The organism is Nocardia albiluteola (genome assembly GCF_018860155.1).
GTDB lineage: Bacteria > Actinomycetota > Actinomycetes > Mycobacteriales > Mycobacteriaceae > Nocardia > Nocardia albiluteola.
The window spans coordinates 56,117-112,234 of the sequence record NZ_JAHKNI010000014.1 but is presented as its reverse complement, the minus strand read 5'-3'; the positions used below and the strand labels follow the sequence as shown (position 1 = coordinate 112,234).

General features: G+C 68.8%; 56 protein-coding genes (2 of these 56 only partly in view). 30 read left to right on the top strand and 26 right to left on the bottom strand.

From position 1 onward, the window contains the following. A protein-coding gene (locus KO481_RS33250; RefSeq protein WP_215922454.1) for an alpha/beta hydrolase crosses the window boundary here: on the bottom strand, positions 1-87 show its 5' portion. 792 nt of this gene lie to the left of the window's left edge; the window shows 87 of its 879 coding nt (coding positions 1-87); the start codon lies at positions 85-87; the stop codon falls past the left edge of the window. 107 nt (positions 88-194) lie between these two features. On the opposite strand from KO481_RS33250, the gene KO481_RS33245 reads away from it, so the two are divergent. Next, positions 195-2,144, top strand: coding sequence for an AfsR/SARP family transcriptional regulator (locus KO481_RS33245; protein ID WP_215922453.1), 1,950 nt, complete (start codon positions 195-197; stop codon positions 2,142-2,144). 222 nt (positions 2,145-2,366) lie between these two features. On the opposite strand, the gene KO481_RS33240 is transcribed toward KO481_RS33245, so the two are convergent. Together KO481_RS33240 and KO481_RS33235 are read right to left on the bottom strand one after the other, a co-directional pair. Beyond that, positions 2,367-3,827 carry an ATP-binding protein gene (locus tag KO481_RS33240; RefSeq protein ID WP_215922452.1) on the bottom strand — a complete coding sequence of 487 codons (1,461 nt, stop codon included), beginning with the start codon at positions 3,825-3,827 and terminating at the stop codon, positions 2,367-2,369. 115 nt (positions 3,828-3,942) lie between these two features. Next, positions 3,943-4,671, bottom strand: coding sequence for a TetR/AcrR family transcriptional regulator (locus tag KO481_RS33235; protein ID WP_215922451.1), 729 nt, complete (start codon positions 4,669-4,671; stop codon positions 3,943-3,945). Positions 4,672-4,826: 155 nt separating this feature from the next. Between KO481_RS33235 and KO481_RS33230 the strand changes: the two genes are divergently transcribed. The 3 genes from KO481_RS33230 (at position 4,827) to mctP (ending at position 8,589) form a co-directional block, all read left to right on the top strand. Beyond that, positions 4,827-6,350, top strand: coding sequence for an MFS transporter (locus KO481_RS33230; protein WP_215922450.1), 1,524 nt, complete (start codon positions 4,827-4,829; stop codon positions 6,348-6,350). 437 nt (positions 6,351-6,787) lie between these two features. Further along, complete coding sequence (locus KO481_RS43570; protein WP_215922449.1) at positions 6,788-7,003, top strand: DUF3311 domain-containing protein; 216 nt, start codon at positions 6,788-6,790, stop codon at positions 7,001-7,003. Further along, a complete protein-coding gene (mctP, locus tag KO481_RS33220; RefSeq protein WP_215922448.1) occupies positions 7,000-8,589 on the top strand; it encodes a monocarboxylate uptake permease MctP in 1,590 nt (529 codons plus the stop codon). The genes KO481_RS43570 and mctP overlap by 4 nt, the downstream gene beginning before the upstream one ends. 61 nt (positions 8,590-8,650) lie before the next feature. Here mctP and KO481_RS33215 read toward each other — a convergent pair whose 3' ends face one another. Both KO481_RS33215 and KO481_RS33210 read right to left on the bottom strand, forming a co-directional pair. Then, positions 8,651-9,547 carry a TIGR03619 family F420-dependent LLM class oxidoreductase gene (locus tag KO481_RS33215; protein ID WP_215922447.1) on the bottom strand — a complete coding sequence of 299 codons (897 nt, stop codon included), beginning with the start codon at positions 9,545-9,547 and terminating at the stop codon, positions 8,651-8,653. 98 nt (positions 9,548-9,645) lie between these two features. Further along, positions 9,646-10,764 (bottom strand): maleylpyruvate isomerase family mycothiol-dependent enzyme, encoded by a 1,119-nt coding sequence (locus tag KO481_RS33210; RefSeq protein WP_215922446.1) that lies wholly within the window; start codon positions 10,762-10,764, stop codon positions 9,646-9,648. A gap of 139 nt (positions 10,765-10,903) precedes the next feature. On the opposite strand from KO481_RS33210, the gene KO481_RS33205 reads away from it, so the two are divergent. Next, the gene (locus tag KO481_RS33205; protein WP_215922445.1) at positions 10,904-12,082 is read left to right on the top strand and encodes an MFS transporter; all 1,179 of its coding nucleotides are present in this window, start codon (positions 10,904-10,906) and stop codon (positions 12,080-12,082) included. Positions 12,083-12,166: 84 nt separating this feature from the next. Here the strand turns inward: KO481_RS33205 and KO481_RS33200 are convergent, their stop codons facing one another. After that, the gene (locus KO481_RS33200) at positions 12,167-13,093 is read right to left on the bottom strand and encodes a serine/threonine dehydratase (protein WP_215922444.1); all 927 of its coding nucleotides are present in this window, start codon (positions 13,091-13,093) and stop codon (positions 12,167-12,169) included. Between the two features lie 80 nt (positions 13,094-13,173). Between KO481_RS33200 and KO481_RS33195 the strand changes: the two genes are divergently transcribed. Continuing rightward, positions 13,174-14,100: a LysR family transcriptional regulator gene (locus tag KO481_RS33195; RefSeq protein WP_215922443.1), complete on the top strand. Its 927-nt coding sequence runs from the start codon at positions 13,174-13,176 to the stop codon at positions 14,098-14,100. Positions 14,101-14,143: 43 nt separating this feature from the next. Here KO481_RS33195 and KO481_RS33190 read toward each other — a convergent pair whose 3' ends face one another. Next, the gene (locus KO481_RS33190; RefSeq protein WP_215922442.1) at positions 14,144-15,388 is read right to left on the bottom strand and encodes a cytochrome P450; all 1,245 of its coding nucleotides are present in this window, start codon (positions 15,386-15,388) and stop codon (positions 14,144-14,146) included. A gap of 101 nt (positions 15,389-15,489) precedes the next feature. Here KO481_RS33190 and KO481_RS33185 point away from each other — a divergent pair, with 101 nt between their 5' ends. Continuing rightward, the gene (locus tag KO481_RS33185; RefSeq protein ID WP_215922441.1) at positions 15,490-16,131 is read left to right on the top strand and encodes a TetR/AcrR family transcriptional regulator; all 642 of its coding nucleotides are present in this window, start codon (positions 15,490-15,492) and stop codon (positions 16,129-16,131) included. Positions 16,132-16,183: 52 nt separating this feature from the next. Here KO481_RS33185 and KO481_RS33180 read toward each other — a convergent pair whose 3' ends face one another. Beyond that, positions 16,184-16,972 carry an SDR family NAD(P)-dependent oxidoreductase gene (locus tag KO481_RS33180; RefSeq protein WP_215922440.1) on the bottom strand — a complete coding sequence of 263 codons (789 nt, stop codon included), beginning with the start codon at positions 16,970-16,972 and terminating at the stop codon, positions 16,184-16,186. A gap of 107 nt (positions 16,973-17,079) precedes the next feature. Between KO481_RS33180 and KO481_RS33175 the strand changes: the two genes are divergently transcribed. From KO481_RS33175 to KO481_RS33165, 3 genes are all read left to right on the top strand, one after another. Continuing rightward, complete coding sequence (locus KO481_RS33175) at positions 17,080-17,538, top strand: MarR family winged helix-turn-helix transcriptional regulator (RefSeq protein WP_215922439.1); 459 nt, start codon at positions 17,080-17,082, stop codon at positions 17,536-17,538. A gap of 120 nt (positions 17,539-17,658) precedes the next feature. After that, positions 17,659-18,426 (top strand): pirin family protein, encoded by a 768-nt coding sequence (locus KO481_RS33170; RefSeq protein WP_215922438.1) that lies wholly within the window; start codon positions 17,659-17,661, stop codon positions 18,424-18,426. A gap of 59 nt (positions 18,427-18,485) precedes the next feature. Continuing rightward, entirely contained in the window at positions 18,486-18,977 is a 492-nt protein-coding gene (locus tag KO481_RS33165) for a VOC family protein (RefSeq protein ID WP_215922585.1), read from the top strand. A gap of 46 nt (positions 18,978-19,023) precedes the next feature. On the opposite strand, the gene KO481_RS33160 is transcribed toward KO481_RS33165, so the two are convergent. Further along, the gene (locus KO481_RS33160; RefSeq protein WP_215922437.1) at positions 19,024-19,671 is read right to left on the bottom strand and encodes a TetR/AcrR family transcriptional regulator; all 648 of its coding nucleotides are present in this window, start codon (positions 19,669-19,671) and stop codon (positions 19,024-19,026) included. A 223-nt stretch (positions 19,672-19,894) separates the two neighbouring features. Here KO481_RS33160 and KO481_RS33155 point away from each other — a divergent pair, with 223 nt between their 5' ends. From KO481_RS33155 to KO481_RS33140, 4 genes are all read left to right on the top strand, one after another. Then, a complete protein-coding gene (locus KO481_RS33155; protein WP_215922436.1) occupies positions 19,895-20,698 on the top strand; it encodes an SDR family NAD(P)-dependent oxidoreductase in 804 nt (267 codons plus the stop codon). 63 nt (positions 20,699-20,761) lie between these two features. Further along, positions 20,762-21,889 (top strand): DUF5938 domain-containing protein, encoded by a 1,128-nt coding sequence (locus KO481_RS33150; RefSeq protein WP_215922435.1) that lies wholly within the window; start codon positions 20,762-20,764, stop codon positions 21,887-21,889. An 8-nt stretch (positions 21,890-21,897) separates the two neighbouring features. Next, on the top strand, positions 21,898-23,442 hold the full coding sequence (locus tag KO481_RS33145; protein WP_215922434.1) for an acyl-CoA synthetase: 1,545 nt from the start codon (positions 21,898-21,900) through the stop codon (positions 23,440-23,442). Positions 23,443-23,466: 24 nt separating this feature from the next. Beyond that, the gene (locus KO481_RS33140; RefSeq protein ID WP_215922433.1) at positions 23,467-23,697 is read left to right on the top strand and encodes a hypothetical protein; all 231 of its coding nucleotides are present in this window, start codon (positions 23,467-23,469) and stop codon (positions 23,695-23,697) included. On the opposite strand, the gene KO481_RS33135 is transcribed toward KO481_RS33140, so the two are convergent. After that, positions 23,694-24,575, bottom strand: a complete 882-nt coding sequence (locus KO481_RS33135) for a hypothetical protein (RefSeq protein ID WP_215922432.1) — start codon at positions 24,573-24,575, stop codon at positions 23,694-23,696. The genes KO481_RS33140 and KO481_RS33135 overlap by 4 nt on opposite strands. A gap of 152 nt (positions 24,576-24,727) precedes the next feature. Continuing rightward, complete coding sequence (locus tag KO481_RS33130; protein ID WP_215922431.1) at positions 24,728-25,690, bottom strand: helix-turn-helix transcriptional regulator; 963 nt, start codon at positions 25,688-25,690, stop codon at positions 24,728-24,730. A 61-nt stretch (positions 25,691-25,751) separates the two neighbouring features. Here KO481_RS33130 and KO481_RS33125 point away from each other — a divergent pair, with 61 nt between their 5' ends. Both KO481_RS33125 and KO481_RS33120 read left to right on the top strand, forming a co-directional pair. Then, on the top strand, positions 25,752-26,909 hold the full coding sequence (locus KO481_RS33125; protein ID WP_215922430.1) for an epoxide hydrolase family protein: 1,158 nt from the start codon (positions 25,752-25,754) through the stop codon (positions 26,907-26,909). A gap of 179 nt (positions 26,910-27,088) precedes the next feature. Next, positions 27,089-27,310 (top strand): hypothetical protein, encoded by a 222-nt coding sequence (locus KO481_RS33120; RefSeq protein ID WP_215922429.1) that lies wholly within the window; start codon positions 27,089-27,091, stop codon positions 27,308-27,310. Positions 27,311-27,362: 52 nt separating this feature from the next. Here the strand turns inward: KO481_RS33120 and KO481_RS33115 are convergent, their stop codons facing one another. Then, positions 27,363-28,283: an SMP-30/gluconolactonase/LRE family protein gene (locus KO481_RS33115; protein WP_215922428.1), complete on the bottom strand. Its 921-nt coding sequence runs from the start codon at positions 28,281-28,283 to the stop codon at positions 27,363-27,365. A gap of 172 nt (positions 28,284-28,455) precedes the next feature. Here KO481_RS33115 and KO481_RS33110 point away from each other — a divergent pair, with 172 nt between their 5' ends. Next, the gene (locus KO481_RS33110; protein ID WP_215922427.1) at positions 28,456-28,905 is read left to right on the top strand and encodes a nucleoside deaminase; all 450 of its coding nucleotides are present in this window, start codon (positions 28,456-28,458) and stop codon (positions 28,903-28,905) included. A 6-nt stretch (positions 28,906-28,911) separates the two neighbouring features. Here KO481_RS33110 and KO481_RS33105 read toward each other — a convergent pair whose 3' ends face one another. The 5 genes from KO481_RS33105 to yaaA all read right to left on the bottom strand — a co-directional run bounded on the left by KO481_RS33105 (position 28,912) and on the right by yaaA (position 34,998). After that, positions 28,912-29,286 carry an ankyrin repeat domain-containing protein gene (locus tag KO481_RS33105; RefSeq protein WP_215922584.1) on the bottom strand — a complete coding sequence of 125 codons (375 nt, stop codon included), beginning with the start codon at positions 29,284-29,286 and terminating at the stop codon, positions 28,912-28,914. Between the two features lie 465 nt (positions 29,287-29,751). Beyond that, positions 29,752-30,483, bottom strand: coding sequence for a DUF7873 family protein (locus tag KO481_RS33100; RefSeq protein WP_215922426.1), 732 nt, complete (start codon positions 30,481-30,483; stop codon positions 29,752-29,754). A 170-nt stretch (positions 30,484-30,653) separates the two neighbouring features. Then, the gene (locus KO481_RS33095; RefSeq protein WP_215922425.1) at positions 30,654-31,805 is read right to left on the bottom strand and encodes an aminotransferase class I/II-fold pyridoxal phosphate-dependent enzyme; all 1,152 of its coding nucleotides are present in this window, start codon (positions 31,803-31,805) and stop codon (positions 30,654-30,656) included. A gap of 257 nt (positions 31,806-32,062) precedes the next feature. Continuing rightward, the gene (locus KO481_RS33090) at positions 32,063-34,030 is read right to left on the bottom strand and encodes a three-helix bundle dimerization domain-containing protein (RefSeq protein WP_215922424.1); all 1,968 of its coding nucleotides are present in this window, start codon (positions 34,028-34,030) and stop codon (positions 32,063-32,065) included. A gap of 224 nt (positions 34,031-34,254) precedes the next feature. Beyond that, on the bottom strand, positions 34,255-34,998 hold the full coding sequence (gene yaaA, locus KO481_RS33085; protein ID WP_215922423.1) for a peroxide stress protein YaaA: 744 nt from the start codon (positions 34,996-34,998) through the stop codon (positions 34,255-34,257). Positions 34,999-35,288: 290 nt separating this feature from the next. On the opposite strand from yaaA, the gene KO481_RS33080 reads away from it, so the two are divergent. Then, positions 35,289-37,046, top strand: coding sequence for a proline--tRNA ligase (locus tag KO481_RS33080; RefSeq protein ID WP_215922422.1), 1,758 nt, complete (start codon positions 35,289-35,291; stop codon positions 37,044-37,046). Between the two features lie 290 nt (positions 37,047-37,336). Here KO481_RS33080 and KO481_RS33075 read toward each other — a convergent pair whose 3' ends face one another. After that, positions 37,337-37,771 (bottom strand): ferritin-like domain-containing protein, encoded by a 435-nt coding sequence (locus tag KO481_RS33075; protein ID WP_215922421.1) that lies wholly within the window; start codon positions 37,769-37,771, stop codon positions 37,337-37,339. After that, a complete protein-coding gene (locus KO481_RS33070) occupies positions 37,768-38,307 on the bottom strand; it encodes a hypothetical protein (protein WP_308166860.1) in 540 nt (179 codons plus the stop codon). Before KO481_RS33070 ends, KO481_RS33075 begins: the two co-directional genes overlap by 4 nt. A 222-nt stretch (positions 38,308-38,529) precedes the next feature. On the opposite strand from KO481_RS33070, the gene rimP reads away from it, so the two are divergent. The 7 genes from rimP (at position 38,530) to KO481_RS33035 (ending at position 45,552) form a co-directional block, all read left to right on the top strand. Further along, positions 38,530-39,144, top strand: coding sequence for a ribosome maturation factor RimP (rimP, locus tag KO481_RS33065; protein ID WP_215922420.1), 615 nt, complete (start codon positions 38,530-38,532; stop codon positions 39,142-39,144). Then, entirely contained in the window at positions 39,141-40,169 is a 1,029-nt protein-coding gene (gene nusA / locus KO481_RS33060; RefSeq protein ID WP_215922419.1) for a transcription termination factor NusA, read from the top strand. The genes rimP and nusA overlap by 4 nt, the downstream gene beginning before the upstream one ends. A 54-nt stretch (positions 40,170-40,223) precedes the next feature. Further along, complete coding sequence (locus tag KO481_RS33055; protein WP_215922418.1) at positions 40,224-40,553, top strand: YlxR family protein; 330 nt, start codon at positions 40,224-40,226, stop codon at positions 40,551-40,553. Positions 40,554-40,664: 111 nt separating this feature from the next. After that, on the top strand, positions 40,665-43,688 hold the full coding sequence (gene infB / locus KO481_RS33050; RefSeq protein ID WP_215922417.1) for a translation initiation factor IF-2: 3,024 nt from the start codon (positions 40,665-40,667) through the stop codon (positions 43,686-43,688). A gap of 79 nt (positions 43,689-43,767) precedes the next feature. Next, the gene (locus KO481_RS33045; protein WP_215922416.1) at positions 43,768-44,058 is read left to right on the top strand and encodes a DUF503 domain-containing protein; all 291 of its coding nucleotides are present in this window, start codon (positions 43,768-43,770) and stop codon (positions 44,056-44,058) included. Positions 44,059-44,072: 14 nt separating this feature from the next. After that, complete coding sequence (gene rbfA, locus KO481_RS33040; RefSeq protein WP_215922415.1) at positions 44,073-44,516, top strand: 30S ribosome-binding factor RbfA; 444 nt, start codon at positions 44,073-44,075, stop codon at positions 44,514-44,516. A 28-nt stretch (positions 44,517-44,544) separates the two neighbouring features. Beyond that, entirely contained in the window at positions 44,545-45,552 is a 1,008-nt protein-coding gene (locus KO481_RS33035; protein WP_215922414.1) for a DHH family phosphoesterase, read from the top strand. 75 nt (positions 45,553-45,627) lie between these two features. Here KO481_RS33035 and KO481_RS33030 read toward each other — a convergent pair whose 3' ends face one another. After that, the gene (locus tag KO481_RS33030) at positions 45,628-45,819 is read right to left on the bottom strand and encodes a prevent-host-death protein (RefSeq protein ID WP_215922413.1); all 192 of its coding nucleotides are present in this window, start codon (positions 45,817-45,819) and stop codon (positions 45,628-45,630) included. 69 nt (positions 45,820-45,888) lie between these two features. Here KO481_RS33030 and KO481_RS33025 point away from each other — a divergent pair, with 69 nt between their 5' ends. The 3 genes from KO481_RS33025 to KO481_RS33015 all read left to right on the top strand — a co-directional run bounded on the left by KO481_RS33025 (position 45,889) and on the right by KO481_RS33015 (position 47,972). After that, a complete protein-coding gene (locus KO481_RS33025) occupies positions 45,889-47,280 on the top strand; it encodes an MATE family efflux transporter (protein ID WP_372452162.1) in 1,392 nt (463 codons plus the stop codon). A 72-nt stretch (positions 47,281-47,352) separates the two neighbouring features. Beyond that, a complete protein-coding gene (locus KO481_RS33020) occupies positions 47,353-47,676 on the top strand; it encodes a WXG100 family type VII secretion target (protein WP_245401850.1) in 324 nt (107 codons plus the stop codon). After that, complete coding sequence (locus KO481_RS33015) at positions 47,673-47,972, top strand: WXG100 family type VII secretion target (protein ID WP_215922412.1); 300 nt, start codon at positions 47,673-47,675, stop codon at positions 47,970-47,972. The genes KO481_RS33020 and KO481_RS33015 overlap by 4 nt, the downstream gene beginning before the upstream one ends. Before the next feature lie 32 nt (positions 47,973-48,004). Here KO481_RS33015 and KO481_RS33010 read toward each other — a convergent pair whose 3' ends face one another. Both KO481_RS33010 and KO481_RS33005 read right to left on the bottom strand, forming a co-directional pair. Further along, complete coding sequence (locus tag KO481_RS33010; protein WP_215922411.1) at positions 48,005-48,493, bottom strand: hypothetical protein; 489 nt, start codon at positions 48,491-48,493, stop codon at positions 48,005-48,007. 35 nt (positions 48,494-48,528) lie between these two features. Further along, entirely contained in the window at positions 48,529-50,268 is a 1,740-nt protein-coding gene (locus tag KO481_RS33005; protein ID WP_215922410.1) for a hypothetical protein, read from the bottom strand. Positions 50,269-50,571: 303 nt separating this feature from the next. On the opposite strand from KO481_RS33005, the gene KO481_RS33000 reads away from it, so the two are divergent. Beyond that, positions 50,572-51,531: a metallophosphoesterase family protein gene (locus tag KO481_RS33000; protein ID WP_215922409.1), complete on the top strand. Its 960-nt coding sequence runs from the start codon at positions 50,572-50,574 to the stop codon at positions 51,529-51,531. 218 nt (positions 51,532-51,749) lie between these two features. Then, positions 51,750-52,643, top strand: a complete 894-nt coding sequence (locus KO481_RS32995; protein ID WP_308166873.1) for a UbiA family prenyltransferase — start codon at positions 51,750-51,752, stop codon at positions 52,641-52,643. 16 nt (positions 52,644-52,659) lie between these two features. On the opposite strand, the gene KO481_RS32990 is transcribed toward KO481_RS32995, so the two are convergent. The 4 genes in view from KO481_RS32990 to KO481_RS32975 are tightly spaced (at most 39 nt apart) and all read right to left on the bottom strand, a layout consistent with a single transcriptional unit that may run on beyond the window. Then, positions 52,660-53,466, bottom strand: a complete 807-nt coding sequence (locus KO481_RS32990; protein ID WP_215922407.1) for an SDR family oxidoreductase — start codon at positions 53,464-53,466, stop codon at positions 52,660-52,662. A gap of 2 nt (positions 53,467-53,468) precedes the next feature. Then, complete coding sequence (locus tag KO481_RS32985; RefSeq protein WP_215922406.1) at positions 53,469-54,437, bottom strand: DUF1702 family protein; 969 nt, start codon at positions 54,435-54,437, stop codon at positions 53,469-53,471. A 39-nt stretch (positions 54,438-54,476) separates the two neighbouring features. Beyond that, on the bottom strand, positions 54,477-55,640 hold the full coding sequence (locus KO481_RS32980) for an enediyne biosynthesis protein (protein ID WP_215922405.1): 1,164 nt from the start codon (positions 55,638-55,640) through the stop codon (positions 54,477-54,479). Further along, on the bottom strand, positions 55,637-56,118 hold the end of the coding sequence (locus KO481_RS32975; protein WP_215922404.1) for an ASPIC/UnbV domain-containing protein. 1,477 nt of this gene lie beyond the right edge of the window; 482 of the gene's 1,959 nt are visible here — the last part of the coding sequence; its start codon lies beyond the right edge, outside the window; it ends in the stop codon at positions 55,637-55,639. Before KO481_RS32975 ends, KO481_RS32980 begins: the two co-directional genes overlap by 4 nt.

Below are 56,118 nucleotides of genomic sequence, written 5' to 3'. Positions count from 1 at the left end.
TCCGTCCCCGCCGATCGCCGTGTGCAGTGCGACGCCGTCGGCCACGCCGATAGAGCTGGTTTCGAACCCCGGGATGGTGATGCTCACCGTTGTCTCCTTCTTCCGAACGCGCGGCTATCCGTCCGGAAGAGGTTCGGTGAGCCGGATCAGCAACGGATTAGCGATGGCGGCCCGCGGCCTACGACAATGCGGATATGGAGATCCTCGTCAAGGTGCTCGGGCCGATCGAGGTCACGGACGCCGAGGGTCGCCCAGTGGCGGTGGGCAGCCGGCGTCGCCGCGAGTTGCTGGGGCGGCTTGTCGCGGCGGGCGGACGGGCCGTCCCGCTGGAGGTGCTGGTCGACGACCTCTGGGGGAGTGCCCCTCCGCGTGCGGCGCCGGGCGCGGTCCGCACCTTCGTCGCCGAGTTGCGCCGCGCCCTCGAACCCGATCGGCGGCCGCGAGCGCGGTCGCAGGTCATCGAGACCGTCGGAACCGGATACGCCCTGCGGATTCCGCGGGCCGGCATCGACGTCTGCCGTTTCGAGGATACTCTTGCGGCACTGCGCAATTCGCCCAGTGGGGAGGTCGCCGAGAGGCTGGGCGATGCGCTTGCCCGGTGGCGGGGCGAGCCGTACGCGGACCTCGACGCCGCGCGCTGGGTCACGGCCGAGCGCGCCCGCCTGAGCGAACTCCACGGTCGAGCCGTCGAACTGCGCGCCCGCGCGGTGCTCGACCTCGGTGGCGGCGCGACACTCATTGCCGAGTTGGAGGCGTACGCGGCCGCGCACCCGTGGCGAGAGCACGCGTGGGTCCTGCTCTCTCATGCCCTCTACCAGGCCGGTCGTCAGGTCGACGCGGTGGACTCGCTGCGTGGTGCACGGGCCGCGCTGCGGGATCGATTCGGACTGGAGTCGGCGGAGGGGCTCGATCATCTCGAACGTGACATCCTCGGGCACGCGGCGCATCTCACGCCCGCGCCCCGAGACGAGGACCGGCTGCGCCTGCTCATGCGCACGGAGGCGACCGGGACCTACACCCGGTTGCGTTCGATGAGCACCGTCGCCGGTGCCGCCGCCCTCACCGGCGGCACCAATCTGGTGCTCGCCCAGCGGCAACGCGTCGCGGCGGTGACGGAGGCGGAGCGGGCCGGAGACCCGGAGCTCACCGCCCGAGTGATCGCGGCGTACGACGTCCCGACCATCTGGACGCGCCCCGACGACCCCGGCCGATCCGGAGCCCTGGTCTCGACCGTCCGCCGCACCCTGCAGCGACTGGGGCCCGGTGTCTCGCCGACGCTGCGCGCGCGCCTGCTGGCGACCATCGGGCTCGAGCACCGGGGCACCCGGGACCGCTGGGCCGCCGAGGCGGTGATCGAGGCCGAGCGCCTGGCCCGGGATCTGCACGATCCCGCCGTGCTGGTACTCGCGCTCAACGCCCGCTTCGTGCAATCGTTCCAACGTCCGGGCGGCACCGGCGAACGTGACGCCATCGCCCGCGAGCTCATCGATCTCGCTGTGCGGCACGATATCCCGGCGTTCGAGATCCTCGGCCACCTGATCGGCCTGCAGGTGTGCGCGACCCGGGGCGACACCGCGACGGCCGAACGGCACGCGGTGGCCGCCGAGCGGCTGGCGCTCGCCCATGAGAGCCCGGCGGTGCATGTGCTCACCGCCGCATTCCGTGTCATGTGCCTGGCGCAGCGGTCGAACGACCCCGCCGAGGAGGCTCACGCCTATTACGCCCTGGCCGCCGATCTCACCGGCGCGGGCATGCCCGGACTCGAGGCCGGCATGATCCCGCTCGCCCTGCTGTCGATCAGCATCCGTCACAAGTGTTCCGCACCAACGGATCCCGGCCTGGACTGGGGCCCCTACCGCCCTTGGGCACAACCCCTGCTGGACCTGGCCCGCGGCGACCTCCCCGCGGCCCGCCGCGCCGTGGCCGCCCTGCCCATGCCTCCCGCCGACCACCTGTACGACTCGCTCTGGGCGATCAACGCGCACACGGCGATCGCGCTGGAGGACGATTCGCTCGCCACCCACGCATACGACGCCCTCACTCCGCTACGCGGCGAAATCGCCGGCGCCACAACGGCCATCCTCACCTTCGGCCCCGTCGACGACATCCTGGTGACGCTCGACCGATGCCTCGAGCGGCGATAGCTGTGCATGGCCCCGGAGGATGCGCGCCAGTTCCTCTGTTTGCCATCCTGGTTGAACGTCCATCGGTACCCGGCTCCGGGACGGTGATTGTCCCGGCCGCACCACCGCCCCCGGATAGTCCTTGAACTGCCCCGGTCTCCTCGGCCGGGCAGGAACCGGGTTTACCTTCGATGCGCACGTCCTCGACCGTGACGGCCCGGATGGCATGCGGCGCTCGGGTGGTCAACGTCGATAGATTTGGTCGAGACCGACAAGGGCGATGTCGCGACGGTTGTCGGCGCGAAGTTCGTCGGTGAAACCTGTGCCGGAGTAGCAGGTGAGAACGGTGTCACGGACATCGAAGCCCTTGGCCGCGAGCAGGCTTCGGGCCCGCGCGAGGCGATCGATGTGGCCGTGGCCCATTCTTTCGCCCCATTTCACCTCGCCGAGTGAGAGTATCCGACGTGGCTCATTGGTGCTTTGCGGTCCGAAAACGACGACATCGATCTCGATCTGTGACTTCGATGCGGGGTCGTTGATCACGCCCGAGCGTACTTCGCCGGGCGGCTCGCCGAAGAGTTGCCTGGCGTCGAGTGACAGCGCGAACTCCCGGCAGAGCGCTTCGAAATGCGGTCCTACCACCTGCTTGTCGAACGTAGGGCGTCGCGCCGACCAGATTGCCGCAGATTCTTGGCCGGTTTCGAGCCGAGCGAAGTCGGGCCACATGATCGCTTGGTAGAAGGTGACCAGTGGCTCGATGATCCGATAGGTGCTCTTCCCGGCGCGGAATGCGTCGGGCTCTTTGGCCAGCAAGGCGCAATCTTCCAGAACATTGAGCGGATGCGCTATCTCCGATGACTTGCGGCCGACGAAACTCGCAATTCCGCCGTTGGTCGCGTTCCCTTGCGCGACTGCGGAGAGCACCGAATGGTAGAGACTCGGATCGCGGATGTCAGTCTCCTCGGAGAGTAGATAGCGAGCCTCCCTGAACAGTGGACTTTGAGGATTCAGGACTGTGCGAGTCACCCAGGAATCGAAATCGGCCAACCCGTCGGGTACGTCGTACGCGACGAACTCGCGCCGGTAGGCAGGAGTGCCGCCGACCACGGAGTGAAGCAAGACCGCAAGAGTGGGGTCATCGACCTCCCAGAAGGTTGCTGCGGCCCGATAGCCGAACGGCCTCACCAGCAACTCCATACTCGCCCGCCCGCGCAGTGGTGCTTGGCCGGAGAGCAGTCTTCCCATGACCGACATGGCGGATCCGCAGAGGATCAATCGCACTTGGCTCGTCCGGCCCGAACCTCCGGGACCCAATTCTCGCTGGATTATCGACGGCAACGACGGGGTGGAACGTACGAGGAACGGAAATTCATCGATGACGACGGTTCTCGGCTGGTCACGGATCTCGGTGAACAGGTGTGCGATGGCGTCGCCCCAATCATGGAACGGTCGTGGGACGGCTATTCCGTTCTGGAGAAGCACTGTGGCGAACTGCCGTAGCGAGATTGCTTCGGTTGCCTCGAGCGCGGGGAAGTAGATCCCGCCGCTCGCCAGCGTGAGCGCTTCGAGCAAGAAGCTCTTGCCCTGTCGTCGGCGACCACTGACCACACCCAATGCTGCGCCTGGGTACTGGCGACTCGCGAACCTGGTCAATCCGTCCCATTCAGTCGTCCGATCGAACAGGTGTTCCGGCTTCGGTGTCACGGGACCTCCTGTGTGTGCGTCAGCAACTAAAGTACGGTTTAGTTAAATATACTTTAGTGCACTCGGGTGGGTTGCCGAGTGGAAGTCTCGATGGTGCAGCCACGGGCTGCGGTGGTCAGTGGGCGCGTTGCTCCAGTCCGTCCAGGATCAGTTCCAGCTGGGTTTCGAAAGCGCTGGAGCGGGCGGTGGCGGCGTCGGCGTTGCGGAATGCGGTGTAGCGCTTGTGCATTCGGGGGTAGGGGGTCGAGGCGGATTCACCCGCGCGTATCAGCTGGTCCAGCCACTGCTGTTCGCCCATGCCCGAGCGGGCGACGGTGGTCAGCATGGCGGCCTCGGTGGTACTGGCGCCGACGACGTAGGAGACCATCGCGTTGGTGGCCAGGTCGGCGTCGGTCTCGGAGAAGCCCGCGGTCTCCAGGATGGCCAGGATCGCCTCGGACAGGCGCATCACGTTGGGGCCCAGGTAGACCAGCCCGGCGGTGGACAGCACGGTGCTGATCCACGGATGCCGCAGGATCGTCGCGCGCACGTTGCCGAGGAGTTCGGTCGCGGCCGCGCGCCACCGGACGGGATCCGGTGCGGGCAGCTCGATTTCGCCGAGCACCTGGTCCACGACAAGCTCGAGCAGCTCCTCCTTGTTGGCGACGTGGGTGTAGAGCGAGGTGGCGCCGGCGCCGAGCCGGGCGCCGAGCTTGCGCATGCTCAGCGCCTCGAATCCGTCGGCATCGAGCAGCGCGACCGCCTCGGCGACGATCTGGTCGCGACTCAGTGCGGGTAGATCGCGGCGCCCGCGTTCCGGGCGGGCCCAGACCGATGGGATCGCGCGGGGCTTCACTGCGGCCACGGTGGCCTCCTTCCCTTGTCCGGACCGAGCATACGCCCGATCCGAACACTGTGCGTAGACCCGAACGGTGTACCTCTTGCGTACAGTGTGCGGTTGGCCGTACAGTGTGCGTCATGCCGCACAGTGTGCGGAACGCTTCTCGAAGGAGTCCCCCGATGCAAACGCTCGACTCGACCGCCGCGGCGGTCACCCGCAATCCGCGCCGCTGGCTGGTCCTGGCGGTGCTGTGCCTCAGCTCCCTGGTGCTGGTGATCGACAACATGGTGCTGACCGTGGCGATCCCGCAAATCTCGACCAGCCTGCACGCCGGTGCGCAGCAGATTCAGTGGGTCATCGACGCCTACCTGCTGGTGTTCGCGGGCCTGCTGCTCACCTCGGGCAGCCTTTCCGACCGGTTCGGCCGCCGGCTGGTGATGATCATCGGCCTGGTCCTGTTCGGTGCGGCCTCACTGCTGGCCGCGTACGCGAGCAGCCCGGATCTGCTCATCGCGAGCCGGGCCGCGATGGCCGTGGGTGGGGTGCTGATCCTGCCCAGTACGTTGTCCATCCTGATCACGGTGTTCGACGAGCAGGAGCGTCCGAAGGCGATCTCCGCCTGGACCGCGGTGTCCGTGCTCGGCATGGTGGGCGGTCCCGCGCTGGGCGGCGTGCTGCTGGCGCACTTCTGGTGGGGCGCGGTCTTCGTGCTGAACGTGCCGATCGCCGTGGTCGCGATCGTGGCGGCACTGGTGTTCATGCCCGAGTCCAAGGGCCCGGCCCGGCCGCTGGACGTGCCCGGCATGGTGACCTCGATAGTGGGCGTGACCGCGCTGGTGTGGACGATTATCGGGGTGCCGCAGTACGGCTGGACCGGTGCGCAGACCCTGAGCGCGGCGGCCGTGGCCGTGATCGCGTTGGGTGCCTTCGCGGTTCGCGAGCTCACCACCGACGTGCCGATGATTCCGCTGCACCTGTTCCGCAACCGCACCTTCACCGGATCCAGCTTCTCCCTGGTGCTGGCCTCGTTCGCCAATGCCGGTCTGGCCCTGGTGCTGACGCAGTACCTGCAGTTCGTGCTCGGCTACACCCCGATGCGCACCGCCCTGGCCTTCACCCCGCTGGCGATCGCGGCGCTGGTCTGCAACGGCGCCGGCGCGGCACTGGTGAACAAGTTCGGCGCCCGGGCGATGGCGGTGATCGGGCTGGCGGTCGTCGCGGTGGGCTTCGCGGTGCTGGCCGTGCTGTCGGCGGGCTCCGGCTTCTGGCTCCCCGCACTGGCCATGGCGCTGATCGGCGCCGGTGCCGGGCTGGCCATGCCCGCCGCGGTGGGTGCGCTGATGAGCGCGGTGCCCGCTGAGCACGCCGGTGTCGGTTCCGCGCTGAACGACACCATCCAGCAGACCGGCGGCGCGCTGGGCGTGGCCGTGCTGGGCGCGGTCCTGGCCGGCGCCTACACCGGCGCGATGCCGCACTCGGCTCCCGCCGCCGCCCGCCAGTCGATCGCGGGCGCCGTGGGCAACGCCAACGTGTTCGGCCTGGCGCGGGACGCCTTCGTCACGGCCATGCACGTCACCTTCGGTGTCGGCGCGGTGTGCTCGCTGGCCGCGGCGGTCGTCGCCTTCTTCCTGATGCGCGGCACCGGCCCTGTTGCGGCGCAGGAGGACTCGGCGCAGGAGGAGGAACTGGTCCGCACCTACTGAGCGACGCGACCGGCCGGGCGGCGGGTGCATCACACGATGCGCCCGCCGCCTTCGTCGTGTGCGGACCCGGGCGGGAACCGGCTGCGGGCCGCCATCTCTCGCTCGGCTGTCACATCGCCCCGCTCCCCGGTAGTGTTCCGCCGTAGGTTGCCGGGCGCAAAGGATTACCCACGATGGACGACGAATACACCTGGCGTCGAGCGGATGCCGCCGGTATCCGCTGGGACGGCCGCGTCCGACTGCGGCACGCTCCACGCCCGCTGCGCGGCCACATCCGCTGACCGTTTCGGGCACGTCACCTGCGCCTCCGGAGCGGATCCTGCGGACACCCGGTGACGCCGGACCGCGCCCCCTATGCCCATCATGTCCGAATTCGAAACCACTCGCTGCGTGAACGCAGTAAGGTTGCCGCCGAATCTGATCGCTGAAGGAGCCCCGTGGCCACACAACCCGACCGCTCCGACCGAACACCATGGAACTGGCTGCTCCTGGTACCGGTCGTCGTGCCCCTGCTGACCTTCCTGTTCAACTTCGACAAGCCCCGGATCGCGGGCTTCCCGATGTTCTACTGGCTCCAGATGCTGTTCATCCTGCTGTCCGTGGCCAGCACGACGATCGTGTACTGGGTGGGTAAGAAGCGGAGCGGCAAGTGAACGTCACCGAACTGGTCATCTTCGTCATCCTGTTCCTCGTGGTGACCGTCGTCGGCTTCCTGGCCGCGCGCTGGCGCCGCCCCGCCACCATGGACCACCTCGACGAATGGGGTCTGGGCGGACGCAGCTTCGGCACCTGGGTCACCTGGTTCCTGGTCGGCGGCGACCTCTACACCGCCTACACCTTCGTCGCGGTGCCCGCGCTGGTATTCGGCGCGGGGGCGATCGGCTTCTATGCCCTGCCCTACACCGTGATCCTGTATCCGATGGTGTATCTGGTGGTGATCCGGCTCTGGTCGGTGTCGCACGTGAACGGCTTCGTCACCCCCGCCGACTTCGTGCGCGCCCGGTTCGGATCCCCGACCCTGGCGCTGGTGGTGGCGCTGGCCGGCATCGTCGCGACGATGCCGTATATCGCGTTGCAGCTCACCGGTATTCAGGCGGTGCTGGCCTCGATCGGCCTGCACGGCGACTGGCCGCTGATCGTGGCGTTCGCGATCCTGGCCGCGTACACGTATCAGTCCGGGCTGCGGGCGCCGGCGCTCATCGCCTTCGTCAAGGATCTGCTGATCTACGCGGTGATCATCGTCGCGGTGATCTACGTGCCCACTCGCCTCGGCGGCTGGGGGCACATCTTCGACGTCTCGCAGGCGAAGTTCACCAAGGCGCACACGGGCGGTATCACCCTGCACGGGTCGGACCAGTTGCAGTACGCCACACTGGCTCTCGGCTCGGCCCTGGCGCTGTTCCTCTACCCGCACAGCATCACCGGCGCCCTGGCCAGTAAGAACCGCGGGGTGATCAAGCGGAACATGTCCGCGCTGCCCGCCTACAGCTTCCTGCTCGCCCTGCTGGCGATGCTGGGGTACGCCGCGATCGCGGCCGGCGTCAAACCACTGGTCGAGAACGGAAAGGCCAACAGCAGCACCATCGTTCCGGAGCTGTTCCAGCATCTGTTCCCGAGCTGGTTCACCGGCATCGCATTCGCGGCGATCGGGATCGGCGCGCTGGTGCCCGCGGCGATCATGTCCATCGCGGCGGCAAACCTGTTCACCCGCAACATCTACAAGGAGTACTTCCGCCGCAACGCCACCCCGGCGGAGGAGGCCAAGGTCAGCAAGGCGGCCTCGCTGGTGGTGAAACTCGGTGCACTGGTAGCGATCCTGGCCCTGAATCCGCAGTTCTCGATCAACCTGCAACTCATCGGCGGCGCCATCGTGCTGCAGACGCTGCCGCCGGTGGCGCTGGGCCTGTTCACCCGCTGGTTCCATCGGGTCGGGCTGGTCGCCGGCGTGCTCGCGGGCCTGGTCGCGGCGCTGTGGATGCTGTGGGTGACCCCGAATCCCGCTGTGCACCAGAAGCATTTCGGCGGTTCGGCGTATGCGCTCTCGCACCTGGGCTTCGTCACCAAGGCCACGGTCTATCCGGGGCTGCTCGCGCTGGTAGTGAATCTCGTTGTGGCGGTGGTCGTCACGCTGATCGTGCGGGCCGCCAAGGTGTCCGACGGCACCGACAGCACGCAGGCCGACGATTACTTCTTCGACGTGACCGAGCCCAGTGAGCCCGAGGTCGAAGTAGCGGCCTGACGCCGCGTTCCGCAGCCCGGGACGACTGTCGATCGGCAGTCGTCCCGGGCCGGAGTCCGGTTCAGGCGAGGAGTTTCAGGAGTTGGAGCGCCAGCTCCAGTGCGTCGTCGACGGAATCGGCGAGGTACAGCGGGTCGATGAACAGGTCGTCGAACCCGGTCTCGTCGACGAGCCGCCGGACGGCGTCCGCGATCGCCTGCGGCGTGCTGTCCGCCGCCGCATTCACGCGGACGATCGTGGCGATGGCGCCGGGGTCGCGCCCGGCTCGCTCCGCGCTCTCGTCGATGGCCCGGCGCTGCCGCAGCAGTCCCGCGGGCTGCTCGGGCGGGCCCGGGACCATCAGCACGGGCAGCCAGCCGTCGGCGCGGCGCCCGATCCGGGCGATACCGGCGGCGCTGAAGGCGCCCAGGTGAATCGGCGGGTGGGGGCGCTGCACAGTCGCCAGTTCGGTGTGGTGGTCCGGCACCGTGACCCAGGCGCCCCGGTACTCGGCTCGGTCCGCGCCCCAGATCGCCTGCAGCGCATCGAGGGTCTCGTCGAACCGGGCGCCGCGGTGGCTGAACGGGATTCCGGCGGCGGCGTATTCCTCGGGGGACCAGCCGATCCCGAGCCCGGGGACGAGCCGCCCGGCGCTGACGACATCCAGGGTGGTCAGCATCCGCGCCAGGATCGCCGGGGGATACAGCGGGGCGATGAGCACGTTGGTGCCCAGCCGGACTCGTTCGGTGACCCCGGCGGCCACGGCGAGCACGGCGAAGGGGTCCAGCACCGCGTTGAACTGTGCCGGGATGGTGGGCCTGCCGCCGTAGCCGACGCTGGGATTCACCGCCGCCAGCAGCCGATCGCCGACCCAGAGGCTATCCGCGCCCGCCTGTTCCAACTCCCGGGCGAATCGGGCGATGTGGGCGCCGCCGCTGGCCTGACCTCCGTATTGCGGTAGCGAGAATCCGACCTTCATTGCGTTCCCTTCGAGTTGACGCCGAACCGATTTTCGACATTAGCGCACCGTTCCCCGCTCGCCCGCGGCGTGGCCGGTGCATGAAAGCCGGTCCCGACTCAGGACTCCGCGAATGCCGGTGCCGCCGCGATGATCTCGCGGGCGAGCGCCGAATCACCCTCGACGGCATAGGAAATGGTGCCGGGGTCGAGCCTGCCGCCGGAGAGCAGGCAGAAGTCGATCACATCCATCGTGATCCGGGTATCCGGCCGGGCGGGCGGGTGCGGGCCGAGGGCAACGGTCCACCGGTCACCGCCCGGTCCGGACAGGATCACCTCCACGGTGGCGCCGGGCCGCTGCCCGAATGCCCGCGGCAACATGCGAACGCCCAGGCCCGCCATCGCGTTCAGGTGCCGGGGCTGCGGCGTGGGGGCGGCCGCGCCGGACGTGTCCGCGACGTCGACCGCGTGCACCCAGGTTTCGAAGGCGCGGCGGGCCATTGTGTCGGGCAGTGGCAGCGGCACCGGCATGTCGATGATCGTGGCCGGCGGAATCGTAGGCAGCGTCAGGCAGATTCGCGCGGCCTGGGCGAACCAGCGCGCCCGGATGAGATCGGGGGTCGGCGAGGTGTCCGCCGCGAGTACGGATTCGGTCCTGATCAGCGGGTCCGCGGCGGATGCGGCCTCCCCGGGGAGCACCGGGTCCAGGCCTAGCCGCTGCGCGAGCAGGCTGTCCACGGCCGACAGCCGGCTGATCAGATTGCCGACGGTCCAGTCGGGGGCGTGGTTGCTCCAGCGATATCGCACCGGGCGCTGCCATTCGGACTCCGGGACCGTGTCCAGCAGTGTATTCAGGGCCAGCACCTGCGCCGCGTAGGGGCACCACGCGGAGGCGTCGCGCAACACCTGAAGCCAGTGTTCGGTGGTCGTGTCGTGATGCCAATGCCGGAATTCGCTGAGCAGCCGGTCGCGGGCCGGGGCGCCGAGCTGTGGCTGCTCCGGGGTGCCCAGGGCGCCGATCAGCCGGGTCGTCTCCCACATCCGGGCCAGGTCGGTTTCGCAGTCCGCACAGTCGGCCAGGTGCTCGACGAATCGCATCTCGGTGGCCACGTCCAGTGCGCCGTCCAGGAATTCCGAGACCAGCTCGGCGAATTCCGCGCAGTCCATGACGTGGCCCTTCCGATGACAGGCCGGGCGGTAGTGCATCGGCCCGATACATCCCACCTTATCGTCGCCCACGCCACTCCCGGCTTCACCCGGGTGGCGCCGCCGACCGTATCGGTGCTGGGTCCGGTCATCGCGCCGGTGGATATCGATACCCGAAGCCCTTGCCGGACAACGATTGCCAATTGATGGTAACGATCGTTACTATTCGAGGATGATCGAACGCTCGAAGGTTCCTCTGATCCGGCTCTGGCTGGCGGTGCTGGCCGGCTATCTGGCCCTCGGCGCCACCATTCAGGAGATGCCTGCCTTCGTGGTACACCGATTCGGCGGCGGACCCGTCCTCAGCGCCGGCGCCGTGGGCATCGCATTCCTGGCCACCGCGCTGGGGCGCCCGTTCGCCGGCGCCGCCGCGGACAACGGCCGGGCGCGGACGGTGGTGATCCTCGGGGGGATCCTGACCGCGCTCGGTGGCATCGGGCACCTGGTGGCGCCCGACCCCGCCGCGCTGCTGGCGTCCCGGCTGGTGATGGGAGCCGGAGAGGCCGCCCTGTTCTCCGGGGCGCTGCCGTGGGTGCTTTCGGGTGCGGACCCCGGGCAGCGCGGACGCGTGGCCGGATGGTTCGGGCTGTCGATGTGGGGCGGGCTGTCGGTGGGGCCGGTGCTGGCCGCGCTGGTGGACCCGGCGGCGGGCTATGGCGGCGTCTGGTGGATGGTGACGGCGCTGGCACTGTTCTCCGCCGCGCTCACGATCGCGACCCCGCGTCAGGCCGACCGCCCCGGCACCGCCGTACCGTGGCGGCTGGCGGAGGTGATGCCCGCCGGAATCGGGTTGCCCGGCATGGTTTTCGGGCTCTCGGCCTACGGGTACGGCACCGTCTCCGCGCTGGCGGTACTGTATTTGCGCAGCTTCCACGGCGGCGGCCAGGCCGCGGCCCTGCCCCTGTTCGCGGTGGCGTTCGTGACGACGCGGTTCGCGGGCAGCCCGCTGGTCGATCGGGTGGGTGGCGTGCGGGTGGCGATCTGGTCGCTGAGTGTCGAGGCCGCGGGCCTGCTGCTTGCGGGTCTGCTGCGCACCGAACCGGCGATCCTGATCGGCGCGACGCTGACCGGCGCCGGGCTGGCGCTGATGTACCCGGCGACGGTAGCGGTCACCTTGCGGCGCATCCGCACTCCGCGCCCCGGCGCCGCGGTAGGGGCGGTCACCTCCTCGTGGGATATGGGCATTCTCGCGGCCGGTCCGATAGGTGGCGTGCTGGCCGTCACCGCGGGCTACCGCGCGGCGTTCGTGCTGGCCGCCGCGCTGGGAATCGCCGCCGCGGCGATCGCGGGAACCCTGCTGCGCAGGCCCGTTCGGCGCGCGGCGAGCCCGGATCGGGTCGAGATCGGTTAGACATACCTCCGCATTCGCTCCGGCCATGCGCGGGTTTCGGACGGCTTCGCCGACGGCGTCCATCAGGGACGTGGGGGAGTGGGCTCAGGCGGCCGTCCAGTCCGCATTCGCGCCGCAGACGATCAGGCACGGCAGTTCTCCGGGCACCAGCCCGGCGAGCCATGCGGCGAACGGAATCGCGGCGGCGGGTTCGACCGCGATCCGGCATTCCTCCCACAGTCGGTCGCGGGCCCGCAGGATCTGTTCGTCGTCGACCAGCTGGGAGGACACCGCGTGGGAGGTCAGGACATCGAATGGCACCCGGCCGACCCGGCTGGCTCCCGTCGCGGACGCGGCGACGGAGCGCACCTCGGAATCCGTCGGGTGGCCCGCGGCGAGCGCGTCGTGCAGGCAGCAGCAGTGCTCGGGTTCTATCGCGACGACGCGGCGGTCCCCGGCGGCCAGGGCCGTTCCGGCGGCCAGCCCACCGCCGCCGCCGGCCACGGCGATCGTGTCGACCTCCGGTGCGTCGGTGACGATCTCGGCCGTCACCGTGCCCTGTCCGGCGACAACGGCCGGATCGTCGAAGGGGTGCACCATCCGGTGCCCCGGCCGCGCGGCGACCTCCGATGCGACCGCCGCGGCCTCGGCGAAGGTGGCGCCGTGCCGGATCAGCTTCGCGCCCGCGGCCTCGATGCGCCGCGCCTTCGCGTCCGGAACAGACTGGGGCACATAGATTGTCGCGGGCAGGTCGAGCAGCGACGCCGCGGTCGCGACCGCGAGGCCGTGGTTGCCGCCGGACGCGGCGATCACCCGATCCTCCCGCGTGCCGGACAGCAGCGCGTTGACCGCGCCGCGCAGTTTGAACGAGCCGCTGCGCTGGAGGTACTCGAGCTTCAGCAGCACCCGCCGGCCGTCGATCTCCAGCTCGAACACGGGGGTTCGGCGAATGTACGGGCGGATCCGCTCGGCGGCCGCGTGGACGTCGGTGACCGACAGTGCGGGGGTGGGACTGGTGGTGAGGCTCGGCATGACCTTCATGCTTCGCGCGCCGCCCCATTAGCACAAGCAACGATCAATAAGCTGACATTAGCAACGCTTAATATGAGTGCATGGTGCGAGAGCTCGATGTGAACCGCCTACGGGTGCTGATGGAGGTGGCCCACGCCAGGTCCATTGCCGAGGCCGCGCGCACCCTGTCCTTCACGCCCTCGGCGCTGTCGCAGCAGATCGCCAAACTCGAGGCCGAGCTGGGAACCCGTCTGCTGGAACGTCATCCGACCGGTGTCACCCCGACACCGGTCGGTGCGGTGCTGGTGGAACACGCGGAACGCGTGATCGGCGAGCTCCGCCAGGCGCGGACCGCGCTCGATGCCGCACTGGCGATACAGCCGCAGCGGCTCGCGCTCGGATCCTTCTCCACTGCCACGCAGCTGCTGGTGCCCGCGGCGCTGGCGGCGCTGCAATCCCGGCATCCGCGCGCGGAGCTGTCGCTCGTCGACATCGAACCGCCCGACGGCTACGGGCTGGTGACGTCCGGCGACCTCGACGTGTTGATCACCCATCGCTACCCGGGCGTGGCGCAGGTCCCGCATCCGGGGCTCGAGCGGCGGGTGTTGCTCGAGGACCCACTCCGGCTGGCGGTGCCCGCGGATCATCGCCTGGCGCGCAAGGCCGCTCCGCGCGGACTGGACCTCACCCGCCTCTCGGACGAGACGTGGATCTCCGGCGCGCCGGGCATCCCGAACAGGGCGTGTCTGGAAACCCTTGCGCGCCAGGCCGATATCGCACCGCGCGTCGCCTACGAGTCCGCCGATTACCACGTCATCCTGGCGCTGGTCGACGCGGGGCTGGGGATCGCGCTCGTCCCGCAGAGCATTCTCGCCGCGGCCGACGGCCGCCGCGTCGCGGTTCACGGCCTGCGGGGGTACCGGCCCGCCCGCGAGATCAGCATTGTCCACCGCCGAAGGCCGACAGCGCTTGTGCGGGAACTGGTTACGGACCTGCACACCACGGCGACGGGCGTCGGTGAGCGCTGAGGGGGCATGACGGCGCCCGGACGGACCGGGGATCGGTTGCGGCTCATAGGGTTATCTGGATGGCCTCCGGCCCGCGCAGGTTGATGTGGGGCCGGTAGGGCGGCGGATCCGAGTGCAGGCGTGGAGATTCCACGCGCTGTGCGAATCGGGTGAGCGCGACGATCGCCTCGCGGCGGGCCAGAGGCGCACCGAGGCAGAAATGCGCGCCGAGGCCGAATGCCAGATGCCGGTTCTCCCGGGTGGGGTCGAAGCGGTCGGGGTCGGAGAAGACCGCGGGGTCGCGATGCGCGGCGGCGATCAGCATGATGACGATGTCGCCTTGGTCGATGCGGGTGCCGCCGATATCCAGATCGTCGGCGGCGATGCGGGGGATCAGCTGGACCGGTGGGTCGTAGCGCAGGGTCTCCTCGACGATGCCGGACGCGGATCCGGGATCGGCGCGCAGCGCGGCGAGGTGCCGCGGGTCGCGCAGGAGTGCCAGGACCGCGTTGGCGATGAGATTGACGGTGGTCTCGTGTCCGGCGGTCAGCAGCAGGGCGCAGGTCGAGATCAACTCGCCATGGGTCAGCGTGTCGCCGGCCTCCTCGGCGGCGATCAACTCCGAGAGCAGGTCCGGGCCGGGCTGCGCACGCCGGACGTCGATGAGCTCTTCGAAGTAGGCGTACATGTCGTCGGCGGCGCGGCGTAGCTCGTCCGGATCGGCGCGGAACTGCGGCAGCGAGCGCGAGGTCGGGTCGAGGCAGCGCGAGACGATGCGCGACCAGTGCCCGAGGCGTTGTTCGTCGGCCAGCGGCACGCCGAGTAGTTCGCAGATGACCGTCACCGGCAGTGGGTAGGCGAAGTCGGCGACGGCGTCGAAGCCGCCGGCGGTGAGCGCGGAATCCAGTAGTGCGTCGACGATTTCGGTGATCCGTGGCTCGAGCCGGGCCACGACGCGGGGCGTGAACGCCTTGGACACCAGCCGGCGTAGCCGGGTGTGGTCCGGGGGATCGAGGAACAGAAACGACGGCACCGCCTCGTCCGTCCGGTCGTCGGAGCCCGCGCGATAGACGGGCATCGTCGCCAGCCGCGCCGTGGACAGCGTCCGGTCGACGCTGGCGGCCGGATGGCGCAGCATCGCGGCGCAGTCGGCATAGCCGGAGAGCACCACGATCGGCGCGCCGGCCACGCGGAACGGTCCGCCGTCGCGAATCCGCGCGTACACCGGGTACGGGTCCGCACGCACCGCGGGGTCGATGAGGCGCAGGTACGCGGCCGCGCCGGGGTGCTCGTCGGTCGGGGTTGTCACCGGGGGAACCTCCAAAAGCTACAGATAGTGAAGCTTCACTTACTGAAGCTACGGTAACTGTAGGATGGGCAAACCGCCAGAGGCTGCGAAAGGGAGATTCCGTGACCGAACCCGCGAGCAGGCGCAATCGTCCGTATGCGCCGCGGCGGTCGCCCGAGCAGCGCCGCGAGCACGTGCTCGACGCCACCCTGCGCGTCATCGTCGACCAGGGCATTCACAAGGTGTCCATCGACACGGTCGCCCGCGCGGCCGGTGTCACCCGCCCGGTCGTCTACAGCGTGTTCGCCGATTCCGACGAGCTGCTGCGCGCCTCGCTGGCCCGCGAGGAGGAGCGGGGCCTGGCCCAGGTGGCGGCGCTGTTGCCGCTGCGCCCCGGCGATCCGGCCGCCGCGATCGTCGAATTCCTCACCGGCTTCCTGGGCGCGGTCACGGCCGAACCCGACCGCTGGCGTGCCGCCTTCCTCCTGGTCGACAGCAGTAATCCGACCTTCCGTCGGCACCTGGAGCGCCTGCGTGCCGCCCTGGTCGGCGTCCTGGAGGATTTCGTCCGCGCCACCACCACCGACCGCGACGTCGAGATGACCGCCCGCGCGCTGCACGCCTTCATCTGGGATGCCGGCAGGCTCACCCTCGCCGAACCGGAAGCCTTTCCCCCCGAACGCATTTCGAGGTTCGCCGCGGACATGATCGCGGATCTTTCGCTCAGGCGGCCGGCGCGGGCGGGCGACGCCGAAGGGGCCTGAACGGGCAATCGGCGCGATTGCGTGGACCTCGCGCGAGTCGTCATGGGTTCTTTCAGCCGAGGCTGCGGCCGCCGTCGACATCGATACGGGCGCCGGTGATCTGGGCGGCGGCGTCGGATGCCAGCATCGCGACCGTCGCTGCGATGTCCTCGGGCCGCGAGATGCGGCGCAGCGGTGTGGCGGCGCCTGCCGCCTCGACCCATTGCTGTTGGTGCTCACCGGCATTGGCATCGGTGGCGACCAGACCGGGTGCGACGGTGTTGACGCGGATGCCGTCGGGACCCAGTTCCCGTGCGAGCGCCAGTCCCAGCGTGTCCTGGGCGGCCTTGGCGATGGCGATGTCCGCCAGCCCCGGTGCGCCGCCGGAGCGCGCGCCGGCCGAGCCGATGAGCACGATCGATCCGCCGCCGCGGGCGCGCATCGCCGGGACCGCGAGGTGGCAGCAGTTGAGCGTGCAGGCCAGTTGCGCGGCCACCCGGCGTTGGATCGTGGCGATGGCCTCGGGGGAATCGACGCTCGCGCGGCGGCGGACATCGGCGGTGGGCCCGATCGCGTTGCACACCAGGATGTCCGGGCCTCCGAGCTCCTCGGCGGCGCGCAGCACCCGCCGTGCGTCCGCGATGTCGGTGACATCCCCCTGTGCCGCGACCGCGGATGAGCCGGACGACCGGATCATCTCGACGACCTCTTCGGCGCGCTCGCGGTGGTGGACGTAGTTCACCACGACGGTGGCGCCCTGGATGCCGAGCGTGTGCGCGATGGCGGCCCCGATGCCGCGCGCCGCCCCGGTGACCAGGGCGATACGGCCGGTGAGCGGCCGGTGATGCGTCGCTGTGTGCACGATGTTCTCCCGATGAGTTTCGACAAGACCTTGTCGAAAATATAGGACAGCCTCAATGAAAATGACAAGACCTTGTCGAACTGGGTGGGTTCGGTTACGGTGCCCCCATGCGCGAGGATGATGTGCCCGTGCGCCGGAGCGTGCGCGGCGACCTGCTCACCGACCTGATCGACGAGATCTTTCAGGTCAACGGCAAACTCCTGCGGGCGGGCGATGCCCTCGCCGCCGATGTCGGGCTCACCAGCGCCCGGTGGCAGGTATTGGGTGCGATCGGCGCCGAGGGTACGACCATGGCCCAGATCGCCAGGCGGCGCGGCCTGCGCCGGCAAGGGGTGCGGGAGATCGTGACGCGCCTGCGCGAGGACGGGCTGGTCGAGCTCGTCCCCAATCCGGACGACCGGCGAGCCCCGCTGGTCCGCCTCACTCCGAAGGCGGGGCGCCTGCTGGCAGAGCTGCATCCCGCGCAGGTCCGCTGGGCGGACGCCCTCGGCGAGACGTTTACCGCCGAACAGCTCGCACTCACCCTTGCCGCATTGCGAACCCTTGCCGATGTCGTCGACGGTTAGCAGTGTGGCGCGGCGGTCCGGCGGTGCGTGGCGCGTGGGAATAGAATAGCCCGGCCGCCAGTTGGTGGACATGGAAACCAAATAGGTTCCCCGGAACCCTTCGAGGAGGGCACTCACACCATGAGCACCATCCAACTGACCCCCGAGATCGATGTCCGCCGCGCCGAGGACCGGATGAAGTCCCGCTTCGACTGGCTGGATTCCAAGCACTCGTTCTCCTTCGGCCAGCACTACGACCCGTCCAACACCCATCACGGGCTGCTGTTGGTCAACAATGACGACATCGTGGATCCCGGAACGGGTTTCGAGACCCATCCGCATCGCGACATGGAGATCGTCACCTGGGTGCTGCAGGGCTCGCTGGTGCACCAGGATTCGACCGGCCACAACGGGGTCATCTACCCCGGCCTGGCCCAGCGCATGAGCGCCGGAACCGGCATCCTGCACTCGGAGAAGAACGACTCCTGGCGGCTGCAGGGGGAGGAGCACCGCGATCCCGTGCACTTCGTCCAGATGTGGGTCGTGCCCGACGAGCCGGGCATCACGCCGGGCTACGAGCAGCTGGAGATCGAATCCGAGCTGCTGGCAGGCGGATTGGTGCCGGTCGCGTCCGGAATGCCCGAGCACGATGGCAACGCCGCCATCCGGATCCGGAACAAGTACGCGGCCCTGCACGCCGCGCGGCTCGCGCCGGGCCAGTCGGTGCAACTGCCGGAGGCTCCGTTCCTGCACCTGTTCGTGCCCCGCGGCACCGTGCAGCTCGAGGGTGCGGGTGAGTTGCGCGCCGGCGACGCGGTGCGGTTCACCGCGACCGGCGGCCAGCAGGTGACGGCGACGGAACCGGCCGAAATCCTGGTGTGGGAAATGCACGCCACCGTCCGGTCGTGACCTCGGCGTGTGTCGATGACCGCCACCATGGATATACCCGCAACTTCCGGGAGGCCGATATGACCTACACCTCCGATGCGCCCGCGGACCGGCAGCGCCTGCGCGAGGCCTACCTGCGCCCGCCCGCCGAGCGCGGCGGCTCGACCGCCCGTGGCCTGCACCACACGGCGCTGATCAGCAGCGACGTCGAGCGAACAATCCGGTTCTATCAGGATCTGCTCGGGTTTCCGCTCACCGAGCTGATCGAGAACCGCGACTACGCCGGGTCCTCGCACTTCTTCTTCGACATCGGCAACGGCAATCTGCTCGCGTTCTTCGATTTCCCGGGCCTGGACGTCGGGCCCTACGCCGAGGTGCTGGGCGGGCTGCACCACCTGGCGATCTCGATGGAACCCTCGCGCTGGCAAGAGGTTCTGAGTCGCCTGGACGCGGCGGGCGTGGCGTACGAGACGCACAGCGAGGTCTCCGCGTACCTCCGCGATCCCGACGGGGCCCGGATCGAATTGATCGCCGACCGGCTCGGCGAGATGTACGGCCACACGGTGCTGTAGAACCGGGATCGGCCGGATTGCGCTGGTGCGCAACGGGTTCAGCTGACTAAGCGCCGGTCGGCCCCGCGGGGGCGGTGAGCGATGCGAAGACCGCATCCAGCTGATCGTGGGCCTGGTCGATTTCCGTTGCGCGCCCGGCAAAGTGGTGCAGCAGTGCCCGCTGGAAGATGCCGTCGATGGTGACGTAGACCGTGGCGGACGTCCATGCGGGCTCGGCGCCCGAGAGTTCGCAGTAGCGCGAGACCACCCGCCAGATCATCTCCTCGCGGCGCGACTCGATGTCCAGCACGTCGTCGCGGAAGGAGTCGTCGAACAGGCTCTGGTTGCGCAGGTCGTACCAGAGCCGATGAACCGCGGCGTCGGCCTCCAGCGTGCCGAAATACATTGCGGCGAAATCGGTGTGGAGCTGCTGCGCGCTCTGCGCCGCGGCGACGACCTCGTCGTACCGGGTGACGCAGACGGCCTCGTACTGGCGCACGGCGTGGGCGATCAGGTCCAGCTTGTCGGTGAAGTAGTAGTGCAGCACCCCGTGCGAGTACTCGGAGTTCTGTGCGATCTCGCGCAGGCTCGTGCGGGCGTAACCGAGCTCGGCCAGCGTGTGCAGGGTCGCCCTGGCCAGCTCGGTTCGGCGCGCCTGGAACTTGTCGCGGGCGCGCTCTTCCACGCGGGCTTTGGGGTCGGCGACCTGAGTCACGTTCTGTCCTGTCGGCCGGGTCACGTCATAGCTGTCCTGATGAGTGTAGCGGTGTGTGTTTCACGCTCTTTTGACAAGTGTCCAGAGAAGTCTTGACGACTGTCAAGGAAAGTCTTGACGACTGTCAAGATTTCCGCCTACTGTGGCCTGGAACACACCGCATGGCGGTTGTGTCCCACATCGCACTCGCGGATTTCTCCACACTCGACGAAGAGGTATCGACATGACTAGTTGCAACCTGGCCGGACGTACCGCGCTGGTGACCGGCGGGGCCCAGGGTCTGGGAGCGGGCATGGCGCAGGCGCTGGCGGCGGCGGGCGCCTCGGTGGCGATCGGCGATGTCAACGTCGAGGGCGGCCAGATGGCCGTCGAGAATCTCCGGCAGTCCGGTGCCAAGGCCGAGTTCGTCGCCTTCGACGTCACCGACGACGCCGCCTGGGAGGCCGCGGTCGCCACGACGGTGCAGGCTCTGGGCGGGCTGGACATCGTCGTCAACAACGCGGGCATCGAGGTCACCGATCTGCTGGTCGACCTCGACCCCGTCGCGGCCACGAAGATGCTGGAGGTCAACCTCCTCGGTACGGCCCTGGGCATCAAGCACGCGTTTCGCGCCATGCGCCCGGGCGGCGCGGCCGGAAACGGCGGAGCCATTGTCAACATCGCGTCGGTCGCGGCGACCATCGCCTTCCCCGGCATCAGCATGTACTCCGCGACCAAGTCCGGCATCGACCGTCTGACCAGGGTCGCGGCGGCCGAATCCGGCAGGCTCGGGTACGGGGTGCGGGTCAATTGCATCTACCCGGCGCTGACCCCGACCGCCATGGGTAACAAGCTCGCCGTCGACTGCGCCGAGCTCGGCCTGTTCCCCTCTCCCGAGGCCGCCGCTCAGGCGGTCGCCGAGCTGACCCCACTCGGCCGCCTCGGCCAGATCGACGACATGGCCGATGCCGTTGTCTTCCTCGCCTCGGACGCGGCGAAATTCATCACCGGCGCGGGCCTGCCCGTCGACGGCGGCATGGGCATGTAGCCGGCCGGTTCCCATACATCACAACAGCTTTCACCGATACCCGACCTATCGAGGAGTTCAGTCATGCCCACCGACAAGCGCGTCGTCGTCTACGGGGCCTCCGGCTACACCGGCCGCCTCATCTGTGAGTACCTGCGCGAGTACAACATTCCGTTCCTGGCCGCCGGCCGCGACCACGGGCGCGTCAAGGCCGCGATCGATGCCGTACCGGGCATCGACACCGTCGACCACGAGATCGCCGAGGTCGAGCACACCGCCGCCGCGCTGACCGAGGCGTTCCGCGGGGCGAGTGTCGTGCTCAACACCGTCGGGCCCTTCGCCCGCTACGGTCACGAGGTGGTGCGGGCCTGCCTGGAGATCGGGGCCCACTACACCGACACCAACGGCGAGCAGAACTGGATGATCGAGGCGGAAGCCGCGTACAGCGCCGAATTCATCTCGCGCGGACTGCTTCTCACGCCCGGCCTGGCGCAGATGTACTCGATCGGCGAGATCGCCGCGAACATCTGCCTCGAGACTCCGGGGCTGGATACCCTCGACATCGAGGTGTTCTGGAAGGGGCATCCCACCGTCGCCTCGACCAACACCATCCTCACCAACGCGGCCTTCGCCAAGGCGTACTACCTCGAACAGAACGAATATGTCGAGTGGCCGCCCGAGGAGGGGCTGTACACGGTCAGCGTGCCGGGCCAGCACGAACTGGGCCTGGCGCTGCCCTGGGGCGGCACCTCGCATCCGGTGTGGTTCAAGAACGATCCGCGCGTCGCCAATGTCCGGGCGCTGGGCGGGGTGTTCAATCGTCCACTGATGCAGGGAGTTCCGGTGCTGGTGGCCGCGGCGCTGCAGCAGATGGAGGGCAAGTCCGAGCAGGAGAAGTACCGCATCATCGACGAGCAGTCGGCGGCCATCCGCAGCGAGATGCCTCCGCGGGAGAATCCCCGGGTCAATACCTCGCTGGATTCGGTTTACGCCTCCGGTCCACTTGGACGCGCGCACTGTGTGATTCACGGTAACTGCAACTACAAGCAGACCGCGCTGCTCAACGCGCACGCCGCCGCCGCACTGGTGCAGGGCCCGCCGCGGCGCACCGGATTCGCCTCCAGCTGCCAGGCTTTCGGGTATCGCGAACTGCTCGGGACGCTGCGCTCGTTCGGCCTTGTGCTGGATCCGATTGTCTCCGTTCACCGCTGAGGCCGACGATGCGTCTCGCGGATTATCTCGACAAGGGCGCCTCGCTCGGCCGCGAGGCGCCCTGCCTCACCACCGGTGGCGTGAGTGCCAGCTACGGCGAGGTTCAGGACCGATCCGTCCGCATCGCCGGTGCGCTCCAGCACACGGGCGTTGCCGCGGGGGATCGGGTGGCGGTGCTGTCGGCCAACGACCCGCTCGCACTCACCTGCGTCTTCGGCATCTCGCGGGCGGGTGCGGTGTGGTGCCCGGTCAATCCCCGCAACGAGGCCGGGGAGAACCGGGAACTGTTCGCGCTCTTCGGTTGTCGGCTGCTGTTCTTCCAGGAGAAGTTCGCCGGGCTGGTCGACCGGATCCGCGGTGAGCTTCCGCAGTTGCAGTGGCTCGTCTGCCTCGACGGTGACGTCGAGTGGGCGACCCGGTTCGACGACTGGCTTGCCGCGCACGGGGGCGAACCCGACGAGTCGCGCCGGCCCGACGGCGGCCTGTGCATGCTGGCGGGCACCGGAGGTACCACCGGGCGGCCGAAGGGCGTGCGGCTCACCGAGGACAACATGATGACCGCGACCGCCCTGGCCCTGATGAGCTATCCGTTCGGCGAGCGGCCCAGGTATCTCGCGCTCGCGCCGCTGACCCATTCGGCGGGCGTGCTGACCTTCCCGATCCTGAGCCTCGGCGGTGAGGTCGTGATCATGCCGGCGCCCGACATCGGCGAGTTCCTCGCGTTGATCGAGCGGCATCGCATCACGCACGCGTTCCTGCCGCCGACGGTCATCTACGGTGTCCTGGACCATCCGGATCTCGACCGCCGCGACCTCCGTTCGCTGCGATGCCTCTGGTACGGGGCGGCCCCGATGTCGCCGACCCGGCTCGAGGAGGCGCTGCATCGGATCGGGCCCGTGCTCGGCCAGCTGTTCGGCCAGACCGAGGCACCCAACATGATCGCCACCCTCGCACCGGCCGACCATTTCCGCCCGGACGGTTCGATCGCGACCGAGCGGCTGACCTCGGCGGGCCGGCCGACGCCACTGACCACGGTGGCCATCATGGACGGCAAGGGCGCCCTGCTGCCCCGGGGCGTGCGCGGCGAGATCGTCGTGCGCGGCCCGCTGGTGATGGACGGCTATCACGAAAACCCCGAGGCGACAGCCGAAGTCGGTGCCTTCGGGTGGCATCACACCGGTGATATCGGATATCTGGACGACGAGGGGCTGTTGTTCGTCGTCGACCGCGCGAAGGACATGATCATCACCGGCGGGTTCAACGTGTACTCGGCGGAGGTGGAGCAGGCCCTGCTCGCCCATCCCGCGGTCAAGGATTCGGCGGTCGTCGGGCTCCCCGATCCCAAGTGGGGCGAACGTGTCACGGCCGCTGTCGAACTGCGCGCCGGCCACGAGATCGCGAGCGCGGACATCATCGCCTTCGTCAAGGAGCGAATCGGAAGTGTGAAGGCGCCCAAGGACATCGAGATTTGGTCCGAACTTCCGCGCTCCAAGGTGGGCAAGATCCTGAAGAAGGAGGTTCGCGCGACGATGCTGGAGGCGCGGACGAGCTGAACCGGGTCGTCGCACCTTGTGTGTATGGCGACCGGAGCGCAGCCGGCGCCGACCGCCGTCCTCGCTGGGCAGACCCTGCCGTGGCTGCTGCTGCGAGCGTGGGCGGTCATCACGGTGCTCGCGACCTTCGCGCTGGCCATCGCGTGGTGGCGTCAACGCGATCACGTCCGCGACATGCGGCCGACGCTCGGCTTACTGCTGCTTGCGGGAATGATCTTCCTGCCGTGGGCGCTGGAGTGGGGACTGCTGCGCTAGTGAAGGTCAGCGGCGAGTCGATCCCAGGCGGGGGCACCACCCGGCATCGTCCAGGCACGGGTGCGGGTGAATCGCATCGGTTCCGTGACGCACAGGTCGGCGATCTGCCGCTGCGCACGCTCGGCGAACGTCCGGTACGCCGGGTGGTCCTCGCCCTTGGTCCGCGCGATGTCCGCGAGGACCGAGCGGTGCTCGGCCGCGATGAGGTCGAGCAGTGCCGACCGGGAGTCGTCGGTGTCGCCGCGTCCCAGCAGAAGCGCTGGGGGAGTGACGTTTTCCGCGAGCGCCGCCGCCAGCCGGGCATGACCGTCCAGCAGCACGTACCCGTCCAGGCAGCTGGCATCCCACAGCAGGACCGGCGGCAGCACCTGCTCACGAACCTGCCTGCGAAAGGCCTTCACCCGGGCCGCATCGACCTCGGGCAACGGTCGCAGCGGCAGCACCCCGTTCCAGCCGCGCGTCCAGCTCAGATACGCGTACGGATGCTCGGACATCAGGTCACCGCGAAATGTGTACGGCGGCAGCGACTCCGGGGTGCGCAGGAGCCAGCGTCCATTGTGCAAGGGCCCCAACGGATTATCCGACAGGTGGCCGGCGAACCAATGCGCCCACGACAACGACGGCTCCGGCGTTGATCCCGGCGGCGGGAGTCGCCGCGCCTGTGTGACCCGGATCGGTGGAATCGGGGACCGGTATCGGTCCGTGCGCGCGACGTGCACCCCGGACCGGTCCGTCTCCACCCGGGCCAGCACCACCACGCCGGTGTCCTGCCGCAGTAACAGACGACGACCCGAGGTGACCTCCCACCGCAGCCCGGGCCTCGCCGGTCGCTCGACGCACAGTTCCAGGCAGTCCCGGCTCAGCACAGTCCGCAGCATGCGGCCGATGGTATCCGTCGTCCGCACCCCGCTCCGCGAGTCGCCACGATGAGCAGCGGCGCGCGCGGGACAAGTCCGCCCGCTCCCCACTGTGGACCGAGTCCGAGCGGCTCACCGGGGGTTCCGTTGCGGCCAACGCCTGGTTTCCGCCGCTAGTGTGCACCGGTTGCGCGGGTGAACCGGGCCGCGAGCGCCCGGAGATGAGTCGACAACTCCGGAGGCGATTCGACATCGAAGTCGAGGTCGAGTATGCCGATTGCCAGCGCGGCCAATGCGTAGGAGTCCGTTGCCATTTCGAGGCGGCAGGTGTGTTCGTCGATGGGCGTGACGATGCCCTGGGCGCGGCCGGTGAGCGCCTCGGCGGGGGCGTGGACGCGGATGATGCAGCGGTACGGCCACATGGCGAAGCCCAGGGTGCGGCGCAGGTACGCGGCGACGTCCCCGTCCGGGGAGGAGCGCGGGGTGAAGCGCGGACCGTTGGGGGTTCGCAACGATATTCGGTCGATGCGGAAGGTACGCCAGTCGGCGCGGCCGGTGTCCCAGCCGACGAGGTACCACCGGTCGCCCCAGTGCGCGATGCGGTGTGGTTCGACCGCGCGGCGGGCCTGCTCGCCGGTATGGCTGGTGTAGTCGAAGCGCAGAGTCTCCGCGACGCGGATGGCGGCGGAAATCGCGGTCAGCGTGCCGGCGTCGACGGCCGGGGCCGGGTCGTGCCGAGGCGACATGGTGACCACCGCCCCGCGCAGCATGTCGACGCGGTGGCGCAGCCGAGCCGGCAGCACCTGCTCGACCTTGGTCAGCGCGCGCACGGATGCGTCCTCGATCCCGGCGACCGTGCTGGTCGTATTGGCCTGCAGGCCGAGGGTGACGGCTACTGCCTCGTCGTCGTCGAGCAGCAATGGGGGCAGGGCCGCGCCCGCGCCGAGACGATATCCGCCGACCGGTCCCATCATCGCGTGCACCGGATATCCCAACGCGCGCAACCGATCCACGTCGCGGCGGACCGTGCGAGTGGTGACAGCGAGCCGCTCGGCCAGTTCGGTTCCGGTCCAGGCGCGATGCATCTGCAGCAGCGACAGTAGGCGCAGCAGGCGGGCGGGGGTGGTATCCGGCATGTCTCGATCATCTCGCACCAGTAGGACCGATCCTGTCCTACATGCGGTCGAAGATCGTCTCATGACCGAAACCTCTTCCGCGATCACGCCTTTCCGCATCGACATTCCGCAGGCAGACCTGGACGACCTCCACGACCGGCTGGCCCGCACCCGCCTGCCCGACGCATTGCCGGGCGTCGGCTGGTCCTACGGCGTCGATCGGGACTACCTGATCGACCTGATCGAGTACTGGCGCACCGGCTACGACTGGCGCGAACAGGAGGCCCGGCTGAACAAGGTTCCGCAGTTCACCACGGAAATCGACGGGCAGCACCTGCATTTTCTGCACGTGCGCTCACCCGAGCCGGACGCGACTCCGCTGATCGTGACCCACGGCTGGCCCAGCACACCGGCGGACTTCTCGGACATCATCGGCCCGCTGACCGATCCGCGGGCGCACGGCGCGGATCCGGCCCGCGCGTTCCACGTGGTGGCGCCGTCGGTGCCCGGCTTCGGGTTCTCCGGCCCGACCCTCGACTCGGGCTGGGACGTGCCCCGGATCGCGCGGGCGTGGGCGGAACTGATGCGGCGCTTGGGCTATCGACACTACGGTGCCCAGGGTGGCGACTACGGCAGCCTCATCTCCGGTGCGCTGGGGCGAGTCGCCCCGGACAACGTGATCGGAGTGCACCTGAACGCGCTCGCCGACGCCGCGACACCGAGCGGGTCCGGCCATGATCTGGCGGTCCTGTCGGAGTCGGACCGCGCCAAGGCCGCAGCGAACCAGATCTGGTGGTTCGGGCACAACGGCTACGCGACCCAGATGGCCCTGCGCCCGCAGACCATCGCCTACTCGCTCAACGACTCCCCGGCAGGCCAGCTGGCCTGGAACCTGGAATGGTTCGTCGACTGGGACCCAACCGCCACCGAGCAGACGCCCATCGCCCGCGACGCCATCCTGACCGACGTCACCACCCTCTGGCTGACCGGCACCGCCGGCTCGGCGGCCCGGATCTACCGCGAGTCGGGCTCGTCCTGGGGCAGCAAACCCGCCCCCTCCGGCGTCGCGACCGCCGTAGCCAACTTCCAAGGCGACCGCGCCGTTCGCGGCCTGGCCGAGCAGGCCCACCGCATCGTCCGCTGGAACGACTACCCGGTCGGCGGCCACTTCGCGGCTCTCCAGGCCCCGGCCGAACTCGTCACCGACATCCGCGAGTTCTTCGGCTCCCTCGATCGATGAGGGTTCGGGCAGTTGTGTATGGAAATTTCGCCACCTGAGTGGAGTTTTCGCTGGTTGGGACTACCGTGGAGGGTGCGCTCGCACCGGATGCGTCGACCAGCCCCAGCTGCGCCGAGGCGGCGGCTGATCGGGTGCAACAGGCGATACAGGCTGGTGACTATCGGAGGAGCTGAGGCCTCATGGTGTTGGACACCCTGGCATTCTCCCTGGCAGTGATACTTCTGGCGACGATCATCATCATGCTCGCCATGGGCCTGTCCGAGCTTCCCGCCCCGCCGAAATCGACCCACTGCCATCGTTGCTCCAGGTGGATGCTCGACACGCATCGCAGCAGTGACGCGATGTGCCTGCGCTGCCGGATGAACGCAGCCGTCCACATCCTTGCGCCGCCGCGCGGCTAGGTGCGCGGCTGGACATCGCCGAAGGCGACGCCGAGCACCCGCCCGCCCGCGCTCAGGAGGGCAACTCGACCACCGCGATGGCCGACGCGACCAGGCTGCCGAGGTAGAGCGTGCCGTCCTGTTCGACGACGCCCGTGACCATCGCGTAGTGGTCGGGTTCGCGTTGCAGGTCGTGCACGAGGGCGCCGTCGAGCGAGTAGGCCTGCACCCATGCGGAGCGGATCGGCTTGGGCTGCAGCGCGTCCGGGATCGCGTAGGCGATCCGGCGCAGGATGCCCGGTAGCGGAAGAAGCTTGTCCAGTAGGGGATTTCGCGGGCTGACGAGGGTGACCCAGCACAGGCCGTCACTGCCCAGGGCCATGTTGTCGGGGAATCCGGGCAGGTTCTCCACCAGGTAGTCGCTGGTTCCGGCGCGTGGGCCGGACAGGTGATAGCGGGCCACCCGGTACCCGGCGGTCTCGGCGACCAGCACACAGGAGCGGTCCGGCGCCAGCACCACCCCGTTGGCGAATTGCAGTCCGTCCAACAGGGTTTCGACCCGGCCGTCGGGCAGGCGGCGCAGCAGGCGCCCGGTGCCGGAATGCTCGTAAAAATCGGCCATGTAGTGCTCGAACGGGTACCGCCGGGTGGAGGCCGAGAAATAGATCGTGCCGTCGGTGTCGGCGACCACGTTGCTGGCGAAGTTCAGGCGCTCGCCGTCCACCTCGTCGACGAGCACCTCCAACTCGCCGTGCGGCTTGTCCAGCCGGAGCAGGCCTCGCTCGGAATCGCAGATCAGCAGCGCGCCATCGGGTTCCGCGTGCAGGCCCAGCGGCCGCCCACCGGTGTGCGCGATCTGCTCGACCGTGCCGTCGGCGGGATGCACGGCCAGGATCGGCCCGCCGCTGATCCCGGTGACGAGCCTGCCGTCCGCGGCCAGCACCACATCCTCGGGACTGCTCCCGGGCAGCGGCAGCAGCCGGGGCACGGGCATCGGCGGCACACTATGAGGTTCGCGGGCACGTGCGGGCGCCTGCGGCGGTGTCCAACGCTGAGGCTGTAGCGGCATACCCGAAACGTACCGTCGAGGCGGTCCCGTCGGTACCGTTCGGGCCGAATGATGTGCGTCGCGGACGACGCCGACGGCGTAGGGCACGATGGATTTCATGATCGACGCGGCGCGGCTCTTGGACACGGCCCTCGCGGAGGCCAGGCTCGGACTGTCGGAGGGTGGCATCCCGATCGGTGCGGCGTTGTTCGACGCGGACGGAAAGCTGCTGGGTCGCGGGCGCAATCGGCGCGTGCAGTCCGGGGATCCGAGCCTGCACGCGGAGATCGATGCGTTCCGCAACGCCGGGCGCCGGCGGGACTATCGCGACACCATCATGGTCACCACGCTCTCGCCGTGCTGGTACTGCAGCGGGCTGGTGCGGCAATTCGGGATCGGCGCGGTGGTCGTCGGGGAGTCGCGAACCTTCACCGGCGGCCACGACTGGCTCGCCGAGCACGGCGTATCGATCACGGTGCTGGACGATCCACGCTGTGTCGATCTGATGACCAGGTTCATCGCCGAGCGGCCCGAACTCTGGTTCGAGGACATCGGCGTCCCCGAGTAGCGGGTGTCAGCCGAACAGTTTCAGCAGGTCGGTCTTGCCGAACATGGTGGCGGAATCCCGCGCGGAGGGGGTTCCGGCGTCTGGATCGGCGCCCGCGGCCAGCAGCTTGCGCAGGATCTCGTCCTCGCCCTTGAACACCGCCCCGGCGGCGGGCGTCTGGCCCCGGTCGTTGGCCCGGTCGGGGTCGGCGCCGCGATCCAGCAGCACCGCGACCGCGTCCGGATGCCCGTGGTACGCGGCCAGCATCAGCAGGGTGTCGCCCCGGTCGTTGGTCAGATTCACCGGCGCCCCGGCATCGAGGTACGCGGCCAACGCGGCCGCATCACCCGTGCGGGCCGTGTCGAAGATCCGGCCCGCGAGTTCGATCAGTTCCGGATCCATCCCGTCGGTGTCCACGAAACTACTTCTACCACCGCCGGCGAATGGCGGTTGCGAGGGGAGCCCGGCGGTTTTGCCGCCCGCCGGGCTCCATCGTGCCGCCCATTTCGCACCACGTTGCGGGGGAGGGAACGGATCAGGCTGGTCTGCGACGCGTCCTACCGTTGGACCATCTCCGCATGAGAGCGCGGAGAGCCGGATACGAGCCGGCACCTCGTCGCGGTCGCCCGTTCCTCAGCCTCCTGTGGTTCGGCGGCGAATACTCAATCTGGAGCGAGAGTCTGAGCTTGCGGCGGCTGCCTCTACCACTTGGGCTACCCGGGCCGAAGGCTGCCCGGGGCGGGATTCGAACCCGCACTGATACCGCTGAATCAGGTTCATCTTCAGTTTGAGCTTCGCGCTCCTCGCGCTTCCCCCGCCCTGTGCAGGCGGGGGAATTCCATGGATCCGGGTGGAACCCGGATTCGATCAGCGGAACAGGTATTCGAACAGGGCCGCGCCGACCTTGTGATCGGCCACCTCGGTCGAATTGGCCTCTTCCCGTGCGAATTGTACTGCCTGGCGCAGCTTTTCGATCCGGTCGGTCAGCTCGTTGATGCGCCGGGCCGGCAGCGCGCCGGAGAACTTGGTGGTCGTCCAGTAGCCGATCGCGATGTCCTCGTAGTACACCTCGACCTGCGCCGGGTGCTTCTCGGTGGCCTCGGCCTTGACGTGGTTGCGCGGCACCTTCTTGGTGCGGATGGTGCGCACCGGATCGGTGCGCCACGTGTCCGAGGAGTCGTCGAACACCCACGCCTCCGCGGCATCGAGCACCGGCAGCTTCTTGACGAAGGCGAGCAGATCGGTCAGCTGCTTCTCGAGAAACAGCAGGTACGTGACGGGTGCTTCGGACAGCAGCGTGCGGCCGTCGATGGTCACATCCGCCCGGGCCTCGCAGTTCGCCCAGTCCTTCGTCGCGGTCACGTCGAACAGCCGGGTCAGCGTGTCCGCGGTGCGGCGCAGCACATCCTCCGACTTCACCTGCACGCGAGTCGATTCCGGCGGCAGCTGCTCGCCCTCCTCGTCCTTGGGCTGGTACGTCCGGGAGATGCCCGCGAGCAGGGCGGGCTTCTGCAGGGTGGCGTGCACCCCGGCCAGATCGCGCAGCGCTCCGCTCTTGACGCCCTTCTCCACCGCGATGATCTGATTGAGCTTCGCCATGATGCCTCCCTCCCCGCACAGTCTCCGTGCTTCGATTCCGAAAAGTGTTCCGCCACACCCGAGATGGGTTCCAAAGTGGACCCGCGAGTGATGTTTGAGCCGGGAAGCGTTGGCCCCCAGCGCCGAACCGACGGTACGGGACCGCGGGCGAGTGTGCATCCGAATATTCGTCAGCTCGGCGGTGCCGCTCCGAGCTTGTATCGAATCTCGTTGCAGGCCATCAGGATTCGGTCCACGTCGCGATCGGTGAGGGCGGCGTGAAGGGAGAATCGGATCAGGGTACGATCCGATGGCGTGGCCGGTGCGCAGAAGGGTGCGCCCAGGACGCCGTGTCGTTCGAGGATGTCGCGCACTCGCAGCGCGTGTGTTTCGGGCCCGGTCGGCACGGCGACGATCTGGCTGTCCGAGCCCGACAGGTCGAATCCGAGATCCGCCATGGCCTTTCGCACCGCGATCGATACCTCGTGCACCCGCGTGCGGCGGTCGTCCGCGGCGCGCACGGCGTCCAGGGTCGCCGCCAGGCCGACGATGTCGGGGTACCGCAGTGCCGAGGAGAACACCGCCGGGTACGACGCCGACCGGAAGTAGTCGACGAAATCCGGGTCGTGCACCGCGATGAACCCGGCGCGTCCGGCGAAGGCCTTCGCCAGGCTGGCGGTGCGGAAGGCCACCCGTTCGGTGAGGCCGAGCGCTACGACCGTGCCCGTCCCGTGCGGGCCGTCGATGCCCAGCGAATGGGACTCGTCGACCACCAGCACGCTGCCGGTGTCCTCCGCGACCCGGCACAGTTCGGGCAGCGGGCTGTGGCTGCCGCTGGTGCTGCAGATCGCGTCGACGGCGATGATGCCGGGACCGTGCGTGGCGATCTGCGCGCGCAGGTGCCCGGGGTCGTGGTGCCGGAAGGTGCGGATGGGCGCCCCGGCCGCAATGGCGCCCTGCCGCAGCGACATGTGTGCCTTCGCATCGATGTGGACCTGCGTCCGTGGGTCCGCAATGGCTTGCAGCAGACCGAGATTCGCGTCCCAGCCGGACTGGCACACGACGCCCGCGCCGGCGTGCATGTATCGAGCCAGCCGCCGCTCCAGCATGCTCTGATCCGGGCCGGGCTGGGGCGCGGCGGCGTCACTGTGCGCCGCGGCGGCCGCCGCCGCGGCGATATCCCGGTCGCCCGCCAGAGCCAGGTAATCGTTGCCGGTGAGCACCACGTCGGCTGCGGTGGGTCTGCGGCCGTGTAGAAACGGCCTGGTCCCCGGCGCGCCGGTGGCGCGTTCGGCATAGAAATGCTCGATCCGGTCCCTGATCCGTGCGGCGACGGTGACCACTTCCGCTCCCTTTCGATGCGTGCGGGCGGCACCGATTCGGGTCGTACTCGCCGCCTGTCACGATCATTACCCACCTGGGTGGCGAGAAGGCTCAGGAAGCGATGACGAAACTCTGACGTTCGGCGCTGCGACCTGCTTCCAGGCGATGAAGCGCCGCCCTGTGGGGGCATCGGCTCGAACACGATACGGCCGGCGATCGTGGATCACCAGCCGTATCACTGTGTCGCCCATCGACTTTCATCGATCAGAGGCCAGTTTCAGTTGTATGCCTTCGCGACACCGTTGAGCAGGTACTCGAGGGTGTCGTAGGCCGGGGGATCGACCACGTCGACGACCTGCGGGGCGACCGGGATGTGGTGATCGCTGGTCACCGAGGTGAACTGAGCCGGATCGCCGGTGCGGAAGCCGTGTTCGGCGGCCAGGCGCTGCAGGTCCGGGTCGGTGGACAGCAGCCGGCCCAGCCGGTCACCCGCGTCGTCGAGCGGAACCAGGGTGTGCTGGGACAGGATCGTCGGCGACGGGTACATCAGCTCCATGTCGGGCGTTGTCTTCCCGTGCACCGCGGCATCGACGAACTGGGCCTCGTAGATGAGCACCAGCGGGGTGGGGCCCATGCCCGCGGAGAGGTACTCGTCGAACGGACCCTGGCTGGTGTTGTCCGAAAAGCCTTGGCCGACGAAGAGTTTCGCCACCTTCTGCACCGCGTTGTCCTCGGCGGTCTGCCCGCGCACGATCGTGTCGTCATTGGCGACGTAGCTGGCGATCGCCACGTACATATCCGCCGAGTTCGATGTCCGCGGGTCGGTGGTGGAGACCAGAATGTTCTTCGACACCGGGTAGGTGGTGTTGCCGGGCAGCTGATTCCACTGCGTGCCGCTGTTCACCAGGTCCATGTAGCGGTTCATGTCCAGGGTCGGCACCGGGCCCGGCCGCACCACGCCCGCCGCGGTCAGCAGGTCCGCGATCGGCTTGTAGGTCGCGATCGCCATCGGCGAGGAGAACGGCGTGTACTTCGCGGTCAGATGGTGATCGCGCAGCAGCCGCTCCGCCGCCGGGGCGCTGGAGGGAAAAGCGAAGTCGTCCTTGCTCAGATCCAGCGAGGTGGCGATCTGCCGCGAACCGGCGGCCTGCACGTGCACCTCGAGCCCGTGCTTCGCCAGCGCCGCGACCACCTTCGGATCGTTGAAGTACGGAATCTTCTCCGATCCGACTACCCCGTGCACGGTCGTCACGGAAGCCGCTGTGGCGGTGCCGGTTTGGTGCGATCCACCGGTGCCGTGCGGGATCGAGAACAGTAGGATGATGACGATCGCCACCAGCGCGGCAACAAAGATCTTGCCGCCGGTGAGCGGCGGACCGACGAGAGCCTTTGCGCCGGACAGGAATTTGGCCGCGGCGTTCGTCGGTGCCGGTTCGGTGGGACGCCGGTTGCCCGGATCGGAAGCGGTCGCATTTGAGGCCGCGACACCGGATACTGTCGCGTCCGGTGTCGTCGCGCCAGTCGTCGTCGCACTCGGATCCGTTGTGCCCGACGTTGTTTCGCTCGGCTTAGTTGCGCCTGATGCTGCGGCACTCGATGCTGATGTGTCGGGGGCTGTGGCACTCGGGTCGGTAGCGGCAACGCCCGATGTTGTTGCGCCGGACGTTGTTACGCTCGGATCCGTGGTGCCCGGATCTGTCTCGACCGCGGCTGCCGGTTCCGGTGTCGTCATATCCGGTGCCGTCACACTCGCACCTGTCTCGCCCGGGACTGTCGCGCCGGGATCGGCCGCGGTGGTGCCGGACTTGTCGGGATCCGGAGTGATACGGGCCGTTGCGTCAGGGTCGAGCGCCTCGGGAGTTCCGCTGCCCGAAGTGGCCGTTCCGGTTTCGGCGCCGGCAGGGCCGGCGGTGCCGGGATCGGTGCTGTGCTGCTCGGCTGTATCGGGTTCGGTCGTCTCCGGTTCGATTGTGATCGGCTCGCTGGTGCCCAGGGTGGCCTCGATCTCGGCGATACCCACCGCGGGCCCCCCGCCCAGCTCGTGGCGGACGATGCGCTCCACCAGAATTGGCACGAAATCGCGTATCGTGCGGCCGTTGAAGCGGTGCAGCGCCCTGTCGATGGCCGCCCGGACCCGCTGCGCGGAATGCGTTTCCGCGTAATCGCCGATCAGTTGATCGGTCAGCTCGCGCAGGGCTTTGTCCTCGCGTTCGGCCATGTCTTCACGTTGGGCATCGATACCCACGCCGAGCTCCTCGACATCACAGGGAATGGACGCGCGGCATATTCCGGTGCGTGTGGCAGACCTTACGGCACAATGCCCGGCTGTCCCAAGCGCGGCAATATGTTCCGTGCCATTCTCTGCGGAAATGCCTGCACGCTATCGTGATTCGCGAAAATCGTTGCCGCAGCGCCAATTTCCGTTCAATTACAGGCAACCGGCAATTTACCCGGGCGACCTTCCGGCTATTACGTCAGCACGAGCAGTTCGGTGGAGGAGGCGATTTCCACCCGCAGGCCCGCCTTCTCGGCGATCCGCGCCAGCGCCGCGATATCGGTGGGTTCGGCGCGGCTGCACACCAGCGCCCGCGCCAGCAGACCCTTGTGGTGCTTGTTGAAGTGGCTGACCACGGTCCGGGAGCCGTCGGGACGCTCGGTCAGCACGGTCGCGGTGACCGCCCCCGGGATCCGGCCCAGCTGTGCGTAGGTGCCCGAGCGCAGATCCACGGTCAGCTGCCCGGCGGTCTCCTCGCGCAGCGCGGGCGCGAGCACCGGCTTCCACAGCGCGGCCAGCGTCGAGCAGCCCGGCAGCTTCGACCCGCCCGAGAGGCGGTAGGCCGGGATCGGGTCGGTCGCCCGCACCACCCCGAACAGCGCGGAGCCGATCGCGAGGCGGGCCTGCGCCTTCGCGCGCTGGGCCGCGGTGAACGATGCGGCATCGAGGGCGTCGTAGAGCACCCCGGTGTACCGCTCGAGCGCGGGGCGGGTGGGCGCGGTGCGCAGCGCGGCATTGCGGGCGATCTCCGCATCGGCCCCCTTGCCCAGGCTCAGTGCGGCGCGCGAGGCCTCCGGATCGCCGGCCAGGTCGATCAGCGCGGTGACCAGCTTGTCGCGCACCACGCTGAGCTGCGGCAACGACAGCGCGTCCAGGTCGAGCGGACCGAGATCGCCGCCGTCGGACTTGGTTTCGGAGGGAGGAAGGATCACCAGCACGAGCGGATACGGTACCGGCGCGCAAGCCCCGCGGCGCGCCGACGGTACCGCCGCGCGAGCCCCACGGCGCGCAGATGGCACCGCCGCGCGAACCTCGCGGCGCGCAGATGGCGCGGCCGCGCGAACCTCGCGGCGCGCAGATGGCACCGCCGCGCGAACCTCGCGGCGCGCAGATGGCGCGGCCGCGCGAACCTCGCGGCGCGCAGACGGTACCGCCGCGCGAACCCTGCGGCGCGCAGACGGTGGCGCGCGTATCAGCGCCGCGGCGGCACGGGCTACTCTGTGCATCCGTGATCACCCGCCTTTCCCACCTGTTCCTGCGTACCCTGCGCGACGACCCCGCCGACGCCGAGGTGCCCAGCCACAAGCTTCTCGTCCGTGCCGGATACGTCCGCCGGATCGCGCCGGGTGTGTACTCCTGGCTGCCGCTGGGCCTGCGGGTGCTGCGCCGGGTCGAGGAGGTGGTGCGCCAGGAGATGAACGGCATCGGCGCCCAGGAGATCTCGCTGCCCGCGCTGCTGCCGCGCGAGCCGTACGAGACCACCAACCGGTGGACCGAATACGGTGACGCGCTGTTCCGGCTGCAGGACCGCAAGAAGGCCGACTACCTGCTCGGACCCACGCACGAGGAACTGTTCGCGCTGACGGTGAAGGGCGAATACAACTCCTACAAGGATCTGCCGGTCACGCTGTACCAGATCCAGACCAAGTATCGCGACGAGGAGCGTCCCCGCGCGGGCATTCTGCGCGGGCGCGAATTCGTCATGAAGGACTCGTACTCCTTCGACCTGGACGAGGCCGGGCTGAAGGCCAGCTACGCCGCCCACCGCGACGCCTACAAGCGCATCTTCGACCGGCTCGGCGTGTCGTATGTGATCGTCGCGGCCACCTCGGGCGCGATGGGCGGCAGCGCGTCGGAGGAGTTCCTGGCCGACAGCCCCGTCGGTGAGGACACCTACGTGACCTGCCGCGAGTCCGGCTACGCCGCGAATGTCGAGGCCGTGGTCACGCCCGCGCCGCCGGAGCTTCCGATCGAGGGCCTGGCGCAGGCGCAGGTGCATGAGACGCCGAGCACGCCGACGATCGCCACCCTGGTCGACTGGGCGAACGCCGCCGGGATCGCCGAGCAGTTCGGCCGTCCCGTGACCGCCGCGGACACGCTGAAGAACGTCATGGTCAAGCTGCGCCACCCCGACGGCAAGACCGAGATCCTCGGCATCGGCGTGCCCGGTGACCGCGAGGTCGACGACAAGCGCCTGGGCGCCTCGGTCGAGCCGGCCGAGGTCGAACTGCTCGACGAGGACGACTTCAAGGCCAACCCGTTCCTGGTGAAGGGCTACATCGGCCCGAAGGGTCTGCAGGAGAACGGCGTTCGCTACCTGGTCGACCCCCGCGTGGTCACCGGCACCTCCTGGATCACCGGTGCCGACGCCCCCGGCAAGCATGTCGTCGGCCTGGTCGCCGGGCGCGATTTCACCCCCGACGGCACCATCGAGGCCGCCGAGGTCCGCGACGGCGATCCCTCGCCGGACGGGCAGGGGGTGCTCGTGGCCGCGCGCGGCATCGAGATCGGCCACATCTTCCAGCTCGGCTACAAGTACACCGACGCCTTCGAGGTGGACGTGCTCGGCGAGAACGGCAAGCCCGTGCGCCTGATCATGGGCTCCTACGGCGTCGGCGTCTCGCGCATGGTCGCGGTGGTGGCCGAGCAGATGCACGACGACAAGGGCCTGCGCTGGCCGCGCGAGGTTGCGCCGTTCGACGTGCACGTCGTGATCGCCAACAAGGATGAGGGCGCCCGCGCGGGTGCGGAACAGGTTGCCGCGCAACTGGATTCCCAGGGCATCGAGGTCCTGCTGGACGACCGCACCGCCTCGCCGGGGGTGAAGTTCAAGGACGCCGAACTGCTCGGCATGCCGGTGGTGCTGGTCGTGGGCCGCGGCTGGGCCGAGGGCAAGGTCGAGGTGCGGGATCGGTTCGCGGGGACGAGCGAGGAGATTCCGGCCGACGGTGCGGTTGCCGCGGTGCTAGCCAAGGTGCGCGGCTGACCCGGTCGCCGCGGCGGCAGCTTCTGAGCCTCCTGAGCCTCAACGTCGGCGCCGGTGGCGGCGCTGGCGCGGGTGTCGGCACAGGGTCGCACTGACCCTGGCACACGCAGCTCCGGGCACGCCTGAGCATCGTTCGATGCGGGTGTGCCCGGGTTGTTGCTGGGGGCTTCAGCTGATCGGGAGTTGGCCGGTTCCGCTCGTCGCTGTGCGGGCTTGTGTCGCGATGCCGTGGGCCCTGCGTCGGGGCACAGACCCTCCCGTCCACACGGTGGATCCGCGTCGGCCTGCCGTCAGGCTCGGCCCGGAAAAGCCACCGTCGCCGGGTTGGTGCCAAGGATCTGCTGCCAGGTGGCAAGGCGCACAGCGCATTCGGACAGCGCCTCGATGCCCGCGCGGCGCACGTCGGGGGAGTCGGCGCGCTCGACCACCGAGCGCCAGGCGATGGCGGTGTCGGTTTCCACGGTGACGGCGAATTTCGCCGCCGGGATCGGATCGTTCACCGGGGACGGCGGCGGATAGGCGGGCGCGGGGCCCGGTACCGCCCCTCCGGCGGCCCGCAGAGCGTCGATGGTGGCATCGCGCCGGACGCGGTGCGCGGTCGTGAATTCAATGATGATCTTGTTGCGATCTGCGGCCGCGTAGGCAGAGATCACGCCGTAGGCGTACACCGCCGCGTATTCGGCATTCAGGGCGTCGGTCAACGCCTGCTGATCGGTCGTACTCATTTCAGCAGTACCTCCACGTGGCTGGCGCAGCAGGCGCTGATCGAGGCCAGCAGCCCGGCGCGGTAGGCGGTATTCGCATCCGACGCATCGGCGGCCGACTTGCGTGCGGCCGAGAGCCGATCGCGCACCGCGGACACGGTCGGGGGCGGCGCCGGTGCGGCCGGCGGCGTGACGACCGGGGTGGGCGACTTGGGAAGCGTGCCGTCGCCGTAAACCCCGATGGCCCGGTTGATCTCGGCCCGCAGCGCATCGGCGTGCGCGGTGCGCTGGGTGGCGATCACCGTGAGCGCGGCCGCCCGGTCCGGCGCTGCGGCGGCCGCGGCCCGTGCCCACACCGCGTCGGTGCGCGCCGAAATCTCGTGCGGCAGTAGCGTGTCCGGCTGCGGCGGGGGTTTCTTGGTACAGGCGGCGGCGCTCAGGGACGCGACCGCGAACGCGCCGCCGCCCGCGACCCGCAGCAGCGCCCGTCTGTCTAGCGTGCGGCCCATGGGCGGCGCGTCCGAGGAGCTGGCGGGCATGGTTCGACGGGTCGGCACGCGTCCATCGTGCCAGGCAATGTCGGAGGCTCGGACGGCGGGCGCGCCGGTGGGTGTGACCACCGGGAAACTGGAGATCGTTGGCTGGTCCTCTACACTCTTGCAGCGCGTTACGCTAGACCTCCGGCGGAGTATTCCGACGACGATGCGCGCCGACCATGCCCCACCAGGACCTATACCGACAACTCCACCGCGCCACAACTGAACCAGGAGCCGCCCCACATGCCGATGCCGACCGAGGAAAGGGTGAGCCAGCTCGTTGCTGCGCTCGTCGAGGGCCGAGGATTCGACCTCGATGGCGTGGCCGTGTCGGCCGCGGGCCGGGATCAGGCGCGCGTGGTGATCACCGTGGACAGCGAGGCCGCCGCCGATCTGGACGCGGTCGCGGACCTGAGTGGAATTATCTCCGAAATCCTGGACGACGCGGGCGATTTCGGGGAGACCCCCTACTTACTGGAGGTCACCACCCCCGGCATCGAACGGCCGCTCACCCTGCCGCGGCACTGGCGCCGGGCGCGGGGACGCAAGGTGCGCATCACGATGCGTGCCGGCGCCGAGGCTCCCGAGGGCGTGCCGAAGTTCGACGCCCGCGTCGGCGAGGCCACCGATACCGAGGTGGCGCTGGTTCTCGGCGGTAGACAAAAACCGCACCGGGTGCGCGTGCCGCTCGCCGATATCGAACGCGCCGTGGTCCAGGTGGAATTCTCCGCGCCCGGCGAGGCGGAGATGGACTTGGCCGGGGGCGTCGCGCCCGGCCGCCCGGCGCCCGGTGCGCCGGTGCAGGACATGCAGGGGGACAACACAACAGCAGCTTCGACCGAAGGGACCGTGGCATGAACATCGAAATCGAAGCCCTGCGGGCGATTGTCGCCGATAAGGGCATCGCGATGGAGACGGTGATCTCCGCGATCGAGTCGGCGCTGCTGACCGCCTACCGGCACACCGAGGGGCATGAGCCCAACGCCCGTATCGACATCAACCAGAAGACGGGCGTCGTGCGGGTGATGGCCCGCGAGGTCGACGCCGACGGCAACACCGTCTCCGAGTGGGACGACACCCCCGAGGGTTTCGGGCGCATCGCGGCGACCACCGCGCGCCAGGTCGTGCTGCAGCGGCTGCGGGATGCGGAGAACGAGAAGTCGTTCGGCGAGTTCTCCACCCATGAGGGCGAAATCGTCGGCGGCGTGGTCCAGCGCGATGCCCGGATGAATGCCCGCGGCACAGTGGTGGTGCGCATCGGCAGCGAGGCGACCGGCGCGGAGGGCCTGATTCCCCCGGCCGAGCAGGTTCCCGGCGAGACCTACGAGCACGGCGATCGCATCAAGTGCTACGTCGTGGGCGTCTCCCGCGGGCCGCGCGGCCCGCAGATCACCCTCTCGCGCACCCACCCGAACCTGGTGCGGCGGCTGTTCGCGCTGGAGGTGCCCGAGATCAGCGACGGCTCGGTGGAGATCGTGGCGGTGGCTCGCGAGGCCGGGCATCGCTCCAAGATCGCCGTGCGCAGCACGGTGCCGGGCGTGAATGCCAAGGGCGCGTGCATCGGCCCCATGGGCCAGCGGGTGCGCAACGTGATGAGCGAGCTGGCCGGGGAGAAGATCGACATCATCGATTACGCCGAGGACCCGGCCACGTTCGTCGGGAATGCGCTGTCCCCGTCGAAGGTTGTCTCTGTCACAGTCGTCGACGCCGATGCGCGTGCGGCGCGGGTGGTGGTGCCGGACTTCCAGCTCTCGCTGGCGATCGGCAAGGAGGGGCAGAACGCCCGCCTGGCCGCCCGCCTGACCGGCTGGCGCATCGATATCCGCAGCGACGCGGCCCCGGACAACAGCGGTTCGGTGCGCTCGGAGGCACACCGCGGATGACCGCGAACCGACGGGTTTGTGATCAACAACGGGGCTGGATGCGGAGATCGGGACATGGCAGCGGTAGAGTGGACGCAGGCTCAGCGCGAGTCTTCGAGATCACTGCGGCCCGGACCCGTCCGGACATGCATCGGATGTCGGAAACGCGAGCTGGCCGCCGATCTGTTGCGGATCGTGGCGCAGTCGTCCAGCCTGGACAGCGTTGCGATCGTTCCCGATCCGCGGCGCAGACTTCCCGGAAGGGGTGCCTGGTTGCACCCCGCTTCGGCTTGTCTGAGCACGGCAGAACGGCGCCGAACCGTCGGCAGAGCACTACGAGTGTCCGGAAAACTGGATATCTCAGCCCTGGAGCACTACGTCGAGAACAGGCACGAGCACTCATGAGCACACCGTGAAGTACCAGCGATGAACGTCCATCGGAGATAACCCGAGGTCGTGCGGGCCACCCGTCCTTGAAGACGGGCTGCCGCGCTCGACCTCTCAGTGAGGAGAGCAGTGGCAGGCAAGGCCCGCGTGCACGAGTTGGCCAAAGAACTCGGTGTCACGAGCAAAGAACTACTCGCAACGCTCAAGGAGCAGGGCGAGTTCGTAAAGTCGGCGAGCTCGACGGTGGAGGCCCCCGTCGCGCGTCGCCTGCGGGAATCGTTGGGCGCCAAACCCGCCAACGGCACCGCGAAATCGGCTGGGAAGCCCAGCGCCGGTCCGTCCGGACGTCCGGCGCCCAAGCCCACCTCCGGTGCGACGCCGGGTCCCCGTCCGGGACCGCGCACCCCCGCGCCGGCTCCGGCTCCCGCGCCGTCCCCCTCGGTCGCCCCGGCCGCGAAGGCTCCGGCGCCCGCGCCGTCGTCCGCGCGTCCCGGCCCGGCGGTCAAGCCCGGTCCCGCCGCCAAGCCCGCTCCGCAGGAGCAGGCCCGGCCCGCGGCGCAGCACAGCGCACCCGCGCAGAGCCAGGCCCCCGCGGCGCAGCCCCAGGCGCCCGCCGCGCAGCAGGGCGCCGCGCCGTCGGCCGGTCCGCGCCCGACCCCCGGTGGTCCGCGTCCCGGTCAGCAGCAGCGTCCGGCCCCCGCGCAGGGCGGCGGCCCGCGTCCGGGTGGCCCCAAGCCCGGGCCGAAGACGCCTCGGGTCGGCAATAATCCCTTCTCTTCGGCGCCGGAGCGTCCCGCGCCGCGTCCGGCCCCGGGCCCCGGTGGCCCGCGTCCGGGTCCGGCCCAGGGCGGTCCCCGTCCGGGTCCCGGCCAGCGGCAGGGTGGTCCCGGCGGTCAGGGCGGTCAGCGTCCGGCCGCGGCGCAGGGCGGTGGCCCGCGTCCCGGTGGTCCGCGGCCCAGCCCCGGCTCGATGCCGCCCCGGCCCAACCCGGGTGCGATGCCGCAGCGTGCGGCGCGTCCGGGTCCGGCGGGCGCCGGTCGTCCGGGTCGTCCCGGTGGCGGCCAGGGTGGTCCGCGTCCCGGTGGTGGTGGCGGCGGTGGCGGCTACCGCGGCGGTGGCGGTGGCGGTACCGGTGCGCCCGGTGCCGGTGCGGGCGCTCCCGCGGCCGGTGGTTTCCGCGGTCGTCCCGGTGGCGGTGGCGGTGGCGGTCGTCCCGGTGGCCCGGGCGGTCGCGGCGGCGCGGCCGGCGCGTTCGGTCGTCCAGGCGGCGCCCCGCGTCGTGGTCGCAAGTCCAAGCGGCAGAAGCGGCAAGAGTACGACTCGATGCAGGCGCCCGCCGTCGGCGGCGTGCGGCTGCCGCGCGGCAACGGCGAGATCATCCGTCTCGCCCGCGGCGCGTCGCTGTCCGACTTCGCCGAGAAGATCAACGCCAACCCGGCCTCGCTGGTGCAGGCGCTGTTCAACCTCGGCGAGATGGTCACCGCGACCCAGTCGGTGAACGACGAGACCCTCGAGCTGCTCGGCTCGGAGATGAACTACGTCGTGCACGTGGTCTCCCCGGAGGACGAGGACCGCGAGCTGCTGGAGAGCTTCGACCTCACCTACGGCGAGGACGAGGGCGGCGAAGAGGACCTCGAGATCCGTCCGCCGGTCGTGACCGTCATGGGTCACGTCGACCACGGTAAGACCCGACTGCTGGACACCATCCGCAAGGCCAACGTCCGCGAGGGCGAGGCCGGCGGCATCACCCAGCACATCGGCGCCTACCAGGTGCTGACGCACCTCAACGACGAAGACCGGCTGATCACCTTCATCGACACCCCGGGTCACGAGGCGTTCACCGCCATGCGTGCCCGCGGCGCGAAGGCCACCGACATCGCGATCCTCGTGGTCGCGGCCGACGACGGCGTCATGCCGCAGACGGTGGAGGCGGTCAACCACGCCCAGGCGGCCGACGTGCCGATCGTGGTGGCGGTCAACAAGATCGACAAGGAAGGCGCCAACCCGGACAAGATCCGGCAGCAGCTGACCGAGTACGGGCTGGTGGCCGAGGAATACGGTGGCGACACCATGTTCGTCGACATCTCCGCCAAGCAGGGCACCAACATCGAGGCGCTGCTCGAGGCGGTGCTGCTGACCGCGGACGCGTCCCTGGACCTGCGGGCGAACCCGGACATGGACGCCCAGGGTGTGGCCATCGAGGCGCACCTGGACCGCGGCCGTGGCCCGGTGGCGACCGTGCTCATCCAGCGCGGCACGCTGCGGGTCGGCGACTCGGTCGTGGCCGGCGACGCCTACGGTCGCGTCCGGCGCATGGTCGACGAGCACGGCGAGGACGTCGTGGCGGCACTGCCGTCGCGGCCGGTCCAGGTCATCGGCTTCACGTCGGTGCCGGGCGCGGGTGACAACCTCCTGGTCGTCGACGAGGACCGGATCGCCCGCCAGATCGCCGACCGGCGCAATGCGCGCAAGCGCAACGCGCTGGCCGCTCGCAGCCGCAAGCGGATCAGCCTGGAAGATCTGGATGCCGCTCTGAAGGAGACCTCGGAGCTGAACCTGATCCTCAAGGGCGACAACTCGGGTACCGTCGAGGCGCTCGAGGAGGCCCTGCTGGGCATCGACATCGGCGACGAGGTGCGCCTGCGCGTCATCGACCGCGGTGTCGGTGGCGTCACGGAGACCAACGTCAACCTGGCCTCGGCCTCGAACGCGATCATCATCGGGTTCAATGTGCGCGCCGAGGGCAAGGCGACCGAGCTGGCCAACCGCGAGGGCGTGGACATCCGGTACTACTCGGTGATCTACCAGGCCATCGACGAGATCGAGAAGGCCCTCAAGGGCATGCTCAAGCCGATCTACGAAGAGGTCGAGCTGGGTCGCGCCGAGATCCGCGCGATCTTCCGGTCCTCGAAGTTCGGCAACATCGCCGGTTGCATGGTCACCTCCGGGTCGGTCAAGCGCAACGCCAAGGTGCGCCTGCTCCGCGACAACATGGTGGTCGCCGAGACCACGCTGCAGTCGCTGCGCCGGGAGAAGGAAGATGTCACCGAGGCTCGCGAGGGCTTCGAATGTGGTATCACCTTGGGCTACAACGACATCAAGGAAGGCGACGTCATCGAGGCCTACGAGCTTCGGGAGAAGCCGCGGGACTAAGGTGTCGAACTGTGCGCCGGGCGAGAGGTTTTCGCCCGGCGCGCAGTGGCCGAACCACGAAACACAAAGAGGTGAGCCCTTGTTCGTCGGAGCGCTGGAGTTCGACATCCTGCTCGGCGAAGTGCATTCGCTGAAGCAGAAGCGCTCGGTGATCCGTCCGGTAGTGGCCGAGCTACAGCGCTTCGGCGTCTGCGCGGCCGAGGGCGGAGAACAGGACAAACATCGCCGCACACTACTGGGCGTCGCCATGGTCAGCTCCGAGATGGGACATCTCACCGAGGTGCTGGACAAATGCGAACGCCACGTCGCGGCCCGTCCGGAGTTAGAGTTGCTGGCAGTACGCCGCAGGATCTTCGGACCCGAAGACTAATCCAGGAGGAAGCCATGGTGGATCAGGCCAGGGCACGCCGACTCGCGAAGCGGATCGTCACGATCGTCGGCACCGCGATCGAATACGAAATCAAGGATCCGCGGCTGAGTTTCGTCACCGTCACCGATGCGAAGGTGACCGGTGATCTGCGCGAAGCGACCGTCTACTACACAGTGCTCGGGGAAAACCTGCAGACCGAGCCCGATTACGCGGCCGCCGCCGCGGGCCTGGAGAAGGCCAAGGGCGTGCTGCGCTCCAAGGTCGGCGCCGCGACCGGCATCAAATTCACGCCGACGCTGGCATTCGTCCTGGACACCGTGCCCGATGCGGCGCGGGAGATGGAGGAATTGCTGGCCCGGGCCCGCGCGGTCGACGAGCGGGTCGCGCAGGTCGCGGCCACCGCCACGCACGCCGGCGACGCCGACCCCTACAAGATCGAGCCGGAGCAGGAAGACTGACCGCCCTCGCGGTCTGTGGGTGCGTTTCATGACAGCAGTAACACCGGCCGCCGATCTGGCCGCGGCAGTGCAGGTTCTCGACGCCGCGGAGTCGGTCACGGTGCTGTGTCATGTGCAGCCCGATGCCGACACCGTCGGCAGCGGGCTGGCGTTGGCGCAGGTGCTGCACCGGCGCAGGGTCCCGGTGCGGGTGTCGTTCGCGGCGCCCGCCGAACTCCCGGTCTCGATGCGCTCGCTGCCGGGCGCCGAACATCTGGTGCCGCCGGACCGGGTGCCCGAGCGGGTGGACCTGCTGGTCGCGGTCGACTGCGGCAGTGCCGGTCGTCTGGGCGCGCTGGCCGACCGGATCGCCGGTGCGGCAACGACTCTGGTGCTCGACCATCACCGCTCCAACACCTGCTTCGGCACCGTGAACGTCGTGGATCCGACCGCGGAGTCCACCACGGCGCTGCTGGCGCGGATATTCGACGCGTGGGGCGTGCCGATCGACCGGGACATCGCCCACTGCCTGTTCGCGGGCCTGGTCACCGATACCGGGTCGTTCAAGTGGGCCGGCCCGGGAACCCATCGGCTTGCTGAACGATTGCTGGCGACCGGCATCGACGGTGCGGGCATCACCCGCACCCTGATGGACACCCACCCGTTCGGCTGGCTCCGCATGCTCTCCCGCGTCCTGGACACCGCGCGGATCGACCCGGCCGCGGCCGGCGGTGCCGGCCTGGTCTCGGTATTCGTCCGGCGCGAGGACATCGGCGAGGTGCGCTCGGAGGAGGTCGAGAGCGTCATCGACGTCATCCGCACCACCGCCGAGGCCGCGATCGCCGTGGTCTTCAAGGAATCCCGCGCGATGCCCGAGCACTGGACCGTCTCGCTCCGCTCCCGCGACAGCGCCATCGGTACGGCCGACGGCGTCGACGTCGCAGAGGTCGCCGCCCGGCTGGGCGGCGGCGGCCACCGCTACGCCGCGGGCTACACCGCCGCGGGCGTCCCGGAAGAGTTGCTCGCCGCGTTGATCACCGCGCTCGAACCGGCCTGAATGCGCGCCGCGTTGATCGGCTGAGCCGAATTCCGTTGTCGCGGTTCCGCGGACATGTCATCGGGACTCGAGGGATCAGCGATCCCAGGGACTGGTCGAGGCATTGTCGATCGCCACGTCCTGGTCTGCCCGGAATGCTTCGAGGTTGACGGTCGGAGCGTTGTCCGACATTGCCGCAAAGTCCTCACGATGTACGAAACGCCGCCTGCGTCGGGGGACCAGCTCGCTGCCCTCGCCGTCGTGGGTGACCGTCATATCGCTGCCCATGATTCAGGATGCCTGGTCGTGCCGCGACGCCGCGCGAAGGTGTCGGTGGGGGTTCGTATGCTGGGCGCCATGGCTGGTGATGGGGCTGCGATGGAGTTGGACGCCGGTGAGGTCGTCGGCAATCCGGTGGATGCGGGGCCGGGGCGGATTCTGCGGATCGCGATTCCGACGTTGGGGGTGCTGGTCGCGGAGCCGGTCTACCTGCTGTTCGATATGGCCGTGGTGGGGCGGCTGGGGGCGCTGGCGCTGGCCGGGCTCGCCGTGGGCGGGCTGATTCTGGGGCTGGTGAGCACGCAGCTGACATTTTTGAGTTATGGCACCACGGCTCGGGCCGCGCGGCGGCACGGGGCGGGCGATACGCCCGGAGCGGTGGGGGAGGGCGTGCAGGCCAGCTGGCTGGCGGTCGGGGTGGGGCTGGCGATCGTCGTGGTGTTGCAGGTCTTCGCGGGGCCGATCACCCACGCGATCGCGGGCGGGGCGGACATCGCGGACCAGGCGCTGCGGTGGGTGCGGATCGCGGCGTTCGGCGTTCCGCTGATCCTGCTGGCCAATGCGGGCAACGGGTGGATGCGCGGCGTACAGCAGACGCGGCGGCCGCTGGCCTACGTGATCGGCGGCTTCGCGGTGTCGGGGGTGTTGTGCCTGGTTCTGGTGCACGGGCTGCTGGGAGCGCCGCGGCTCGGGCTGGCCGGATCGGCGGTCGCGAATCTGACGGGGCAGTTGGTGGCTGGGTTGCTGTTCGTGAGTGCTCTTGTGCGCCAACGGGTTCCATTAGCTCCCCACCCCCCGATCATGCGGGATCAGCTCCGGCTGGGCCGCGATCTGATCATGCGCAGCTTCGCCTTTCAGGCCTGCTTCGTCTCCGCGGGCGCCGTCGCAGCCCGGTTCGGCGCGGCCTCGGTGGCGGCGCACCAGCTGGTGCTGCAGCTGTGGAACTTCCTCGGGCTCACCCTGGATTCGCTCGCGATCGCCGCGCAGACGCTGGTGGGCGCGACCCTGGGTGCGGGCGATGCCGCCGGAGCGCGGCGGCTGGCGCGGCGGGTCACGGTCTGGTCGACCGTGTTCGCCCTGATCTTGGCGGTGATCTTTGCCGCGGGCGGCACGCTGATCCCGCAGCTGTTCACCGGCGACCCGCACGTGCTCGAGCGCGTCCACGTCATCTGGTGGTTCTTCGTCCCCCTCGTCCCCATCGGCGGTGTGGTCTTCGCCCTGGACGGGGTGCTCCTGGGCGCGGGTGATGCCGCCTACCTGCGCACCACCACGATGGCCGCCGGCCTGCTCGGCTTCCTGCCGGTGATCTGGCTGTCGCTGGTCTGCCACTGGGGGGTCGCCGGAATCTGGGCCGGGTTGAGCACCTTCATCGTCGCTCGTCTGTTCGCGGTCGGCTGGCGCGCGCTGTCCGGGCGCTGGGCGCGGGTGGGGGCGGAGCTGCCAGTGCGAAACCCCCCATCCGAGCCGTAGGTTCGGGGCAGGGGACGAGAGGATTGATCTGGCTTGGTCGCACCCATACGCTTCTCGTGGTAGCCTCCGCGCATGAGTGGCGTGGGGGGCGATCCGGAACTAACGGTTGTGCCGGATGATGTTGTGGCGCTGGGCAAGTACGCCCACGAGTTGGCTGGCGAGCTGCGCTCGGCGTTGGCCGAGGCCGGTCGTCAGGTCCAGACCGTAACCGAAAAGGGTTGGACGGGAACGGCATCGGCCGGTTTCTTGAGCGGCTGGAGCGAGTGTCAGGATGGCGGGGATAAGATCATCGACGCGTTGACGACGATGGCGTCCACGCTCGGCTTCACCGCGCAGGCCTACACCCGCCAGGACGACCAGTTCGCCGACCACCTCTCGAGTCTGGATCTACCATGACCGAACCATTCAGCGTCGACCTCGATCAACTCGACAGCCTGGTTACCCACCTTGCGAATCTGGCCACATTCCTCACCGACCGCCTGGACGATCTCGACCGGCGAGCAGCTGCGGTGCATGAAGGCTCCTGGTCGGGTGCGGCCGCCACTGCGCACGAGACGGCGCATCGTGAATGGGCGGTCGGCGCAAGGGAGTTCGCCGAGGGCGTTGCCGCCATGCGCGAGGGGCTCCGCCGGGCTCATGGACACTACAGCACCGCGCAGAACGTCAACGGCTCGATGATGCGCGGGGGTTGAGGCCGGCTCGGCGGTGTGAGGTTCGGTCTCGATCACCATCCGCAGTCGCTGACGACTACTTCTATAAACACCTTGGTGCCGTTGAGTACGTCGGTGATTTGCTGTTTGGTGAGAATCGAAATGTGGTGTTCGTCTTCCATGAGGCCAACTGTGGGGCGTGGATCCGAATCGTAGCTCACAATTGCTCCACAACCGTCCGGGCGAAACCCTCCTGCGGTAACAACGCTGCGCGTATCGTGCGGTCGTCCGAGATCGGGCCTCGGCGAAGTAGCCAGCTGAATAGTCGGCACCGTAACGACCGCCAGAGGATCCGGTTTCGGTGGAGGACCGATGAAATACGCTTCGGCCATGGGGGCATCGACCGGGTCATCGATAACAGTCAATCGGTTGAACCCTTTAACGGTGATGGAATTGGCCAGGTGCCAGGTTTGGCTGGGGGGGTTGCGCCAGGCTTCGAAGCGATGATAGCCGAAGATCAGGATACTGGGAATAATCACCACGGCGAGGACGACGCGGGCCAACCGATACCATATGTTCGTGTGCCTGTATCGGATTTTCACCGGTAAGCCCCGCTCCCGCAAAGGATTTGGTCGGCCAGTGCGGCGACACTTACGGTGCTCCGACCATGCTCTATCTCGTTCGGCTTAAACGAACCGCCGTCGGCAACGTGCTTAGAGTTTTCAACGATCCCCCAGGCGTTGTAGCCGGATCCGAGGAACTGATCCAAAGGTTGACCGGCCTGAACCCTCGGCAAGGCCTGGTTTGCCGCGTCGGTGGTGAGCATTTTCAGATTGTATGCCGATGCCTTGAGAGCGAGATCATCGTTCCCGACCAGATCGGACCACTGCTTCCCCTGGAATTGGTCCGGGTATTTATTCTTAACCTCGTTGAACTGTCGTTCCTTCATATTTGTCAGCCCGATGGAGTTCCCCGCGCCGTTCTTACTGATGCCGACTTCGGACGCACGCAAGCGCGCCTCGTCCCATAGCGCTCCTTTGCCGGCCCCGTCTGGGTCTGGATGGTAGGTCGACGGATTCTGCAGGGCTGTATAGAGATTTTTGCCCTCGCCCCTGTCGTAGCCGGTGCGCAGCGGCGCGCCCTCCTGCAGTGCCATGGCCAGGACCATGCGCGGATCGACTCCGGCCTCGTTGCCGTACTTCACCGAGAGCATCGCCCATTTCTTCATCTGCGGGCCGTACTTGTCCAGCGCGCTGAGGTTCTCGGCGGTCAAGGTGGGGGCGGGGGTCTCCCACGTGGTGATGTTGTCCAATTCTCCGACCAGTTTGGCATTCCGGATCGGGCTTCCGTCCGCGACGAGCAGCGGTAACTGCGTGAGCGCCTTCAGCTTCGGCAGAACGCTCAGGGCGCTCGGGTCGACCAAGGCGTGACGGACATCGCCCGCGGCGTTGAGGGCGCTGAACAGCCCGGTGCATTCTTCATCGGCGGTGAAGATCGACTCGGCGTTGTCGATGTCGACCGCATCGAGGTCCGCGGCCACGGAAACGTGGACCGAGGAGTTATCGCTCGTCGCGGCCACCTGGACGCCGGGATGGCCGGGGAACGCAGCCGCGGCGGATGCGCACAGTTGTGTGCGGGCGTCGATGAGGTCGTCGCGATGGTTGCGAAGCTGGGTACCGAGACTCTCCGCGACGTCGGCAATCTGTATCGCGCCGCTGCGGAGCGCCTCCAGGGCCTCTTGTATGTCGGGAATCTCGGTGGCCTGGATACCGTTGAAGGAATCTCGCACCGCAGTGAGTGTATGGGGTGCGTTCGACAGCTCAGCGCTGTTGGCGAAGGTGTTCCAGGTGGTGGAGGCGGCCTGGAGGGCGTCGGCGCGACCGTTCGGGGCTCCCGTCCACGGGCTCGGACTGGAGTTATGGGATGTGATTACCAGGCCGGGGCCGTTGTCGCCGTTCGGGTCCGGGATGTCGGGGAAGTTCAGCGAATTCGGTGCGGTGGGTGTGGGGCGCTGTGGTGGTGATCCCTTGTCGGCGCTGACGTTTGCGTTGTATTCGGCGTCCTGCCAGTTGTAGCCGGCGATGTTGAGGATGTCGGCGAAGTGTTGCAGGGCGGCGGCATAGTCCACCGACGCGTCGCGGACATCGTCCGCGTGCTGGCGGTAGGCACCGTTCCATGTCGCCACCGCCGGATAGTTTCCGCTCATGCCTGCGGTGGCGGCGAGCTGGGAAACCAGGTCGCGGCCGACGGCGGTATGGATGTCGGTGCTCAGCGCGATGAGCTGGCGGGCGGCCCGGTAGTAGACGTCGGGGTCGACAGTCAATACAGTTGGGGCCATCTATATTTCACCGTGGATGGAACCGATCACCATGGTATCTCCCCCTTTTCACCCATCGGCCGTCCAATTGTAGCGGAGCTGGTACTGCTGAAGCCTGCGCCAGTGCACGTCTGTCGGCCCTACGGGCCTCCGGTCGGTTCGGCACAATGCGGAGGTCGCGAACGCACCCGGACGGCGGGCGGGGATCGACCCGACCTCAGGGCAGCGGGCTGGATGGCAGGGCGGCGGCGGGGCATGGGAATGTGGAGGTTGTTGCCTCGGTTGCCGTGAGGCGCGCGCAGGCGAGCAGAGAGGTTGTGGCGGGTGGTTCCGAAGTTGATGGCGGTGAGCGATGTGCACGTCGGTCATCAGGGCAACAAGCCCGTGGTCGAGGCGATCCACGCCGATTCGCCGGAGGATTGGCTGATCCTGGCCGGTGACGTCGGGGAGAAGACCGAGGAGATCCGGTGGGCGCTGCGGACGCTGCGGGAGCGGTTCGCGAAGCTGATCTGGGTGCCCGGGAATCACGAATTGTGGACCACCCCAAAGGATTCCGTGCAGATGCACGGCGCGGCCCGCTACGACTATCTGGTGTCGATGTGCCGGGATCTGGACGTGCTGACCCCCGAGGATCCGTATCCGGTGTGGGAGGGCGCCGGCGCCGAGGCGCACGGCGGCGCGGTGACGCTGGCCCCGATGTTCGTGCTCTACGACTACTCGTGGAGGCCCGACGGGACCACCACCAAGGCCGAGGCACTGAGCCTGGCCCGCGACCGCAACGTGGTCGCCACCGACGAGTTCCTGCTCTCGTCCGAGCCGTATCTGTCCCGCGACGCCTGGTGCCACGCCCGCGTGCAGTACACCGAGCGCCGCCTCGACGCCCTGGCCCCCGGCACCCCCGTGGTGCTGATCAACCACTGGCCGCTGCTGCGCGAACCCACGCGCATGCTGTGGTATCCGGAGTTCGCGCTGTGGTGTGGCACCGACCTCACCGAGGATTGGCACATCCGCTACAACGCGGTCTGCTCGGTCTACGGCCACCTGCACATCCCGCGCACCACCTTCCACGAGGGCGTGCGCCACGAGGAGGTGTCGCTGGGCTACCCGCGCGAGTGGCGCCGCCGCGGCCTGCCCGACAAGCTGCTGCGCCAGATCCTGCCCGATCCGGAGTACGCCCCCGGCGACCTCAACGCCTGGGGTGGCCACTTCAAGGTCACGCCCGAGATGGAGGCCGCCGCGGCGCAGATGCGCGAGCAGGCCGACCGCCGCCGCGGCTTGGCCTGAGTGCGTTTCCAGCCGGTGCAATTTCTCGACTATCGACGCGATAGTCATTGGGATTGTCGTAGGTTGGAATGGCTTGTATTGTGCGCGGGTGGACGGATTTCATCCGAAGAGTTGGAGAATTGATGCTCTCTAGTTCCGTTGCCGAGTGTCGCCGGGTATTCTCGGCCGGTCCCGGGGAGTCCGGCCGCGACCTTTCCCCGATGGAGAAATTGCGGCTCGTGCTGACTGTGTCCCGGTTCGAGTTGCTGCCGATGAGTGTCGGCATTATGGCGGCCATAGTCGTGTTGAGCGTGCACACCCGTGCCGAGGTATTCTCGCTGCGAACCATCGGCACGATCGTGTTCGTCAGCGTGTACTTCCAATGCGGCAACCTGGTGAACGCCATGGCCGACCGCTGGCAGGACCTGGATTTCAAGACCCGGCTGGCCCACGCGGTGCGCGATCTCGGCATACCGCGAATGAACCGGCTGGTGCTGGCGCACCTGATCGTCATGGTCCTGATCCTCGCCTGGCTGGTCGCATCGACCCGTCGTCTGGATCTGGTGATTTGGGGCGGACTGCTGATCATCATCAGCTTTCAATATTCGCTGCCGCCGCTGCATTTGAAGAGCACCGGAATATGGCACATAGTCGTCATCGCGATGAGTCTGCTCATCCTGCCCGGAATTACCCTGCTCCGGGTGCACGACAGGCCCTTCGACTGGATGTCGCTGGTTATCGTGATCGGAATTGCCGTCGCGGCGAACTCGGTATCCGTGGTGAACTCGGCAGAGGATATACCGGAGGATACCGAGCACGGCATCAATAGTTTTCCGCGTGCGATCGGGCTGTTGCCGTCACTGGGAGTGGCGCTCGCGCAACTGGTGATCGGCGCGGGCATTGTCGTCGGGGTGACGTTCCCGGTCGTCGGATTCTCCTGGGTATATATCCCCTATCTCGCGGCGGTCGTCATGTTGGGGGTCTATCTGGTCCGCATGATCAATGGCGTCCGGGGCAAGCCGCTGGACGAAGCGGTGGCAGTGATCCGTGATGCGAAGGTCTTCTCGCTGGCCGTGGTGCCGCTGGCGTGGACCTCGATCCTGCCCGCGGCCGGTTACTTCGCGTCTCGATGACGCCCGCCCGCCACGGTCATCGGCCGCCGCCCGCCGCCTTGCGGCGGGCGCGGGCGATGCTGCGGCGGAAGAACGGCCGGGACACGTCTTCGACCCCATTGGCCCAATGCATCAGGAACGCCGTGAGCGGATCCACCGCGATGTGCGGACGCCCCCGCTCCAGGCCCCGGACCGCTGCCGCGCCGACCCGCTCGGCCGGCATCGGCGCGATCGATCCCGTGACGGCCTTGGTCTCGACCGGCTTGCGCAGGTTCTCGCGTGCCAGCCCCGGAGTGTCGGTGTCGGCCGGATAGAGCACCGAGACGCGCACCCCCACGGGTTCGAGTTCGTAGCGCAGGCAGAGCCCGAGCTGCCGCACCGCGCCCTTGGTCGGGCCGTAGCTCGAGTAGCCAGGAATGCCCATGAACGCGGAGGTGGAGCTGGTCAGCAGGATGCGGCCGCTGCCGCGCTTCACCATCCCCGGCAGCACAGCCCGGATCGCGTGCACCGAGCCGAGATAGTTGGCATCCATCTGGATACCGAACTCGTCGGCGTCGACGTCCAGGAACAGTCCGGGCAGCGTGAGGCCCGCGCAGCACGCCAGCGCCACGCAGTCACCGTGGCGTGCCTCGAGTTCCTTGATCGCGGCGGCCAGCCCCTCGCGGTCGGTGACGTCGGCGACGTGCCACTCGGCGCCGATGCGTTCCGCGGTCGCCCGCAGCGCGTCCGCGCGCCGGGCGATGATCGACACCTTCGCACCGCGTTCGGCGAACGCGGCGGCCACGGCCGCGCCGATGCCCTCCGATCCTCCGGTGACGATGACGTGTTGGTCGGTCCAGTTCATGCTCAGCCCTTCGTCGCGGCGAGTTCGCCCAGGCGGTCGCGCCACCGCTGGTAGCCCAGGGCGGTGCCGTCCTGCGGCACGTCGGCGAACGCCTGGTCCACCAGTGCGACGGCCTCGTCGAGGGTGCGCCCGGCGCAGTAGGTGCGCACGGCGACATGGGTGTGCGGGGTGGCGCTGTCGGCCTGGGTGCGGATCTTCGCGACCATGGCCGCGCCCGCGGCCAGCGGCTCCCGGAACTGCGGCACCCGGGCGAGGATGGCCTCGAGATCGGCGACCTCGACACCGCCGGCGAAGGTGGTGGCGATGCCGATGCCGCTCCACAGATCCGCGTGCCTGCTCTCGTCGAACTCGTCGACGAGTTTCGCGACGCCCTCGGGGGAGCCGCCGCTGATGAACCACAGCGCGCGACCGATGCCCTGGTCGACCGCGCGCTTCAGCGGCGCCGCATCACCCATCCAGCCCGGGAACCGCTGATCGACGTGATGGCGGCCGACCCACTTCTCGGTGCGGAAGAAGGCGTTGTAGAAGCCGTACCCGTCCAGCGCGAGCCACCGGTAGGTCTGGTGTCTCGGAAAGACCTTGCGCCAGATGGGCCTCGGGATCCGGCCCAGCGCCAGCCCGACGCCCACATACATGGTGAGGTCGTGCTGGGCGGCGGGCCCGGTGATCAGGTCGTGCGCCCGATGACTGAACGGGGTGATCGAATCGACCGCGGCCAGGCCCGTGGCCGCGCCCTCGAACGCGAAACCCCGGTACTGCTCGGGCTTCTGGTTGATCAGCGCGATCAGCTCGTCGTTGTCCTTGGTGCGCACCGCCTGGTCGATGCCCTGGGCCAGGTGGGTGGCCACCCGCTCCAGCTCGGCGGCGGTCGCCGCATTGGGCTGGACGAAGCCGGGGCGGCTCTCGAGGGGCGGCTCGGTGATCCGGGTGCCGAGCAGCGTGGAGCGCAATGGTCCGAATATCGAAGGCATGGTTCTCGATTCTTTGTGCGGCTCAGGGAATTTCGCGGGTCAGGACGGGGCCGCGACGGGTTCGAGAACCTCGGCGGCCGGGGTGGCCTCGGCGGGCGCGGGTGCCTGCCTGCGATTACCGAGCCATTCGCGAATATTGCGCGACCACCAGAAGATTCCGCGGCACGCGCACACGATCACCAGCGCGAAGAACAGATCGTAGGACACGTGCAGGGCCACCAGGATCCCGTACATGATGCCGACCGAGGCGCCGAACGCGATCTGGTCCCGCTTGGCGAACGGTGAGGTCGCCGGGTCGGTGATCATGTAGTTGGTGTAGAGCACGAAGGCCAGCCCGGTCATCGGCAGGATCGCCGAGATGATCGCGATATGCGGGTCGATCAGTCCACGCACCACCGCCTGCAGGACGAATGCGCCCAGCCAGGCGGCGATCAGCGGCATCTTCTTGGTCAGCTTCGCGTTCAGCATGGTGCCCGTCATCAGCAGGCCGAGCACGATCAGCGGATGGGCGGGGCCGTGCAGGTTCTCCACGAAGTGGTACGGGCCCACGATGGAGAATGCGGGAAAGACCAACAGTGCCACCACGATCCCGAAGTTCGACGGGTTCATGAAGTGCCGGACCTTGCCGTTGATCTTGGCGCGCAACACCCACTTGGTGCCGACCGCGACGGTGATGCCGAACATCACCGGCCAGAAGCTGTCGGCCGCGTACACCAGGAAGTTGAGCGCGAGGCCCGTGATGTGCGCGGGCATCAGGAAAATCATCAGGCCGCGTAATCCGTTGCCGCGGTAGGCCGCCGGACGGCGATAGGCCCACGCCGCCAGCGTCTCGAGGATCAGTTCGACCGAATATGCGGTGGCGAGCGCCAGAAACGGCCAGAGCCGCGGCTGTTCGAAGCCGAGGAATGCGAATCCGATGACATTGAAGACGGTCAGCGAGCCCGCGAAGTTGCGCAACGCCAGATAGCGGGGGTCCCTGCCCTCCTTGTTGACGCCCAGCCACTTCTGCCGCCAGGTCTTCGTGGCGGGGGCGGCCGCGGGAGCCGCGCCGTTGCCGTTGGTGCTCACGGCAACCGCGGTCGCCGCGGAAGTGTCGTTGGTGTCGACGTGGCCGTTGGACTCGGCGTGGCCGTTCGTTTCGGCGTGGCCGTTGGACTCGGCGTGGCCGTTCGTTTCGGCGTGGCCGTTGGTTTCGATGCTCACTGCTGGACCTCCCGGGCATCGGAGTCGAGAACGAGGGTGTGCGCACCGGGCCGCAGCGGCAGCTGCTGGGTGTGGGTGCCGCCCTGGTTGTCACGCCAGGAGATCTGAACCTGCAGCGGCACAGCGGGATCGATGGTGCCCAGGCCGAGATGGATATCGGTGGAGCGCTTTCCGGAATGGCCGCTGCCACCGTCGAGCTGTGCCACGTGCTTGCGACCGTCCGGGGTGGTCACCGACACCTCCGCGCCGAGGGCGGGGGAGCCCAGCACCGGCTTACCGGCGATGGTCGTCTCGCCGGGCGCGGCGTTGGCCGCCGGCGTGAACAGCTTCAGCCCGAGGTACTGCCCGCGGTCCGGAGAGTCGTTGCGGTAGTACATCGGTGCCTGCCACTGGCGGGCCACCGCAAAGCTCAACGCGCCGTTGCCCGTCGAGTCACCCACGGCGATGCCGCGGGTCGGGGTCGGGTCGAAGACACCGA

What these genes read in the sequence shown, in the direction of transcription:
- KO481_RS33245 (WP_215922453.1), top strand. Translation starts at nt 195, where the DNA reads ATGGAGATCCTCGTCAAGGTGCTCGGGCCGATCGAGGTCACGGACGCC.
- KO481_RS33230 (WP_215922450.1), top strand. Translation starts at nt 4,827, where the DNA reads ATGCAAACGCTCGACTCGACCGCCGCGGCGGTCACCCGCAATCCGCGC.
- KO481_RS33215 (WP_215922447.1), bottom strand. Translation starts at nt 9,547, where the DNA reads ATGAAGGTCGGATTCTCGCTACCGCAATACGGAGGTCAGGCCAGCGGC.
- KO481_RS33205 (WP_215922445.1), top strand. Translation starts at nt 10,904, where the DNA reads ATGATCGAACGCTCGAAGGTTCCTCTGATCCGGCTCTGGCTGGCGGTG.
- KO481_RS33200 (WP_215922444.1), bottom strand. Translation starts at nt 13,093, where the DNA reads ATGCCGAGCCTCACCACCAGTCCCACCCCCGCACTGTCGGTCACCGAC.
- KO481_RS33195 (WP_215922443.1), top strand. Translation starts at nt 13,174, where the DNA reads ATGGTGCGAGAGCTCGATGTGAACCGCCTACGGGTGCTGATGGAGGTG.
- KO481_RS33175 (WP_215922439.1), top strand. Translation starts at nt 17,080, where the DNA reads ATGCGCGAGGATGATGTGCCCGTGCGCCGGAGCGTGCGCGGCGACCTG.
- KO481_RS33170 (WP_215922438.1), top strand. Translation starts at nt 17,659, where the DNA reads ATGAGCACCATCCAACTGACCCCCGAGATCGATGTCCGCCGCGCCGAG.
- KO481_RS33165 (WP_215922585.1), top strand. Translation starts at nt 18,486, where the DNA reads ATGACCTACACCTCCGATGCGCCCGCGGACCGGCAGCGCCTGCGCGAG.
- KO481_RS33155 (WP_215922436.1), top strand. Translation starts at nt 19,895, where the DNA reads ATGACTAGTTGCAACCTGGCCGGACGTACCGCGCTGGTGACCGGCGGG.
- KO481_RS33150 (WP_215922435.1), top strand. Translation starts at nt 20,762, where the DNA reads ATGCCCACCGACAAGCGCGTCGTCGTCTACGGGGCCTCCGGCTACACC.
- KO481_RS33145 (WP_215922434.1), top strand. Translation starts at nt 21,898, where the DNA reads ATGCGTCTCGCGGATTATCTCGACAAGGGCGCCTCGCTCGGCCGCGAG.
- KO481_RS33140 (WP_215922433.1), top strand. Translation starts at nt 23,467, where the DNA reads ATGGCGACCGGAGCGCAGCCGGCGCCGACCGCCGTCCTCGCTGGGCAG.
- KO481_RS33135 (WP_215922432.1), bottom strand. Translation starts at nt 24,575, where the DNA reads ATGCTGCGGACTGTGCTGAGCCGGGACTGCCTGGAACTGTGCGTCGAG.
- KO481_RS33130 (WP_215922431.1), bottom strand. Translation starts at nt 25,690, where the DNA reads ATGCCGGATACCACCCCCGCCCGCCTGCTGCGCCTACTGTCGCTGCTG.
- KO481_RS33125 (WP_215922430.1), top strand. Translation starts at nt 25,752, where the DNA reads ATGACCGAAACCTCTTCCGCGATCACGCCTTTCCGCATCGACATTCCG.
- KO481_RS33120 (WP_215922429.1), top strand. Translation starts at nt 27,089, where the DNA reads ATGGTGTTGGACACCCTGGCATTCTCCCTGGCAGTGATACTTCTGGCG.
- KO481_RS33115 (WP_215922428.1), bottom strand. Translation starts at nt 28,283, where the DNA reads ATGCCCGTGCCCCGGCTGCTGCCGCTGCCCGGGAGCAGTCCCGAGGAT.
- KO481_RS33110 (WP_215922427.1), top strand. Translation starts at nt 28,456, where the DNA reads ATGATCGACGCGGCGCGGCTCTTGGACACGGCCCTCGCGGAGGCCAGG.
- KO481_RS33105 (WP_215922584.1), bottom strand. Translation starts at nt 29,286, where the DNA reads ATGGATCCGGAACTGATCGAACTCGCGGGCCGGATCTTCGACACGGCC.
- KO481_RS33100 (WP_215922426.1), bottom strand. Translation starts at nt 30,483, where the DNA reads ATGGCGAAGCTCAATCAGATCATCGCGGTGGAGAAGGGCGTCAAGAGC.
- KO481_RS33075 (WP_215922421.1), bottom strand. Translation starts at nt 37,771, where the DNA reads ATGAGTACGACCGATCAGCAGGCGTTGACCGACGCCCTGAATGCCGAA.
- rimP (WP_215922420.1), top strand. Translation starts at nt 38,530, where the DNA reads ATGCCGATGCCGACCGAGGAAAGGGTGAGCCAGCTCGTTGCTGCGCTC.
- nusA (WP_215922419.1), top strand. Translation starts at nt 39,141, where the DNA reads ATGAACATCGAAATCGAAGCCCTGCGGGCGATTGTCGCCGATAAGGGC.
- KO481_RS33055 (WP_215922418.1), top strand. Translation starts at nt 40,224, where the DNA reads ATGGCAGCGGTAGAGTGGACGCAGGCTCAGCGCGAGTCTTCGAGATCA.
- rbfA (WP_215922415.1), top strand. Translation starts at nt 44,073, where the DNA reads ATGGTGGATCAGGCCAGGGCACGCCGACTCGCGAAGCGGATCGTCACG.
- KO481_RS33035 (WP_215922414.1), top strand. Translation starts at nt 44,545, where the DNA reads ATGACAGCAGTAACACCGGCCGCCGATCTGGCCGCGGCAGTGCAGGTT.
- KO481_RS33030 (WP_215922413.1), bottom strand. Translation starts at nt 45,819, where the DNA reads ATGGGCAGCGATATGACGGTCACCCACGACGGCGAGGGCAGCGAGCTG.
- KO481_RS33025 (WP_372452162.1), top strand. Translation starts at nt 45,889, where the DNA reads ATGGCTGGTGATGGGGCTGCGATGGAGTTGGACGCCGGTGAGGTCGTC.
- KO481_RS33020 (WP_245401850.1), top strand. Translation starts at nt 47,353, where the DNA reads ATGAGTGGCGTGGGGGGCGATCCGGAACTAACGGTTGTGCCGGATGAT.
- KO481_RS33015 (WP_215922412.1), top strand. Translation starts at nt 47,673, where the DNA reads ATGACCGAACCATTCAGCGTCGACCTCGATCAACTCGACAGCCTGGTT.
- KO481_RS33005 (WP_215922410.1), bottom strand. Translation starts at nt 50,268, where the DNA reads ATGGCCCCAACTGTATTGACTGTCGACCCCGACGTCTACTACCGGGCC.
- KO481_RS32990 (WP_215922407.1), bottom strand. Translation starts at nt 53,466, where the DNA reads ATGAACTGGACCGACCAACACGTCATCGTCACCGGAGGATCGGAGGGC.
- KO481_RS32985 (WP_215922406.1), bottom strand. Translation starts at nt 54,437, where the DNA reads ATGCCTTCGATATTCGGACCATTGCGCTCCACGCTGCTCGGCACCCGG.